At 73.0% G+C, this 55,667-nt stretch carries 54 protein-coding genes and 1 pseudogene (1 of these 55 cut by a window edge); 35 read left to right on the top strand and 20 right to left on the bottom strand.

Going from position 1 to position 55,667, the window contains the following annotated elements; genetic code table 11:
• Positions 1-122: 122 nt before the first annotated feature.
• From ACGFZP_RS24815 to ACGFZP_RS24830, 4 genes are all read right to left on the bottom strand, one after another.
• Complete coding sequence (locus ACGFZP_RS24815; protein ID WP_392936830.1) at positions 123-869, bottom strand: hypothetical protein; 747 nt, start codon at positions 867-869, stop codon at positions 123-125.
• An 85-nt stretch (positions 870-954) separates the two neighbouring features.
• The gene (locus tag ACGFZP_RS24820) at positions 955-3,150 is read right to left on the bottom strand and encodes a glycoside hydrolase domain-containing protein (protein WP_392936833.1); all 2,196 of its coding nucleotides are present in this window, start codon (positions 3,148-3,150) and stop codon (positions 955-957) included.
• 261 nt (positions 3,151-3,411) lie between these two features.
• Positions 3,412-5,772, bottom strand: a complete 2,361-nt coding sequence (locus ACGFZP_RS24825; RefSeq protein WP_392936835.1) for a transglycosylase domain-containing protein — start codon at positions 5,770-5,772, stop codon at positions 3,412-3,414.
• 264 nt (positions 5,773-6,036) lie between these two features.
• On the bottom strand, positions 6,037-7,119 hold the full coding sequence (locus ACGFZP_RS24830) for a hypothetical protein (protein WP_392936837.1): 1,083 nt from the start codon (positions 7,117-7,119) through the stop codon (positions 6,037-6,039).
• 166 nt (positions 7,120-7,285) lie between these two features.
• On the opposite strand from ACGFZP_RS24830, the gene ACGFZP_RS24835 reads away from it, so the two are divergent.
• Together ACGFZP_RS24835 and ACGFZP_RS24840 are read left to right on the top strand one after the other, a co-directional pair.
• On the top strand, positions 7,286-8,293 hold the full coding sequence (locus ACGFZP_RS24835; protein ID WP_392936840.1) for an SPFH domain-containing protein: 1,008 nt from the start codon (positions 7,286-7,288) through the stop codon (positions 8,291-8,293).
• Positions 8,290-9,189 (top strand): hypothetical protein, encoded by a 900-nt coding sequence (locus ACGFZP_RS24840; RefSeq protein WP_392936842.1) that lies wholly within the window; start codon positions 8,290-8,292, stop codon positions 9,187-9,189. Before ACGFZP_RS24835 ends, ACGFZP_RS24840 begins: the two co-directional genes overlap by 4 nt.
• Before the next feature lie 110 nt (positions 9,190-9,299).
• On the opposite strand, the gene map is transcribed toward ACGFZP_RS24840, so the two are convergent.
• On the bottom strand, positions 9,300-10,067 hold the full coding sequence (gene map / locus ACGFZP_RS24845) for a type I methionyl aminopeptidase (protein ID WP_392936844.1): 768 nt from the start codon (positions 10,065-10,067) through the stop codon (positions 9,300-9,302).
• Between the two features lie 79 nt (positions 10,068-10,146).
• Between map and ACGFZP_RS24850 the strand changes: the two genes are divergently transcribed.
• The 3 genes and pseudogenes from ACGFZP_RS24850 to ACGFZP_RS24860 form a co-directional block, all read left to right on the top strand.
• The gene (locus ACGFZP_RS24850) at positions 10,147-10,425 is read left to right on the top strand and encodes a helix-turn-helix domain-containing protein (RefSeq protein ID WP_392936847.1); all 279 of its coding nucleotides are present in this window, start codon (positions 10,147-10,149) and stop codon (positions 10,423-10,425) included.
• A gap of 75 nt (positions 10,426-10,500) precedes the next feature.
• Positions 10,501-10,974, top strand: coding sequence for a GNAT family N-acetyltransferase (locus tag ACGFZP_RS24855; RefSeq protein ID WP_392936848.1), 474 nt, complete (start codon positions 10,501-10,503; stop codon positions 10,972-10,974).
• A gap of 54 nt (positions 10,975-11,028) precedes the next feature.
• Positions 11,029-11,595: pseudogene (locus ACGFZP_RS24860) on the top strand (transposase); the annotation flags it as partial.
• Here ACGFZP_RS24860 and ACGFZP_RS24865 read toward each other — a convergent pair.
• Positions 11,585-12,082 (bottom strand): nitroreductase family deazaflavin-dependent oxidoreductase, encoded by a 498-nt coding sequence (locus ACGFZP_RS24865; RefSeq protein ID WP_392936850.1) that lies wholly within the window; start codon positions 12,080-12,082, stop codon positions 11,585-11,587. The pseudogene ACGFZP_RS24860 and the gene ACGFZP_RS24865 sit on opposite strands and share 11 nt — an antisense overlap.
• A 237-nt stretch (positions 12,083-12,319) precedes the next feature.
• On the opposite strand from ACGFZP_RS24865, the gene ACGFZP_RS24870 reads away from it, so the two are divergent.
• Positions 12,320-12,583: a hypothetical protein gene (locus ACGFZP_RS24870; RefSeq protein WP_392936852.1), complete on the top strand. Its 264-nt coding sequence runs from the start codon at positions 12,320-12,322 to the stop codon at positions 12,581-12,583.
• Positions 12,584-12,731: 148 nt separating this feature from the next.
• On the opposite strand, the gene ACGFZP_RS24875 is transcribed toward ACGFZP_RS24870, so the two are convergent.
• From ACGFZP_RS24875 to ACGFZP_RS24885, 3 genes are all read right to left on the bottom strand, one after another.
• Positions 12,732-13,493: an SDR family NAD(P)-dependent oxidoreductase gene (locus ACGFZP_RS24875; protein ID WP_392936855.1), complete on the bottom strand. Its 762-nt coding sequence runs from the start codon at positions 13,491-13,493 to the stop codon at positions 12,732-12,734.
• Entirely contained in the window at positions 13,490-14,911 is a 1,422-nt protein-coding gene (locus ACGFZP_RS24880; RefSeq protein ID WP_392936858.1) for an MFS transporter, read from the bottom strand. The genes ACGFZP_RS24875 and ACGFZP_RS24880 overlap by 4 nt, the downstream gene beginning before the upstream one ends.
• Positions 14,912-14,989: 78 nt before the next feature.
• Positions 14,990-15,571: a TetR/AcrR family transcriptional regulator gene (locus tag ACGFZP_RS24885; RefSeq protein ID WP_392936859.1), complete on the bottom strand. Its 582-nt coding sequence runs from the start codon at positions 15,569-15,571 to the stop codon at positions 14,990-14,992.
• A gap of 225 nt (positions 15,572-15,796) precedes the next feature.
• Here ACGFZP_RS24885 and ACGFZP_RS24890 point away from each other — a divergent pair, with 225 nt between their 5' ends.
• Positions 15,797-16,276 carry a DoxX family protein gene (locus tag ACGFZP_RS24890; protein WP_392936862.1) on the top strand — a complete coding sequence of 160 codons (480 nt, stop codon included), beginning with the start codon at positions 15,797-15,799 and terminating at the stop codon, positions 16,274-16,276.
• A gap of 167 nt (positions 16,277-16,443) precedes the next feature.
• Here ACGFZP_RS24890 and ACGFZP_RS24895 read toward each other — a convergent pair whose 3' ends face one another.
• Together ACGFZP_RS24895 and ACGFZP_RS24900 are read right to left on the bottom strand one after the other, a co-directional pair.
• A complete protein-coding gene (locus ACGFZP_RS24895; protein WP_392936864.1) occupies positions 16,444-16,740 on the bottom strand; it encodes an MTH1187 family thiamine-binding protein in 297 nt (98 codons plus the stop codon).
• A gap of 107 nt (positions 16,741-16,847) precedes the next feature.
• Positions 16,848-18,380 (bottom strand): SulP family inorganic anion transporter, encoded by a 1,533-nt coding sequence (locus tag ACGFZP_RS24900; protein ID WP_392937010.1) that lies wholly within the window; start codon positions 18,378-18,380, stop codon positions 16,848-16,850.
• A 1,140-nt stretch (positions 18,381-19,520) separates the two neighbouring features.
• On the opposite strand from ACGFZP_RS24900, the gene gcl reads away from it, so the two are divergent.
• The 3 genes from gcl (at position 19,521) to ACGFZP_RS24915 (ending at position 22,546) form a co-directional block, all read left to right on the top strand.
• Positions 19,521-21,299, top strand: coding sequence for a glyoxylate carboligase (gene gcl, locus ACGFZP_RS24905; RefSeq protein ID WP_392937013.1), 1,779 nt, complete (start codon positions 19,521-19,523; stop codon positions 21,297-21,299).
• 160 nt (positions 21,300-21,459) lie between these two features.
• Entirely contained in the window at positions 21,460-21,948 is a 489-nt protein-coding gene (locus ACGFZP_RS24910; RefSeq protein WP_392936867.1) for a pyridoxamine 5'-phosphate oxidase family protein, read from the top strand.
• A gap of 109 nt (positions 21,949-22,057) precedes the next feature.
• Positions 22,058-22,546: a glutathione peroxidase gene (locus tag ACGFZP_RS24915; RefSeq protein WP_392936870.1), complete on the top strand. Its 489-nt coding sequence runs from the start codon at positions 22,058-22,060 to the stop codon at positions 22,544-22,546.
• A 395-nt stretch (positions 22,547-22,941) separates the two neighbouring features.
• Here ACGFZP_RS24915 and ACGFZP_RS24920 read toward each other — a convergent pair whose 3' ends face one another.
• The 3 genes from ACGFZP_RS24920 to ACGFZP_RS24930 all read right to left on the bottom strand — a co-directional run bounded on the left by ACGFZP_RS24920 (position 22,942) and on the right by ACGFZP_RS24930 (position 25,303).
• Positions 22,942-23,625, bottom strand: coding sequence for a hypothetical protein (locus tag ACGFZP_RS24920; RefSeq protein ID WP_392936873.1), 684 nt, complete (start codon positions 23,623-23,625; stop codon positions 22,942-22,944).
• A gap of 11 nt (positions 23,626-23,636) precedes the next feature.
• Positions 23,637-24,020, bottom strand: a complete 384-nt coding sequence (locus ACGFZP_RS24925; RefSeq protein ID WP_392936874.1) for a hypothetical protein — start codon at positions 24,018-24,020, stop codon at positions 23,637-23,639.
• A gap of 122 nt (positions 24,021-24,142) precedes the next feature.
• Positions 24,143-25,303 carry an FAD-dependent oxidoreductase gene (locus ACGFZP_RS24930; protein WP_392936876.1) on the bottom strand — a complete coding sequence of 387 codons (1,161 nt, stop codon included), beginning with the start codon at positions 25,301-25,303 and terminating at the stop codon, positions 24,143-24,145.
• 133 nt (positions 25,304-25,436) lie between these two features.
• Here ACGFZP_RS24930 and ACGFZP_RS24935 point away from each other — a divergent pair, with 133 nt between their 5' ends.
• The 3 genes from ACGFZP_RS24935 (at position 25,437) to ACGFZP_RS24945 (ending at position 28,833) form a co-directional block, all read left to right on the top strand.
• Positions 25,437-26,111, top strand: coding sequence for a TetR/AcrR family transcriptional regulator (locus ACGFZP_RS24935; protein WP_392936878.1), 675 nt, complete (start codon positions 25,437-25,439; stop codon positions 26,109-26,111).
• Positions 26,112-26,482: 371 nt separating this feature from the next.
• Entirely contained in the window at positions 26,483-27,610 is a 1,128-nt protein-coding gene (locus tag ACGFZP_RS24940; RefSeq protein WP_392936881.1) for a serine hydrolase domain-containing protein, read from the top strand.
• A gap of 65 nt (positions 27,611-27,675) precedes the next feature.
• Positions 27,676-28,833: a serine hydrolase domain-containing protein gene (locus ACGFZP_RS24945; RefSeq protein ID WP_392936884.1), complete on the top strand. Its 1,158-nt coding sequence runs from the start codon at positions 27,676-27,678 to the stop codon at positions 28,831-28,833.
• 58 nt (positions 28,834-28,891) lie between these two features.
• On the opposite strand, the gene ACGFZP_RS24950 is transcribed toward ACGFZP_RS24945, so the two are convergent.
• Together ACGFZP_RS24950 and ACGFZP_RS24955 are read right to left on the bottom strand one after the other, a co-directional pair.
• Positions 28,892-29,827, bottom strand: a complete 936-nt coding sequence (locus ACGFZP_RS24950) for a hypothetical protein (protein WP_392936887.1) — start codon at positions 29,825-29,827, stop codon at positions 28,892-28,894.
• Between the two features lie 43 nt (positions 29,828-29,870).
• Positions 29,871-31,799 (bottom strand): protein kinase, encoded by a 1,929-nt coding sequence (locus ACGFZP_RS24955; protein WP_392936889.1) that lies wholly within the window; start codon positions 31,797-31,799, stop codon positions 29,871-29,873.
• 291 nt (positions 31,800-32,090) lie between these two features.
• Here ACGFZP_RS24955 and ACGFZP_RS24960 point away from each other — a divergent pair, with 291 nt between their 5' ends.
• Positions 32,091-32,630 (top strand): NUDIX hydrolase, encoded by a 540-nt coding sequence (locus ACGFZP_RS24960; protein WP_392936890.1) that lies wholly within the window; start codon positions 32,091-32,093, stop codon positions 32,628-32,630.
• A 131-nt stretch (positions 32,631-32,761) separates the two neighbouring features.
• Here the strand turns inward: ACGFZP_RS24960 and ACGFZP_RS24965 are convergent, their stop codons facing one another.
• The gene (locus ACGFZP_RS24965; RefSeq protein ID WP_392936892.1) at positions 32,762-33,691 is read right to left on the bottom strand and encodes a LysR family transcriptional regulator; all 930 of its coding nucleotides are present in this window, start codon (positions 33,689-33,691) and stop codon (positions 32,762-32,764) included.
• A gap of 95 nt (positions 33,692-33,786) precedes the next feature.
• On the opposite strand from ACGFZP_RS24965, the gene ACGFZP_RS24970 reads away from it, so the two are divergent.
• The 5 genes from ACGFZP_RS24970 to ACGFZP_RS24990 all read left to right on the top strand — a co-directional run bounded on the left by ACGFZP_RS24970 (position 33,787) and on the right by ACGFZP_RS24990 (position 38,597).
• A complete protein-coding gene (locus tag ACGFZP_RS24970) occupies positions 33,787-34,491 on the top strand; it encodes a succinate dehydrogenase cytochrome b subunit (RefSeq protein ID WP_392936894.1) in 705 nt (234 codons plus the stop codon).
• Positions 34,488-36,434, top strand: a complete 1,947-nt coding sequence (locus ACGFZP_RS24975; protein WP_392936896.1) for a fumarate reductase/succinate dehydrogenase flavoprotein subunit — start codon at positions 34,488-34,490, stop codon at positions 36,432-36,434. Before ACGFZP_RS24970 ends, ACGFZP_RS24975 begins: the two co-directional genes overlap by 4 nt.
• Positions 36,431-37,168: a succinate dehydrogenase/fumarate reductase iron-sulfur subunit gene (locus ACGFZP_RS24980; RefSeq protein WP_392936898.1), complete on the top strand. Its 738-nt coding sequence runs from the start codon at positions 36,431-36,433 to the stop codon at positions 37,166-37,168. The genes ACGFZP_RS24975 and ACGFZP_RS24980 overlap by 4 nt, the downstream gene beginning before the upstream one ends.
• Before the next feature lie 263 nt (positions 37,169-37,431).
• Entirely contained in the window at positions 37,432-37,983 is a 552-nt protein-coding gene (locus tag ACGFZP_RS24985) for a hypothetical protein (protein WP_392936900.1), read from the top strand.
• Positions 37,984-38,294: 311 nt separating this feature from the next.
• Positions 38,295-38,597 (top strand): hypothetical protein, encoded by a 303-nt coding sequence (locus ACGFZP_RS24990; protein WP_392936903.1) that lies wholly within the window; start codon positions 38,295-38,297, stop codon positions 38,595-38,597.
• A gap of 290 nt (positions 38,598-38,887) precedes the next feature.
• On the opposite strand, the gene ACGFZP_RS24995 is transcribed toward ACGFZP_RS24990, so the two are convergent.
• Positions 38,888-39,832, bottom strand: coding sequence for a DUF2797 domain-containing protein (locus tag ACGFZP_RS24995; RefSeq protein ID WP_392936905.1), 945 nt, complete (start codon positions 39,830-39,832; stop codon positions 38,888-38,890).
• A 181-nt stretch (positions 39,833-40,013) separates the two neighbouring features.
• On the opposite strand from ACGFZP_RS24995, the gene ACGFZP_RS25000 reads away from it, so the two are divergent.
• Positions 40,014-40,694 (top strand): maleylpyruvate isomerase N-terminal domain-containing protein, encoded by a 681-nt coding sequence (locus ACGFZP_RS25000; RefSeq protein WP_392936907.1) that lies wholly within the window; start codon positions 40,014-40,016, stop codon positions 40,692-40,694.
• Between the two features lie 39 nt (positions 40,695-40,733).
• On the opposite strand, the gene ACGFZP_RS25005 is transcribed toward ACGFZP_RS25000, so the two are convergent.
• Complete coding sequence (locus ACGFZP_RS25005; RefSeq protein ID WP_392936908.1) at positions 40,734-41,177, bottom strand: MerR family transcriptional regulator; 444 nt, start codon at positions 41,175-41,177, stop codon at positions 40,734-40,736.
• Between the two features lie 123 nt (positions 41,178-41,300).
• On the opposite strand from ACGFZP_RS25005, the gene ACGFZP_RS25010 reads away from it, so the two are divergent.
• The gene (locus ACGFZP_RS25010) at positions 41,301-42,272 is read left to right on the top strand and encodes an aldo/keto reductase (RefSeq protein ID WP_392936911.1); all 972 of its coding nucleotides are present in this window, start codon (positions 41,301-41,303) and stop codon (positions 42,270-42,272) included.
• Positions 42,273-42,356: 84 nt separating this feature from the next.
• On the opposite strand, the gene ACGFZP_RS25015 is transcribed toward ACGFZP_RS25010, so the two are convergent.
• Positions 42,357-42,899: an EF-hand domain-containing protein gene (locus tag ACGFZP_RS25015; RefSeq protein ID WP_392936913.1), complete on the bottom strand. Its 543-nt coding sequence runs from the start codon at positions 42,897-42,899 to the stop codon at positions 42,357-42,359.
• Positions 42,900-43,374: 475 nt separating this feature from the next.
• Here ACGFZP_RS25015 and ACGFZP_RS25020 point away from each other — a divergent pair, with 475 nt between their 5' ends.
• The 14 genes from ACGFZP_RS25020 to ACGFZP_RS25085 form a co-directional block, all read left to right on the top strand.
• Entirely contained in the window at positions 43,375-44,346 is a 972-nt protein-coding gene (locus tag ACGFZP_RS25020) for an aldo/keto reductase (protein ID WP_392936916.1), read from the top strand.
• A gap of 16 nt (positions 44,347-44,362) precedes the next feature.
• The gene (locus ACGFZP_RS25025; RefSeq protein ID WP_392936918.1) at positions 44,363-44,953 is read left to right on the top strand and encodes a hypothetical protein; all 591 of its coding nucleotides are present in this window, start codon (positions 44,363-44,365) and stop codon (positions 44,951-44,953) included.
• 214 nt (positions 44,954-45,167) lie between these two features.
• Complete coding sequence (locus ACGFZP_RS25030) at positions 45,168-46,046, top strand: hypothetical protein (RefSeq protein WP_392936919.1); 879 nt, start codon at positions 45,168-45,170, stop codon at positions 46,044-46,046.
• 20 nt (positions 46,047-46,066) lie between these two features.
• Positions 46,067-46,246 carry a hypothetical protein gene (locus tag ACGFZP_RS25035; protein WP_392936921.1) on the top strand — a complete coding sequence of 60 codons (180 nt, stop codon included), beginning with the start codon at positions 46,067-46,069 and terminating at the stop codon, positions 46,244-46,246.
• A 28-nt stretch (positions 46,247-46,274) separates the two neighbouring features.
• On the top strand, positions 46,275-47,423 hold the full coding sequence (locus ACGFZP_RS25040; protein WP_392936923.1) for a hypothetical protein: 1,149 nt from the start codon (positions 46,275-46,277) through the stop codon (positions 47,421-47,423).
• 109 nt (positions 47,424-47,532) lie between these two features.
• Positions 47,533-47,925, top strand: coding sequence for a hypothetical protein (locus tag ACGFZP_RS25045; RefSeq protein ID WP_387943195.1), 393 nt, complete (start codon positions 47,533-47,535; stop codon positions 47,923-47,925).
• A gap of 3 nt (positions 47,926-47,928) precedes the next feature.
• Positions 47,929-48,204 carry a hypothetical protein gene (locus ACGFZP_RS25050; protein ID WP_392936925.1) on the top strand — a complete coding sequence of 92 codons (276 nt, stop codon included), beginning with the start codon at positions 47,929-47,931 and terminating at the stop codon, positions 48,202-48,204.
• Complete coding sequence (locus tag ACGFZP_RS25055) at positions 48,201-48,707, top strand: hypothetical protein (protein WP_392936927.1); 507 nt, start codon at positions 48,201-48,203, stop codon at positions 48,705-48,707. The genes ACGFZP_RS25050 and ACGFZP_RS25055 overlap by 4 nt, the downstream gene beginning before the upstream one ends.
• Positions 48,708-48,742: 35 nt before the next feature.
• Positions 48,743-49,090, top strand: coding sequence for a hypothetical protein (locus tag ACGFZP_RS25060; protein WP_121017061.1), 348 nt, complete (start codon positions 48,743-48,745; stop codon positions 49,088-49,090).
• Positions 49,087-50,820, top strand: a complete 1,734-nt coding sequence (locus ACGFZP_RS25065; RefSeq protein WP_392936930.1) for a hypothetical protein — start codon at positions 49,087-49,089, stop codon at positions 50,818-50,820. Before ACGFZP_RS25060 ends, ACGFZP_RS25065 begins: the two co-directional genes overlap by 4 nt.
• Positions 50,820-51,164, top strand: a complete 345-nt coding sequence (locus tag ACGFZP_RS25070; protein WP_392936933.1) for a hypothetical protein — start codon at positions 50,820-50,822, stop codon at positions 51,162-51,164. The genes ACGFZP_RS25065 and ACGFZP_RS25070 overlap by 1 nt, the downstream gene beginning before the upstream one ends.
• A 23-nt stretch (positions 51,165-51,187) precedes the next feature.
• Positions 51,188-51,583 (top strand): hypothetical protein, encoded by a 396-nt coding sequence (locus ACGFZP_RS25075; RefSeq protein WP_392936935.1) that lies wholly within the window; start codon positions 51,188-51,190, stop codon positions 51,581-51,583.
• Positions 51,584-51,590: 7 nt separating this feature from the next.
• Entirely contained in the window at positions 51,591-52,895 is a 1,305-nt protein-coding gene (locus ACGFZP_RS25080; RefSeq protein WP_392936938.1) for a baseplate J/gp47 family protein, read from the top strand.
• On the top strand, positions 52,892-55,667 hold the 5' portion of the coding sequence (locus ACGFZP_RS25085; RefSeq protein ID WP_392936939.1) for a LamG-like jellyroll fold domain-containing protein. 305 nt of this gene lie beyond the right edge of the window; the window shows 2,776 of its 3,081 coding nt (coding positions 1-2,776); its start codon is at positions 52,892-52,894; its stop codon lies off the right edge, out of view. Before ACGFZP_RS25080 ends, ACGFZP_RS25085 begins: the two co-directional genes overlap by 4 nt.

Here is a 55,667-nt window from a genome sequence, read left to right on the forward strand (position 1 = left end):
GCCCCGGCTGGACTTGGGGGCGGCGCGGGCGCCCACAGCCCGCCCCGGGCGCGGGGGGGCCCCCGGACGGGCCGCGGGGCGGGGCCACCGCCGTATCCGGGGCACCCGCCGGAGGCGAGGCCCTAGCGGGTGGCGGACCGCTGCTGCTGCTCGACCCGCTGAGCCGCCTTGCGGCGGTCCGGCGCCTGGACGTCGACGGTGGTGCCGGCGCCCGAGCCCGGTGCCTCGGACCAGCCGCGGATCCGGTCGGCGACCGCCTTCAGCCGCGCGTCGCCCGGCGGGACGGCCAGGTAGAAGAGGCCCTCGTCCACGTGCTTGTCGTCGCCGCCCCAGGCGACCACGCCGTCGAGCTCGGCGAGGATGTCACGGATGACCTGCAGCTCGTACGGCAGGTACCCGCCCTGGACCCCCGGCGGGAAGCTGCCCGGCCGCAGGGCCACGGCCGTGCCGGAGGCCAGGTTGCTCTCGGCGAGCGCGGAGGAGCGGATGCCCTCCGGGCTGCGCCAGCCGGCCACCTCCTCGGCCCGGAGCTCGGCGACCTCGTAGTGGTAGCGCCGCGCCAGGTGGACCAGCACCGTCTCCACCTGGCCGATCCGGACGGCGAGCCGTGCGGTCGTCCCGGGCAGCGGACGCGTCCAGACCGCCCCGCCCGCGTCCACCGCGTTCTCCATCCGCCAACCGTTGGCCGAGGTCCGGGCGTTGCGCACGCCCGGCTGCGGCGCCGCGCCGGCCTGGGCCCGGTCGGCCGCCGCCCCCGTCCGCGGCGCGGCCGCGGCGGGTTGGGCCGACACGGCACCCGCACCGGCGACGAGCAGCCCGGTGGCCGCCGTCCCCTTGAGAACGCCGCGCCGCGAGATCTCCGATGACACTTCTTTCACCCTCCCGGAATCACTGTTCAGAACCGGACCGGCGCTTCCCGCGCGCCGGGCCGTGGCCGCTCGCGGGCCGCCTGGATCAGAGGCCGCGCTGCGGCGCAAAGTACTTCTCCAGCGTGCGGTAGAGGCCGGTCACCCGGCGGCCGTACTCGTCGGCCTTCGGGCCGGTGCCGTTGTAGCGGGCCAGCAGCCGCTCGACGTCCGCCTCGCCGGTCTCCGTGGTCGGCCGGCCCAGGCCGAGCCGGGCGGCGTTGTAGAGCGTCAGGTAGGCGACGGTGGCGATGTTGTACTGCTGGTCGTCGTGCAGCTTGTTCCAGACGGCCGCGCGGTCCTTGTCCTGGGCGAGCCGGCCGCCGTTGATGACACCCTGGTCGATGCAGTGGTTGCGAGCGTCGATCGCCTCCGCGGCGAGGATCCGGCCGAGGCCGGTGGCGGAGTCGGCCTTCGTGCCGCGCCGGACGGCGTCGTCCGCGGCCGCGTCCAGGCCGTCGAACCTGCGGATCTCCCACAGCATTGGTGCCTGGAGGAGCGCCTTGCGGACGTTCAGGGTGCGGGCGAGCCGGGTGAACAGCCAGTCGTAGGCGAGGACCGCGTCCAGCGCCTGGCTCGTGGAGTTGGCGAAGGTCGTCGTGGTGTCCTCGTCGAGGATGCCGGAGCCGCCGCTCTCGGGGACGCCGAGGCCCTCCAGGTACTGCTGGACGTCCTTGAGCAGGGCGCCCTTCTGCGCGACGGCGAACTCGACGTCCGGGCGGGCGGGGCCGGTGCCCGGGTCCACGCCGTCCTGGCCGAGGTCGCGGCCGGAGGCGATGTTGTTGTCGATCTCGATCGCGCCGTCCCCGGTGCCGACGGTGATCGTGGCGATCTGGTCGAACGCCCAGTTCGTCGGCATCGGGTAGCCGAGGTTCCCCGAGAAGCCCACCGACATGTCGGAGACGAAGCTGGTGCCGGCGTAGCCCACGGCGCTCACCCGGGAGCAGGCGTTGCGCGGGCCGTAGATGCCCACCTCGTAGCGGGAGTTCTCCCGGATGGTCTCGAAGACGCCGCGGAAGTGCGGGATCACGCTGTCGGTGATCTGCTGGTCCAGCGCGTCGAAGTCCACCGCGAAGTAGATCCGGGTGCCGTCGCGGAACCCGTGGAAGCGGGCCCACTCGATGGCGGCGAAGGCGTCGGACCGGCCCTGGTCGTAGGTGAAGTAGCTCGCCGAGCCGCCCCAGGTCTGGTAGATCGGGAAGACCCGCAGCCCCTTGGAGAAGATCACCGCCAGCTCGCCGGGCTGGATCATCTTGTTGAGCGAGGTGTTCGGCACGTTGCACAGGTAGCGGCCGACGGTCTGGTACCCGGCGGCGACCAGCGAGTCCGCCCGGGCCGGCGTGACCTGGCTGACGCAGTCGAACGCCGTCCCCTTGCGGGTCGTGTCACCGCTGGAGGCCAGCAGCGAGGCCCAGGTCTGGAAGTCGCCGCGTCCGGTCACCGGCAGCTTGACGAAGGACTGGAACTCGGCGGTCTGGGAGGCCAGGATCGCGTTGAAGGTGCTGTTGAAGTTCACCCCGGTGCGCCGGTTGAACACCATCGCGGCGGTGAACAGCTGGACCCAGGTGCCGGTGGAGCCGACCTTGACCGTGTTGTTCCGCACGCCGGCCTGGGTGCCGGGGCCGAAGACCCCGTTGGCGACGTCGTCGCTCATGCCGATCTCGTACTGGACCGCGAACATCAGCGCCCGCTGGACGTCCCGCGAGTAGATGCCGTCACAGGGGACGACGAAGAAGTTGCGCCGGCCGACGTACTTGCCGTTCATCCACTGCTGGATGGAGCGCACGGCCTCGCTGCCGGAGCCGGTGACCGCGTAGGCGTCCATGTTCAGCAGCGCCTTGAACAGCTTGGGCACCATGGCATCGCCCGGGAAGGCCCCGGCCACGCCCGCGTCCGCCTTCAGCCTGCGCACCGCGGCCGCCACCCGGTCGCTGTACACGCCGTCGAGGCCGCCGCCGTCGTAGCCCTTGCAGTACAGGCCGGCCTGGACGATCCGCACGACGTTGGCCGGCTGGGTGCCGGTCCGGTCGATGGACGGCCACTTGCCCTGCAGGGTGGAGAGCGTGGTCGGCCCGAAACTGTCGGAGAGCGCGGTGATGCCCAGCTCGTACTGGAGTGCGCGGGTCAGCGCGTACATCAGCGGCCAGCCGGTCTTGCCGTCCTCGGGGACGGTGCCGATCCCGGCGACGCTCCCGTAGGTGGTGTTGATGAACCGCTGTGCCTGCCGCACCATTTCGTCTGCCAACGAGGCCCCCTCGATCGTGAACGTCTTCGGTGGAGGCGCGGGCCGCAGCGCATGCGGACCATACGTCAGGAGAACCGTTCGTACCGGCCCTGATCTTCCCCCGCCGCGCAGCCTAACAGTGTCCCCGTCGGCGCCCGGAAGTCCCTTGGGTGAATCGTTTCGCCTGCTCCGCGGCCCCCGCACGCCCCGCAGGCCCGGGCCGGAGCGATCGCTCCGGTCCGGGCCTGCGGGGATGTGTGGTTCAGCCTTCGGTGGTGTGGTTCAGCCCTCGGTCGTGGGCTGGTCCTGCTGGTCCTGCCGCTGGGGCTGCTCCTGCTGGTTCTGGGCCTGCTGGGTCTGCTGCGGCTGCTGGGACTGCTGGTTGCGCGGACGGCCGGGCTGCTGCGAGTTGCCGCCGCCGGGGCGGGTCGGGCCCGCGCCGGGTGAGCTCGGACCGCCGCTGGGCGAGCCGGTGCCGCCGCTCGGGCTCGCGGTCGGGTCCTTCTTGGGCGGCGGGTCCGGGATGTAGACGGTGTTGAACCTGGCCTCGGGCATGTCCCGCACCGCCCGGCTCATCGCCATCTGCCAGATCGGGCCGGGCCCGGTGGCGCCGAAGATCTCCGCGGAGTAGACGCCGCCGATCCGGATGTTCTTCATCGGCACACCGCCGGCCGGACCGCCGAGCCAGACCGAGGCGGCCAGGTTCGCGGTGTAGCCGCTGAACCAGGCGGACTTCTTCTCGTCGGTGGTACCGGTCTTGCCGGCGATCTGCCGGTCGTCGTCGAGGCCGAGGTCCCGTGCGGTACCGCCCTTCTCGGTCACCCCGAGCAGCACGGTGTTGATCACGTCGGCGGTGTTCTCGGACATCGCCTGGCTGCACCTGGGGGGCGACACCGGCACGTCCTGGCCGGCCACCGTGACGATCCGGTTGATCGCGACCGGCGCGCAGTAGGTGCCCCGGGCGGCGAAGGTCGCGTACACGTTCGCCATCACCAGCGGGCTGACCTCCTGGGTGCCCAGGCCCAGCGCCGGGAGCTCCTGGAGCGGGGCCCCGCTGGCCTTGCCCGCGACACCCAGCTTGTTGGCCATCTGCTTGACCGCGCAGAGCCCGATCTCCTGCTCCATCTGCACGAAGTAGGTGTTGACCGAGAGCGCCATCGCCTGCTTGAGGTCGTAGGGGCCGTTCTCGCTCGCCGACTCGTTGGGGATCGAGCCGCCCTTCTTCCCCTTCTCGAGGTTCTTCCAGGTGCCGTCGCAGGTCTTCGTCGTCGGCCAGTCCATCCGGTTGGGCGCCGGGTACAGCTGGGTGGCCGGCAGCCCGGCCTCCAGTGCGGCGGCGGCCACGATCGGCTTGAAGTTGGAGCCCGGCTGGAAGCCGTTGCCGCCGCCCATCGCCGCGTCCACGTTGTAGTTGACGACGGTCTGGTTCTTGTCCTTGTCCAGGCCGTACGGGCGGGTCTGGGCCATCGCCAGGATCTTGCCGCTGCCCGGCTCGACCATCGTCATCGCCGCCGAGACCGGGTCGGTGACGAACACCTTCCTGGTCACCGCCTCCTGGGCGGCGGCCTGCTTGCCCGGGTCCAGGGTGGTGTAGACGTTCAGACCGCCCTGGTCCCACAGCTTCTTGCGCTCGGCCGCCGTCTTGCCGAACACCGGGTCCTGCTTGACCACATGGCGCACGTAGTCGCAGAAGAAGCCCATCCCGGCGTTGGCGGTGATGCAGCCGTTCTGCGGCTCCTTGTACTTCAGACCCAGCGGGGTGGCCTTCGCCTCCCTCGCCTGCTCCGCGGTGATGTGCTTGTTCTCCACCATCTTGTCGATGACGGTGTCCCGGCGCTTCTGGGCGGCGACCGGGTGCAGCTTCGGGTCGTACTGCGACGGGTTCTGCACCAGGCCGGCGAGCATCGCGGCCTCGGGCAGGTTGAGGTCCTTGGCGTCCTTGCTGAAGTACCGCTGGGAGGCCGCCTGGATGCCGTACGCCTGGTGGCCGTAGAAGGTGATGTTCAGGTAGTTGGTGAGGATCTGATCCTTCGTCAGGTCCTCCTCCAGCTTGATGGCGTACTTGAGCTCCTGGATCTTGCGGCCCAGGGTCTTGCGCTGGGCGTCCAGCACGGCCTGCGGATCGTCGCCGGCCTTCTCGACGTTGACGTTCTTCACGTACTGCTGGGTGAGGGTGGACGCGCCCTGGACGGTCGCGCCGCTCTCGGCGTTCTTGGTGATGGCCCGCAGGACGCCCTTGAGGTCGATCGCGCCGTGCTCGTAGAAGCGGGCGTCCTCGATGTCCACCTGCGCCTGGCGGATCAGCGGCGCCATCTGGTCGGCGGGCAGGACGGTGCGGTCACGCTCGTAGACCTTGGCGATCAGGCCGCCGCTGGCATCGAAGATCTGGGTCGCCTGGGTGAGCGGCGGGGCCTTGAAGTCGTCCGGGACGCTCTCGAAGCTCTCGGCGCCGCTCTTCGCGCCGAGCCCCAGCGCGCCGGCCGCCGGCAGGGCCACACCTGCCAGCAGGACGCCCGCCAGCGTGCTGTAGCCGAGGAACTTCAATCCGTGGCCCACCATGCCCAACGGGGTCTCGCGGCGCCGGGGGCGCGGGACCCAGGTGTCGCCCGGGTCCGAGGCAGGTATGCGGCTCTTCGGTGACATAACCGGAACACTACGTCCACGAAAACCGTGCTTGGGACGGGTGTTCGCCAAGCTTTGTCACAAATCGGCGACAGATTCACCTCGTCAGGACACCTCGGACACCTGGCCGATGGGCGACCCTCCAGCCGAAAGGGTCGTTCGCCTACGGCCGTTCACGAGCGGCCAACCCGTCGCGGGCGGCGCCCCGGCCCGACCAGCGCGCCAGTCCGGGCGCCAGTCCGGGTGGCGACTCAGCACGGGCGGCGGTCCGGTCCGGACGGCGGCTCAGCCCGAGCGGCGCTTGCGGCGCAGGCTGAACACCGCGGCTCCGACGCCGAGTACGACCAGCAGCCCCACGCCGCCGCTCGACGGGCCGATGCCCGACGCGCCGCCGGACGCAGACGGCGGCGCGTCGTCGGCCACCGACGGGGACGCCCCGGCGGGAGCGGAGGACCCGGTCCCCGGGGCGGGGGCCGGCGCCGGCGCGGTGGACGGCGGGACGGTGTCGGGGAGTTGGTCGTTGTCCAGCGGCGCCCGCCAGACCGGGCTGTCCTTGCCCTCGCTGCCGTACAGCAGCGCCCGCCCGTCGGCGGTGAAGGTGACGGACTCCCCCTGCCGCTGCAACGGGGCGGAGAGCTGGGCGGGTTGGGCGGGCGCGTCGCCCTGCCAGCGGCACAGGGTGGCCCCGAAGTACCCGCGCAGCACCAGGCGCGTGCCGTCCGGGGAGAAGGCCCCGTCGGTGGTCCAGGGCACGTCGGCGACCCGGTGGAAGGTGTTGACGCCACCGGTGGAGAGCTTCTCCGGACCCTGGTAGAGGCTGCCACCGCCCTGCTTCTTGCTGGCGATGTAGGCCCGGCCGGTGACCGGGTGGATCATCAGCGCCTCGGCGTCCCGTGGCCCGTCCTCGTAGCGCACCCGGTAGCGGGCCACGTCCACGGTCTGGTCGCGCAGTTCGGCGGGCTCGGCGAAGGCGTAGATCCAGACCTCCGGCCACTTCCCGCCCAGGTTGTCGCCGATGTCCCCGAGGTAGAGCCGCCCGTCGGGGCCCAGCGAGATCGCCTCGACGTCGCGCGGCTGCACGCCGCGCAGCGTGACGGTGGCGACGGTACGGCCCTGCGAGTCGACGGCGTAGACGTACGGACCGTCGTCGCTGTCGTTGTGCGTCCAGTAGACGCCGGGGTGGGAGCGGCTCGCCGCGAGGCCGCTGGACTCGGTGATGCGCGGGTCGCCGATGGTGAACAGCTGGCCCGCGGGGTCGGCCGCGCGGGCGGGCGGCGCGACCGTGAGGGTGGTGGCGGTGGTGGCGAGGCAGGCCAGCAGCAGCGCCGCCGCCCGTCCGACCGACCTCTGACCTGCTTCCGTTCGCATCCTCAGCACCCGTCGATCCTCCCACGGCGGCCGGACGGGGCGGCCGGACGCCGGGCAGGGGGCGACGGGCGGGGTGCCGGAGAACGGGGGGTTCGGCGATTTTCGTCATCTTGACGAGATCAGTCGCCACCTAATATCGTCCGAGTGACGAAAAGGGGTGGTCATCATGGCCGACATCACCAGGCGCTTCGGACTGCGCCACCTGCGCGCCGTTCCCACCGCGCACATCCGCCACCTGCGCCGCGGCAAGGTCGCCCACGACGGCACCGGACTGGCCTTCTGGTTCCGCCCGCTCACCGCCGCGCTCTCCGAGGTGCCGGTGGACGACCGCGAGCTCGCCATGCTCTTCCACGCCCGCACCTCCGACTTCCAGGACGTCACCGTCCAGGCGACCCTCACCTACCGGATCACCGAACCGGCCGTCGCCGCCGCCCGGGTGGACTTCGGCATCGACCCCGACACCGGTGCCTGGCGGTCCGCCCCGCTGGACCAGCTGGCCACCCTGCTCACCGAGACCGCCCAGCAGCACGCGCTCGGTCTGCTCGCCCGCACCACGCTCGCCGCCGCCCTGGTCGACGGCGTCAGCGCGGTACGCGAGCGGATGGCCGACGGGCTCGCCGCGGAACCCCGGATCACCGAGACCGGGCTCGCCGTGATCGCCGTCCGGGTGGTCGCCCTGCGGCCCGAGCCCGAGGTCGAGCGCGCCCTGCGCACCCCCGCCCGCGAACTGGTCCAGCAGGAGGCGGACCGGGCCACCTTCGAGCGCCGCGCGGTGGCCGTCGAGCACGAGCGCGGGATCGCCGAGAACGAACTCGCCAACAAGATCGAGCTGGCTCGGCGGGAGAAGCAGCTGATCACCCAGCAGGGTGCCAACAGCCGCCTTCAGGCCGAGGACGAGGCGGTGGCCGACCGGGTCCGCGCCGAGGCCGAGGCGGAGCGCCGCACCCGGCTCGCCACCGCGGAGGCGGAGGCCTCCCGCGCCCTCGGCGACGCCCGCGCTGCCGCCGAGGCCGCCTGGCTGACCGCCCACCAGCAGGCCGACCCGGCCGTCCTTCGGGCACTCGCCCTGATGCGGCTGGCCGAGCACCTGCCCCGGATCGACAGCGTCACCCTCACCCCCGACCTGGTGACCGGGCTGCTGGCGAAGCTCTCCGGCGCGGCGGGTGGGCAGTGACCCTCACCCCCCGGGCGGTCCTGGTCCGGCGCCGCACCGAGTACGAGGAGCTGCTCGCCCACCACGGCACGCCCGGCCAGGCCGCCTTCTTCCTCTCCTCCCGGGGCCGGTCCGCCGACGAGGTGGAGCAGCGCCACCACCGGCAGGCGGACGCCCTGGCCCGGGCGGCGGCGGCCGTCCCGCTGGACTGGCGGCGGACCAGGGTCGAGCGGTCCGACCTGCCGCGGTTCCTGTTCGAGCCCGAGGACGTGGTGGTCGTGGTCGGCCAGGACGGGCTGGTCGCCAACGTCGCCAAGTACCTGGACGGCCAGCCGGTGATCGGCGTGGACGCCGACCCGGGCCGCAACCCGGGCGTGCTGGTCCGGCACCGCGCCGAGGCCCTGCCCGCCCTGCTCCCGGCCGCGGTCGCGCGCAGCGGCGCCCGGCACCTGGAGGAGCGCACGATGGTCGAGGCCGTGGCCGACGACACGCAGCGGCTGCTGGCGCTGAACGAGGTGTACATCGGGCAGCCCGGGCACCAGACGGCGCGCTACCGGCTGGCCGTGGACGGTTCGGCGGCCGAGCCACAGGCCTCGTCCGGAGTACTGGTCGGCACCGGGACGGGTGCCACCGGCTGGTGCCGCTCCACCTGGCTGGAGCGCGGCGGTCCGATCGACCTTCCCTCGCCGTCGGCGCCGGCGCTCGGCTGGTTCGTCCGCGAGGCCTGGCCCTCCCCCGCGACCGGCACCTCCCGGGTGCACGGCCGGCTCGACGGCGGGCAGCGGCTGGTCCTGACCGTCGAGTCCGAGCGGCTGGTCGCCTTCGGGGACGGCATCGAGGCGGACGCGCTGGAGCTGACCTGGGGGCAGAGCGTCCGGGTGGGCGTGGCCGAGACCCGGCTGCGGCTGCTGGGCTGACTCCGGGTCCGTCGGAGCCGGGCCCGGTCCACCCGTCCGGGCAGGACCGTTCAGAGCAGGACCCGTCGGGGCAGGGCCCGTCGGAGCAGGGCCCGTCGGGGCCGGACCCGTCAGAGCAGGGTCAGGATGCGCGGGCCGTCCTCGGTGATGGCCACGGTGTGCTCGACGTGCGCGGCCCGGCTGCCGTCGACGGTGCGCAGCGTCCAGCCGTCCGGGTCGGTGTGGTAGTCGTCCCGGCCGCCGGCCATGAGCATCGGCTCGATCGCGAGCACCAGTCCGGGCCGCAGCGGGTAGCCCCGGCCCGGGCGGCCCTCGTTGGGCACGTGCGGGTCCTCGTGCATCCGCCGTCCGATGCCGTGCCCGCCGAAGCCTTCGGGCAGCCCGTGGCGGGCACCGCGCGCGACGGCGCCGATCGCGTGCCCGATGTCCCCGATCCGGTTGCCGACCACGGCCGCGGCGATCCCGGCGTCGAGCGCCCGGCGGGTGGCGTCGATCAGCTCGGCGTCCCCCGGCTTCGGGGCTCCGACGGTGAAGCTGACCGCCGCGTCGCCCGCCCAGCCGTCGAGCACGGCGCCGCAGTCGATGCTGACCAGGTCCCCGTCACCCAGCCGGTAGCCGTCGGGGATGCCGTGCACCACGGCGTCGTTCACGGAGGCGCAGATGACCGCCGGGAACGGCACCGGCGCGAAGGCCGGGCGGTACCCGAGGAACGGGGACGACGCCCCGGCCGCCCGCAGCACCCCGCGCGCCACCTCGTCCAGCTCCAGCAGGCTCACCCCCACGGCGGCCGCCTCCTCCACCGCGGCCAGGGCCTGCGCCACCACCCGCCCGGCCTCGCGCATCGCCGCCAGCGCCGCGTCCGACTTGAGTTCCACCACGACTGCACTCCCTCACCCCGCACAACCAATTCTTATACCGGTATATCTATCACGGTCTCGGCGGTATTAGTATCGGGGCATGGTGAGGACCCCACTGACCCCCTGGGAGCGCGAACGCGGCGAGCGCTTCGGCGCGCTGCTACGCGAGGCGCGCGGCGAGCGCAGCATGGTCGAGGTGGCGGCCGCGGCCGGCGTCTCGGCGGAGACCCTGCGCAAGATCGAGACCGGCCGGGCTCCGACACCGGCCTTCTTCACCATCGCCGCGCTGGCCTTCGCCCTCGGCCTCTCCCTCGACAGCCTCGCCACCGCGGTCGCCGCCGCCGACCCCACCGAGGACGGCCGGGCGCTCTCCGCCTAGATGATCAATTCCAAGGGGTCGTTGGACGGTCGTAGGCAGTTTCGCTTCGTCGGATCGGTCTGCGAGAGTTTGGCCATGAGTGACGTTGTTATCCGTCGGGCCGAGTCCGATGACGCGACCGCGCTGGCAGCCATGCGCTGGCGGTTCAAGGTGGAGGACGGCGGAGATGAAGTCCCGCAGAACGAAGAGGAGTTCACCGCCGAGTGCGAGCAGTGGCTGCGTTCCCGGATGGTCGGGCCGTGGCGTGCCTGGGTTGCGGAAGTGGGCGGTCGGCCCTGTGGTCACGTGTTCGTGTGTCTTGTGGAGAAGGTCCCCAGTCCCTACCCGGGTTCCGACGCCCTGGGCTACGTGACGAACTTCTACGTCGCCCCTGAACAGCGCAATCGCGGTCTGGGCAGGGCCCTGCTCGACGAGGCCACCGGCTATGCGCGCGTTCGCGGCCTGGATACGTTGATCGTGTGGCCGTCTGAGCGCAGTGCGCCGCTGTACCGGCGCTGCGGATTCGACGGACCGGACGAACTCCTCGAACAGCCCGTCGCGCCCAGCTGAGCGAAGTTCTCGCAGTGACTGCGCGGACGATGCGAGGGCGCCCAAGGTCAGTCTGTGACGAACGACCTGGACACCCTCGCGACCGCACTCTACGTGCAAACCGATGACCTGCTGAAAGACTCGCTACAGTTCGCCCCGCAGCGTCCGGCCGTGGGTATTGCTCCGCAGCTCAGCGCCGCCGAGCTGGTAGCGCCGGCGATGATGCAGGCGATGCTCGGTTTCACCTCCGAGGCCCGCTGGCTGCGCCACGCCGGCGCCCACCTGCGCCACCTCTTTCCGTACCTGCCCCAGCAGCCCGGCTACAACAAGCGGCTGCGCAAGGCCGCCGACCTGATCCGCCGGGTCACCCGGGCACTGGCCCGCGACACCACACTGTGGAGCGACGACGTGTGGGTAGCGGACTCCACGCCCGTCGAGTGCGGGCGCTCCCGAGAGACCGTCAAACGCTCCGACCTGGCCGGATGGGCCCAGTACGGCTACTGCGCCAGCCACTCGAGCTACTTCTGGGGACTGCGGCTGCATCTGGTCTGCACCCTTCACGGCCTGCCGATCGCGTTCGCACTCACCGGGGCCAAGGCAGACGAGCGCGAGACCCTGCTCGACCTGGAAGTCAGTTCTCCGTTGGCGCCGGGGCCTTCGTCGGGGCCTTCGCCGGGTCGGCCAGGTGCTCGGGTTCGAGGACGAAGACCGGGATCACACGGTCGACCGCCTTCTGCTGGTACTCGGCGTACGGCGGATACGCCGCGACCGCGCGCTGCCACCACTGGGCCTTCTCGTCCCCGGTGAGCTCACGGGCCGTCATGCCCTGCCGTTCGGGGCCGTCCTGGAGGTCCACCTGCGGCTCGGCCTTGAGGTTGAAGTACCAGTCCGGGTGGCGCGGGTGGCCGCCCTTCGAGGCCACCGCCGCGTACCGTCCCTCGTGCTCCACCCGCATCAGCGGAATCTTGTGGATCCTGCCGCTCTTCGCTCCGCGCATCGTGACGATGACGACCGGCAGGCCCGTGTCCCAGAGCGTTGTGCCCTGCGTGCCGCCCGAACTCTCGTACAGCTCGACCTGGTCGCGCACCCACTGCGCCGGACTCGGCTCGTACTCGCCCTCAAGAGGCATCGCGTTCACCCTGCTGCCGTGTAGGGATTGTGTCGGAACAGTCCAACACAGGCCCCGCCCGAAAGGGGAGACCGCCGTTCCCGCCCTGCCGACGACTTCACGTGTGAGGGCGGGGTTCCGGGGTCGCACCCGGCCCGCGTCTCCACAGGTCAGGGCATTGATCCAGCTGTGGCTGGCCTGACAGGATGAGCGGATGACCGAGCGGAGCGGGCCTGCTGGCGTTGCTGCACGAGCTCGATGGCCGTCGTCTGCGTGAGCAGGTTCGGCTCACTGGCGCTGGTCCGTGCGGACAACCCGGGCGCCCTCCTCGGAACGGATGATGCCCAGGCCGAGGGCGAGCTGGACGGCGCCGACCTTGCAAAGGTCAACCGGGCGTCGGCCGAGCTCGGCCATGTGGTGATTGCCGAGGAACTACTGGAGTGCGACTACCGAGCGCCGGGCCGACTGCCCTCACATGTTCGGCAGCCCGCCTGGTGGGCCCGCTTCTTCGGCACTTTCTGACGTCTGGGACCCCCTGGGCCCGCAGGCCATTCGAGCAGGGAGGCGGCGGCTGGGCGGATGGTCCTGGTCCGGTGAGAGAAACGAGGCCGGGTGCGGCTGAACGGCTGGCCGGTGGGGGCGGTCAGCCGTTCAGGGGGCGCCGGCGGGGTCAGGCGGTGATGCCGCCGTCGAGGACGAGGTCGGCGCCGACGGTGAAGGCGGCCTCTGGGGACGCCAGGTGGAGGACGGCCGCGGCGATCTCCTCGGGGGCTCCGGCGCGGCCGGCGGGGACGCCGGACTTCATCCGGTCGGCCTTGTCGGCGGCGTTCTCGCCGGGGCGGGTGGACATCGTGGTCTCCACCGGGCCCGGGCTGACGGAGTTGATGCGGACGCCCTCGCCGATGTGGTCGCGGGCGGCGCTGCGGGTCAGGGTGGCGACGGCCGCCTTGCTGACGGCGTAGGCGCCGAGGCCGGACATGCGCATGTGGGTGCCGAGGTTGGAGGAGAGGTTGACGATGGCGCCACCGCCGTTGGCCCGCATGTGGGCGATCTGGTGCTTCATCGCGAGGAAGGTCCCGGTGACGTTGATGTCGATCACCCGCTGCCAGTCGTCCTCGTCGAGGTCCGCGATCGGTGCGGGGGTGCCGAGGATGCCCGCGTTGTTGACCGCGACGTCCAGGCCGCCGAAGGCCTCGACGGTCTCCCGGACCAGCCTGGCGGCGTCCTCGCCCTTGGACACGTCGGCGATCAGGGCGGCGGCCTTGCCGCCCGCCGCCTCGATGAGTGCGACCGTCTCGGCGAGCGGGCCTCCGGTGCGGCCGGCGACCGCGACCCGGGCTCCCTCCCGGGCGAAGGCGAGGGCGATCGCCCGGCCGATGCCGGTGCCGCCGCCGGTGACCAGGACGGACTTGTCGGCGAAGCGCGTGCTCATGCGGAGTACTCCTTGGTGTGGACGATCTGCGGGTGACGGGTGGTTCGGGACGCCGCGGCCACGGCCGCGGCGGTGAGGGCCAGCCCTGCGGCGGCCGCCGCGAAGGCGGTGGCGTAGCCGCCGACCACGGTCGGGCGGGTGGCCGCGAGCGCCATCAGGGCGGCCAGGCCGGTGGTGGGGCCGAGCTCCATGGCGGTGTTCAGTACGCCCGCCGCCAGGCCCGTGCGCTCGGCCGGCACACCGGCGGTGGCGAGGACCGCCGAGCCTGCGAAGGCCGGTCCGGCCCCGGCGGGCAGCAGGAGCAGGCCGGGGAGCAGCCCGGTGGTGTAGGGGGTGTCGGCCCTGAGGCCGGCGAGCAGTGCCAGGCCGGTCGCCGCGAGCAGCAGGCCCCCGGTGGTGACGGCGGCGGCACCGTAGCGGGTGGCCAGCGGTCCGGCGGCCCGGCCGGCCAGGAGCAGTGCCGCCGCGTACGGCAGGAAGGCCGCCGAGGTGGCCAACACGCTCCAGCCGCGGACCTGTTGGAGGTAGAGGGCGAGCAGGAGGAAGGCCAGTGCGGTGCCGGCGGCGGTCGCCATGACGGCGGCCAGGGCGGCGGCCCTGCGCCGGTCGGCGAGGAAGCCGGGCGGCAGCAGCGGGTCGGCGGTACGGCGCTCGGCGGCCGCGAAGGCGAGCAGTAGGGCGAGGCCGGCGGCGAGCGGTCCGAGGACGACGGGGTCGCTCCAGCGGTGCTCGCCGAAGCAGACCAGGCCGTAACTGGCCGCACAGATACCGGTGGTGGCGAGAACGGCGCCGCGCAGGTCGAGACCGGGACGGGTGCGGCCGGGCGGCGCCTCGGACGGACCACCGGGCGCAAGCGCGGCCGGGAGCGCGGCCGGGAGTCGGCGTCCGGCCAGGGCGAGCCCGGTGACGGCGACCAGCAGCGGTACGGCGAACAGCCAGCGCCAGGAGACCCAGGTGGTGACCACGCCGGAGAGCAGGTTTCCGGCGGTGGCACCGAGTACCGAGAGCCCTCCCCAGGTGGCCATCGCCCTTCGGTAGTCGGCGACTTGGGGGTGCAGTGCGCGGACCACCGCGACGGCGGCCGGGGCGGCGAGCGCGGCGCCGGTCCCCTGCGCGAAGCGGGTCGCGAGCAGGACGGGGAAGTCGGGGGCGGCGGCCGCGGCCACCGAGGCCGCCGCGAGCAGGGCGAGGCCGACCCGCAGGACGCGGCGCCCGCCGTGGCGGTCGGCGAGCCTGCCGCCGAGCAGCAGCAGGGAGCTGAAGGAGAGTCCGTAGGCCGCGCTGAGCAGCAGCACGCCGGACGGGCCGAGCCCGAACTCCCGGGCGACCAGGGGCAGCGGGACGGAGAGAATCATGATCGTGAAGATCAGCGTCGCCTGGACGCCGCCGAGCAGTGCGAAGCCTGGACGTAAAGCCATGGAACCCCCCTCACTATATTGACCGTTCGGTTCAGTATCGAGACAGCAGAAAGCGCCGGCCACCGCCCCCGCGGATCCTCAGGCCAGCAGCGTGAGCGCCTGCTCCGCGGCGTCGCGCACCCTGGCCGCGCCCTCGCCGGCCTTGCCGATCACCCGCAGCCCCTGCATCAGCACCAGCAGCATCCGGGCCAGCGCCCGCGGGTCGCGCCCGGCCGGCAGCTCGCCCTGCGCCTGCGCCCGGACCAGGGCCGCGGTGAGCACCGTCTCCAGGTGCCCCAGACTGGCCTCCACCCGCCGGGCCGAGTCCCGGTCGTGCGGGGCCAGCTCGACGGCCGTGTTGGTGACGAAGCAGCCGCGCTTCAACCCGTCCTCGGCGGCCTCCCGCGCGAAGCGGCGGACCAGCGCGCGGACGGCCGGCAGGACCGGCCCCGGCTGCGAGAGCTCGGCCAGCAGCACCGGGTTGGACTGCTCCGCATAGCGCTCCAGCGCCCGCAGGTACAGCTCGTGCTTACTGCCGAAGGTCGCGTAGATGCTGGCGCGGGCGATCCCGAGCCCCTCGACCAGGTCGGCCATCGAGGTCGCCTCGTAGCCGCGCCGCCAGAACAGCTCAAGAGCCGACTGGAGCACCGCGTCGGGGTCGAATTCCTTGGTCCGTGCCATGTCCTGAACCCTAGACCTATCTGGATCGATCGGTCAAGAAAGAATTGGACACCCCGGACCGGCACCGGACCGGCACCGGACCGCCCCCGCGCGGCCGCCGTCCGCACCAACCACTTCGGGGGCGATGAATCTGACGGAGTATTGTCAACCGACCCGAGTAAGGCTACCCTTACCCCACCCTCGCCCCCTCTCGCCCGTTTTTCCCCCACAGGAGGCGCTTCCCCCATGCCAGCACGCCCCATTCCGGCGGTCGACAACGCCCGCCCGGTGATCCTGACGGCCTTTCGGCTCGTCGTCGGACTGCTCTTCGCCTGCCACGGAGTCGCCTCGCTGTTCGGCGTACTCGGCGGCGCCAAGGGCGGCGGCTCCGTCCCGGTCGGCGAGTGGCCCGGCTGGTGGGCCGCCCTGATCCAACTCGTCGGCGGCATCCTGGTGCTGGTCGGCCTGGGCACCCGGACCGCCGCACTGCTCTGCTCGGGCTCGATGGCGTACGCGTACTTCTCCGTGCACCAGGAGCACGCGCTGATGCCGATTCAGAACGGCGGCGAGGCCTCGGCCATGTTCAGCTTCGCGTTCCTGGCGATCGCGGCGCTCGGCCCGGGGCCGTTCGCGCTGGAGCGGCTGCTGCCACGACGGGCCGGCGCCGACCTGGCCGGGCGGCCGGGGAGCTCCGAGCGCACCTCGCAGCCGACCCCGACGCGCTGACCGAAGCAACGCACCGACCTGCGCGCCGCCCCAACCGGCGCGCATCCGAAGGGGCGGGCCGGTCCACCGGCCCGCCCCCGACGCGTTTCAGCCCTCGACGCGTTCAGCCATCGACGCGTTCGACCGCCACGCGTTCAGCCCCGACGCTCCTCAGCCACCAACTCGCCTCAGTCCCCGGCGAGGTGGCGCTCCACCGAGGCCACCTTGGCGGTGAGACCGTCCGTCACCCCGGCCCGGTCGTCGATCTTGATCACCGTGCTGACCCGGTTGCCGTAGGCCTTCACCGCCTCGATCGCCTCCCGGATCACCGGCATCACCTCGTCCCACTCCCCCTCGATGCTGGTGAACATCGCATCCGTGCGGTTGGGCAGTCCGCTCGCCCGGACCACCCGGACGGCGGCGGCGACCGCCTCCCCGACTTCCTCACCGGCCCCCAGCGGGGTGACCGAAAACGCTGCGATCACGACTCCGTCGCTCCTCACTCCGTCGACACTGCCCGGCCCCGGCACCGGGACCGGCACCAAGACCTCGGCCGAACCCACGCTAGCCCGCACCCCCGCGCCGAGCGCCCTCACACCACCGTAGGCAGCGGCGGCTCGACCGCCAGCGGCGCGGTGCTCCGGGCCCGGTGCTGCGCGGCCCAGGAGGCGAGTGCGACCGTGCAGGCGTGGTCCAGGTGGCGCAGCCCCGACCGGTCCAACTCGACCGGGCGGTCCGCCGGGAGCCGCTCCAGCGCGTCCAGCAGCCGGGGCAGCCGCAGGAAGGTCGCGTTTCCGCTCAGCCGCACCCGCAGCACCCCGCCGGCCCCGTCGCCCTCGCCGGCCGGGGCCTCCTCCACGGCGATCTGCAGGTGCGAGGTCTGCCAGGCCGACTTGACGACGGCCAGGCCGATCCCGATCAGCACGCCCTCGAAGAGGTCGGTGGTGATGATGGCGACCGCCGTCACCCCGAGCACCACCGCCTCCCCCCGGTGCTCGCGGCAGAGCCCGACGATCCGCCGGACCGGGACGAGCTTGGCGCCCGCGTGCACCAGCACGGCGGCCAGCGCCGTCAGCGGGATCAGCCCGAGCGCTCCGGGCAGCAGGGCCGTGAACAGCAGCAGCCATGCCCCGTGCAGGGTGCGCGAGGCCTTGGTGCGCGCGCCCGCCTGGACGTTGGTGGCGCTGCGGACGATCACCGCCGTCATCGGCAGCGCGCCGAGCAGCCCGCAGAGGGTGTTCCCGATGCCCTGGGCGGTCAGCTCGCGGTCGTAGTCGGTGCGCGGGCCGTGGTGCATCCGGTCGACGGCGGCCGCGCTGAACAGGGTCTCGGCGGAGGCGATCAGGGTGAAGGCGAGGATGGTGCCCACGCCCGCCGTGCCGGCCAGCGCGCCGAGCGCGTCCCGGTCGGGCAGGGCGACCACGTCCAGCAGGCCGGAGACCCGGACCCGGGCCACCGGGAGGTCGGCGACGGCCGTGACGGCGGCCGCGATGCCGACGGCGGCCAGCGGTGCGGGCGCCGCCCGGGCGATTCGGGGCGGCAGGTACGTCCAGAGCACGAGCAGCAGCAGGGTGGCGATGCCGACGCCCACGGCGGCCGGGGCGGCCGCGCCGGTGGCGGCGTCGCGCAGCAGCGCGGGCAGCCCGGCGATCTTCTCGGGCCCGGTGGTCGGCGCCTTGCGGTCGGCGAGCGCGTACAACTGGCCGAACAGCAGGGTCAGGCCGATCCCGGCCAGCATGCCGTGCACCACGGAGGCCGACATGGCCCGGAACCAGCGGCCCAACCGTAAGGCACCCATCGCGAGTTGGAGCAGGCCGGTGGCGAGGACGAGGATGCCGAGGGCGCCGGCGCCGTACTCCTGCACGGCCTCGTAGACCAGCACGGTCAGTCCGGCTGCGGGGCCGCTGACCTGGAGGCTGCTGCCGGGCAGGGCGCCGACCAGCAGGCCGCCGACGATGCCGGTGACCAGTCCCAGTTCGGCCGGGACGCCGGAGGCGACGGCGACCCCGACGCAGAGCGGCAGGGCGACCAGGAAGACCACCAGCGAGGCCGGCAGGTCGTACCGCCAGGGGACGGCGCGCAGCGCGCGGACGGGGGCGCGGTGCCGGAGCAGGCGCGGGTGCAGGCCACGGCGGAGGCGGGCGCGGCCCGGCGGGGCGTTCTCGCGGGGGCCTCCGGGCGGGCTGTTGCTGGGGCGGCTCACCGGGCCACCGCCGGGGTGCGCAGGGACGGGCGGGAGAGACAGCGGGCGGGGTGGTCCATGGGTGCGTTCCTTCCGCGCACCCGCCGTGGCGGGCGCGCTGCTGCTGGGCACGGCGCGGTGGGCCGCACGGCGCGGGCGGCGACGGTGCGGCAACCGCCCGGGGATTCCGGGCGGGTCGGGCGACGGTGGGCCGGAGTCCGCGAGGGCCCGGGCAAGGGTGGGCCGGAGTCCGCGAGGGTCCGGGCGACGGTGGGCCGGAGTCCGCGAGGGTCCGGGCTCCCGCGGTGCGTGCGATGGCGGGGCGGCGGTACGGGTGGCCGCAGGGCGAGGAGGCCGCCGGCGGGTCACGGTGGGTGTCGGCGGCGGGGCGGGTGCGGTCGGGAGGCTCGTCCTTCGGGCGGGTGCGGGCGGACCGGGCGCGCCGGTCCTGGCCTGGACGGGACGCGACGGCCGGAGCTCCCCCGCTCCCCGGTCGATCCCAGACCCCCTGCCGCGGCCCTCGTTGAACATGGAAACCATGACGGGTCCGGCGTGGCACCGACGGTACCCAGCCGACGGGAGCGGGCCGACCTCGCTCACCATCCCCTCACCCGGGCCGCACACCAGCGCCACTTCGCGCCTCGGATCGGACCCTTCGGCGGGTACGACAGTTCGCCGTTCGCGAGGACGTCCGAATACGCACGACAGCGCGCGAAGCGGCGCAGGGCCGCCCTGCCGTGCGGTCGGAGCAGCAGCACCCGGCACGGGGTCGTCCCGCTTGCAGCAAACGACGACGACCGGGCCCGGAACACCCCGCAGAGCTGGAGGAAGCGGCGGTGGTCCACCCCCGCCGGGGCGTGGCAGCCTGACGGGACACCCCGCGCGCCACCCGCCACCTGCGGTTTCCCCGGCCGCCGCCCGGCGTGCCAAGCTTCCACATTCTGTTGAAGTCCCCTTGACGCCCCGACAGGCCTCGCCTTACTTTGTTTCCACATACAGAAACCGTTCTTCCGTATGGTGGAATTCTGGAGATGAGCCCTCCGACCCACTGCGGGCCGACGCAGGAGAAACCCGATGCCTCGTATGACAGCCGCCCGCGCGGCGGTGGAGATCCTCAAGCTCGAAGGCGTTGAGGTCGCGTTCGGCGTGCCGGGCGCAGCGATCAACCCCTTCTACGCCGCCCTCAAGGCCTCCGGTGAGATCAGGCACACGCTGGCCCGGCACGTCGAGGGCGCCTCCCACATGGCGGAGGGCTACACCCGCGCCAAGGCCGGCAACATCGGTGTCTGCATCGGCACCTCCGGCCCGGCCGGCACCGACATGATCACCGGCCTCTACTCGGCGATCGCCGACTCGATCCCGATCCTGTGCATCACCGGCCAGGCGCCGGTCTCCAAGCTGCACAAGGAGGACTTCCAGGCCGTCGACATCGCCTCGATCGCCAAGCCGGTCACCAAGGCGGCGACCACCGTGCTGGAGGCCGCACAGGTCCCCGGCGTCTTCCAGCAGGCCTTCCACCTGATGCGCTCCGGCCGCCCCGGCCCGGTCCTGATCGACCTGCCGATCGACGTCCAGCTGACCGAGATCGAGTTCGACCCGGAGACGTACCAGCCGCTGCCGGTCTACAAGCCCCGCGCCAGCCGGGCCCAGGCCGAGAAGGCGCTCCAGTTCCTGCTGGAGTCCGAGCGCCCGCTGATCGTCTCCGGCGGAGGCATCATCAACGCCGACGCCTCCGACCTCCTGGTCGAGTTCGCCGAGCTGACGGGCGTCCCGGTCATCTCCACCCTGATGGGCTGGGGCACCATCCCCGACGACCACGAGCTGAGCGCCGGCATGGTCGGCGTCCAGACCTCGCACCGCTACGGCAACGCGACCTTCCTGGAGTCGGACTTCGTCCTCGGCATCGGCAACCGCTGGGCCAACCGCCACACCGGGTACAACCTGGAGGCGTACACCAAGGGCCGCAAGTTCGTCCACGTCGACATCGAGCCCACCCAGATCGGCAAGATCTTCGCCCCGGACTACGGCATCGCCTCGGACGCGAAGGCCGCGCTGGAGCTGTTCATCGAGGTCGCCAAGGACCTCAAGGCCGCGGGCCGGCTGCCGGACTTCGGCTCCTGGGCCGCATCCGCCCAGGAGCGCAAGGCCACCCTGCTGCGCCGCACGCACTTCGACAACATCCCGATGAAGCCGCAGCGCGTCTACGAGGAGATGAACAGGGCCTTCGGCCCGGAGACCCGCTACGTCACCACGATCGGCCTCTCCCAGATCGCCGGCGCGCAGATGCTGCACGTCTACAAGCCGCGCAACTGGATCAACTGCGGCCAGGCCGGCCCGCTCGGCTGGACCATCCCGGCCGCGATCGGCGCCGCCACCGCCGACCCCGGGACCCCGATCGTCGCGCTCTCGGGCGACTACGACTTCCAGTTCATGATCGAGGAGCTGGCGGTCGCCGCCCAGCACAAGGTCCCCTACATCCACGTCCTCGTGAACAACGCCTACCTCGGCCTGATCCGCCAGGCGCAGATCGGGCTGGACATCAACTTCCAGGTCAACCTGGAGTTCGAGAACATCAACGCCCCGGAGCTCGGCGTCTACGGCGTCGACCACGTCAAGGTCGCCGAGGGCCTCGGCGTCAAGGCCATCCGGGTCACCGACCCGAACGAGCTGGCGGCCGCCTTCGAGGAGGCCAAGAAGCTCGCCGCGGAGCACAGCGTCCCGGTCGTGGTCGAGGCCATCCTGGAGCGCATCACCAACATCTCGATGAGCCGGACGGTGGACATGAGCAACGTGACCGAGTTCGAGGAGGTCGCCACCCTGCCGGAGCACGCCCCGACGGCGATCAGGCCGCTGGCGATCTGAGCCGGGCGACGGCCCACCGGGCCCGGTGGCGCGGGGAGCCCTCCCCACCCGCCACCGGGCCTTTGGCCAGGTGTTCGGCGCAGCCGTCGTGCGGGTACGTACACGGAACGCCCGCGCGCGACCACCGCGCGGGCTTCCGCACCCCCGGGAGGCCCGAGCCGTGTCCTTCACCATGAGCGTCGCCGACCGCGAGCGCTTCCTGGCCGCCCCGCACGTCGGCGTGCTCGCCGTCGGCGGCACGGGCGCCGAACCGGGGCCCGGCCTGCTGGCCGTCCCGATCTGGTACTCCTACCGCCCCGGCGGGGTGCTCACCGTCCTGACCGGCCGCGACTCCGCCAAGACCCGCCGGATCACCGCCGCGGGCCGCTTCGCCCTCTGCGCCCAGCAGGAGGAGGCCCCCTGCCGCTATGTGAGCGTGGAGGGCCCGGTGGTCGCGATCGAGGACCGGCTCGACCCCGCGGAGCGCGCCGCCATGGCCCACCGCTACCTGCCGGCCGCCACCGCCCGCGCCTACCTCGCCGCCACCGCCGAACAGCTGACCGCCGACATCGCCATCCGGATGCGCCCCGAGCGCTGGCACAGCGCCGACTTCTCCGCCGTCGCCGCGCGGCTCGGTTCGAACACCGCCCCGGTGGCGGAACACCCGTAGCCCGGTTGTGGTTGAGGCAGGCGGGAGCGGCTACCGTTCCGAGCGAGTCCCGTGACGGGGCCCGCACCGAGTCCCGTCCCGACACCCGACCATCCCGAAGGGCACCCCCGTGAGCCTGTACGACATCCCGCTGCGCACCCTGTCCGGCGAGGCCGCCTCGCTGGCCGACTACAAGGGCAAGGCGCTGCTGATCGTGAACGTCGCCTCCAAGTGCGGCCTGACCCCGCAGTACGCGGGTCTGGAGCGGCTCCAGGAGCGCTTCGCCGGGCGCGGCTTCACCGTGCTGGGCTTCCCCTCGAACCAGTTCGCCGGGCAGGAGCCGGGCAGCTCCGAGGAGATCCAGACCTTCTGCTCCACCACCTACGGTGTCAGCTTCCCGCTGTTCGAGAAGACGGACGTGAACGGCGACGACCGCCACCCGCTGTACGCGGCGCTGACCCAGACCGCCGACGCCGAGGGCCAGGCCGGGGACGTCGCCTGGAACTTCGAGAAGTTCCTCGTCTCGCCGGACGGCACCGTCGCCGCCCGCATCCGCCCGCGCACCGAGCCGGAGGCCGACGAGGTCGTCGCCGCGATCGAGGCCCTTCTGCCGGCCTGACGCACACGGCTCACCGAACGGGCCCGGGGCCGTCGCCCCGGGCCCGTTGGCGTGCCCGGCCGGCCCGTCGCAGGCGGGCGGCGGCGCCCCGGACCAGCCGGTCGAGTTGCTCGTCCTGCCAGGCAGTGCGGGGCCTCGTTCGCGGCCAGCTGGGTCTTGCCGGCCCCGGCGGTGCCGACCAGTATCCGGCAGGGCACAGGGGCGTCGGGAGTATCGAGAACGGCCCGGCCCTGGAAGCAGTGCGCAGTGCTTGGGATCGCCCCAACCTGGTGCCGCCAGGCGGCCGGGGCATGTCGGCAGGCATAGTAGGACACCTGGTCGGCGTGGCCGACGGCGAAGCCGTGGTTGCTCGCCTGCACCCCTGCGGGCGGCCGGGGCGCGCCTGCACCGGGTGGTCAGAGCAGGCGGTTGCAGAGCTCCTGGAGGCGGATCGTGGCACTGGCGAACTCGTCGAGCGTGGCCGTGGGGAACTCCATGGTGGCGAAGTCCTGGATCCCGCTCCGCACACTCGCCGACACGTCCAGGCGCTCCGCCAGGGCGAAGAGGCCCGCCCGCAGGGGTTCGGCCTCCGGAGTCGGGTCCTCGGGCCACATCGCCCGCACGATCAGGAAGATCCTCCCGATCAGATCGGCCAGGATGAACCAGTCGAACTCGTCACCGACCGAGCGCTCACGGAGCTCGTCGGTGACATCGTCGACCGCCGCAGCGAACGCGAACACCCCTGCCACGAACTGCTCCCCGGGGGACGCAGCGGCCACATCCGCCGCACGGGCGCGGATCGCGTCGACCTGGTCCTGACGGATGCCGACCCGCTCCAGCCTTGCCAGGAATTCGGACAGTGCTCCTGACGGGTGGGAGTCGGCGATCGGCGGGATCATGTCGAACTTCGTCCCGGAACTGCTGCCGATCCTGAAGTAGAGGTGCCGCCTGGCCCGGTCGGCCGGTGCGGTCGGCTGCAAGCCGCCGGTCGGCGGCAGGCCGCCGCCCACCACGTTGATCTGCAGGTTCCCGTCCCCGATCTGCAGCCCGAACGCCTCTCGGGCGTCGATCTGCGGGGAGCGGCGGTCGTGACTGTCCATCGGATGCAACCTCAGTTGAACGTGATGGTCTGGGTGGAGTGGTCGCCGACCTGCACGCCCTTGGCGCCGCGCGCGTCGACCTGGTACCTGCCCCGCGGACCGGACCGGTACCTGCCTCGCGGGCCGACCAGCGCCAGGAGGGCCTCGGCCGCCGCCAGCAGTTCCTGGTCCAGGTCGGCCCCGGACGCGGTCAGCTCCTCGCGCAGCCGGGCCTCCCAGGCCTCCGGCTCCGCTGGTCCGGCGTCCAGCGCCTCCTCGCCCGGTGCGGACACCCGGCGGCGGACCGCCTCCCGGAGCGTGCCGTACGCGTCCCGAACGGCGCTGCTCGCCGTGTCGGTCAGCCCCGCCGACGCCCCGGCGGCCAGTGCCGCCGTCACCAGTTCCACCCCGGTCATGAGACCCCCCTGTCGCGATCGGGGCCCAGTGTGCCACGAAATCACCTTCCCCAGAGGCAGTCTGACGGTTACTCACACGTGAAGGTGAGTGACCGCGGAGCGGGCCGGGGCCGGCCGGGGATTCAGCGCCGGGCGCCGTCGGCGCCGAGGCCGGGGCGGTCGGAGTGGTCGGGAAGGCCGGCGGACAGGAGGTGCTCGGCGGCGCCGTCGAGGAGCGCGGCCGTCTCGGTGGAGCGCGGGAGCATGGTCCGCTCGTAGCTGCGGACGGCGTCCTCGACGGTGGCGGATCCGGCCAGGGCGAGGGCGAGTTCGGCCGCGTCGAGCATGGCGAGGTTGACGCCGACGCCGAGCGGCGGCATCAGGTGGGCGGCGTCGCCGAGCAGGGTGACGGTCGGGTTGGGCTCCCAGGTGTGCGGGACGGGGAGGGCGAAGATCGGGCGGTCGACGTAGGGCCCCTCGTTGTCCGTGATCATCCGGAGCATGCGCGGCGACCAGTGCCCGTACTCGTCGAGCAGCAGGGCACGGATGGCCTCGGTGTCGGCGGCGGTCAGACCGTTGCGGCCGATCCAGCCGACGGGGACCCGCCGGATGACGTGGACGCGGATGCGGTCTCCGCTGCTGCGCTGGGCGAACAGCGCGCGGTCGCCGTCGGCCGCGTGGGCGCCTCCCGGTCCGACCAGTGCGGCGAGGTCGGGGTGGCGGTTCTCGACGTCGGAGAACCCGGCCTCCAGGAAGCTCACCCCGGTGTACCGGGGGACGGCGGGGGACACCGCCGGGCGCACCCGGGAGAAGGCACCGTCGGCGCCGATGACCAGATCGGTCTCGATGGTCGTGCCGTCGGTGAAGTGCAGCTGCCGCGGCCCGTCGGCGGGCCCGCCGACCCTGTCGAGGGCCTGCCCCCAGCGCACGGTGCCCGGCTGCAGGGAGTCGAGCAGCAAGTCCCGCAGCTGGCCGCGGTCGATCTCCGGCTTGACGTACTCGTCGGCGGCCGGGACCTGGCGGGACGTCACCGCACCGGTCTGGTCCACCCGGCGCATCTCCTGCCCCTCGGGGCGGGCCAGCCTGACGAACTCCTCGACCAGGCCGGCCTCGCGCAGGGCGACCTGGCCGCCGTCGGCGTGCAGGTCCAGGGTGCCGCCCTGGTTGCGGGCGCGGGGGCCCTCGTCCGCGTCGTGGACGGTGACCGCGATGCCGTGGCGCTGGAGGATGCGGGCGCAGGTCAGTCCGCCTGGTCCGGCGCCGATGATGCTGATCCTGGCACGGGCGGGTGCTACGGGGTTCACGGGATTCCCTTCGGTGGCGCCGGATCACGGCCGCGGCCCGGTGCCGCGGGCCCGTCGGGCACCGCTGTATTTTCGGAACAGATTCAAACATACAACGGTTCCAAGTTTCTGGACTGCCCGGTAGGGTTGGCCCATGGCAAAGACGATCGACGGCGCGGAGACGCCTGACGCCGCGGGTACGGGCGCCGGGGCGGCAGCGGGTGCCGACGCGGGGACGGGCGGGCGGCGCGAACGCAAGAAGGCCGCCACCCGCCAGGCGATCGCCGACACGGCGCTACGGCTGTTCCTGGAGCGCGGCTACGAGCAGGTCGGCGTCCGCGAGATCGCCGAGGGTGCCGACGTGTCGGTGTCGACCCTGTTCAACTACTTCCCCCAGGGCAAGGAGGCCCTGGTCTTCGACGAGGACGCCCGCAACGAGGCCGCCCTGGTCCGCGCGGTCACCGACCGGCCGTCAGGCCAGACGCTTCCCGGCGCCCTTCGCGCCCACCTCACCGGCTTCGTCGACTCGGGCCACACCCGGGACCCTCGCTTCGCCGACTTCCGACGGCTCGTCCAGGAGACCCCCGCCCTGCGCGAGTACTCCCGGACGATGTGGCTGCGCCACGAACACGCTCTGGCCCGCGCACTCGCCGACCAGAGCGGCCGGCCGGCCGATGACCTGCTCTGCGCGGCCTACGCCCGGTTCACCCTCGAAACCCTCGCGTTCGCCGGCTCCCACCCCGACCCCGTCGCCGCCGTCGACCAGGCCTGCCTCCTGCTCGACCAGGGCTGGACGGCCGCCACCGCCGTCGACGATCCGTCATCATGACGGCATACTGCGGGATTTGAGGCGTGGGACGCCGAGCAGTGGTTCGGCGTGTGGTCGTCGGCCGCCATGCCCGGTTGAGCCTGTGCTCGCCAGCGCGCCGTAACCGGCGAACAGCACTGCCGATTACGGGGAGTTGAGCGGCATTGGCCGAACTCCCCTGATCATGGTCGCCAGTGTCGCCGGGCGGCCCACCGGGGGCCTCCCCCGATCGAGGGAGGTGTTTCTCCCGCCTTCGCGCGATGTGGTCGAAGGCCCTGGAAGCCAGGATCGTTCCCAACCAAACGATTCCCAGGAGTTGACCCATGCGTACCCATGCTCGGCAGGGCCTTCGTTCCTCGACCCGGCAGCAGGGCGGGAGGCGGCGACGAGCCGTGTCGGCCGCGGCCGTCGTGGCCCTCGGCGTCATGACGCTGGGCGCCCTCGCCCCGCCCTCCGCCTCTGCCTCCGATTCAGCAGCGTCCATTGCCGCCGCCAGGCCGGACGCCGTCCAGCAGGCTCTGAACGCGCTGGTGCGCGACGACGGGATGCCCGCCGCGCTGGCGAGCGTCCAGGACCGGGGCGGCCGCACCCGCACCTACACCGCAGGAGTCGGCGACCTTGCCACCGGTTCGAAGGTGCCCAGGGACGGGCAGGTGCGGATCGGCAGCAACACCAAGGCGTTCACGGCGGTCGTGGTCCTGCAGCTGGTCGGCGAGGGAAGGATCGGCCTCGACACCTCCGTCGAGACCTACCTGCCCGGCCTCGTGCGCGGGGAGGGGATCGACGGGAACCTCATCAAGGTCCGCGAGCTCCTCCAGCACACCAGTGGACTCCCCGACTACGGCATCCACGTCGACGACGACGAGATCAGGAACCGGTACTTCGAGCCCCGCGACCTGCTCGACATCGCCCTCCGCTACAAGGCCGACGCGGCCCCGGGGACGACGTGGGGGTACAGCAACACCAACTACATCCTGGCCGGCCTGATCGTCCAGAAGATCACCGGCCGCCCGCTCGCCGAGGAGATCGACCGGCGCATCATCAAGCCCATCGGGCTGCGCCACACCTACTTCCCCGCCCCCGGCGAGAGGACCATCCGAGAGCCGCACCCCCAGGGCTACCACCGCAACCCGGCGGACGGACCGCTGCGCGACTTCACGGAGCTCGACCCCTCCGCAGGCTGGGCCGCAGGCCAGTTGATCTCCACCAACTCCGACCTCAACCGCTTCTTCGGCGCGCTCCTGGGCGGCCGCCTCCTCCCGGCGGCCCAGCTCGCCGAGATGCGCACCACCGTCCCCGCCGGGACCTCGGGCCTCCGCTACGGGCTAGGGCTCACGAGCAGGCCGCTGTCGTGCGGCGGCGTCTACTGGGGCCACGGCGGCGACATCGCGGGCTTCGAGACCCGGGGCGGCGTCACCGACGACGGCCGCGCCGCCAACGTCGCGGTCACCAGCATCCCGACGGACGAAGCGGCCGTGCAGCACGTGAAGGACGCCGTGGACCGGGCCCTGTGCGGCTGAGGAACGCCCCCCGCCAGTGCCCGGCGACCTGAACGAAGACCCGACGAATCCCCAGGAGTTGACTCATGCACGGACAGACACAGCAAGGACGTTGGCGGCGACGGGCCCTGTCGGCCACAGCCGCGCTGGCCATAGGCGTCATAACGCCGGGCGTCCTGACGGCGGGCGTACTGGCGGCGCCCCAGGCCTTCGCCGCCAGGCAGGACTCCGTCCAGCGCAGCCTGAACGCGCTGGTGCGCGACGACGGCTCGCCCGCCGCACTGGCGAGCGTCCAGGACCGGGGTGGCCGCACCCGCACCTACACCGCAGGAGTCGGCGACCTTGCCACCGGCGCACCGGTACCCGTCGACGGGCAGGTGCGGATCGGCAGCAACACCAAGACCTTCGTCGCGGTCGTCGTCCTCCAACTGGTCGCGGAACGGAAGGTGGACCTGGACGCCTTCGTCGACACCTACCTGCCCGGCCTCGTCCGCGGCGACGGGATCGACGGACGGCGCATCACCGTCCGCGAGCTCCTCCAGCACACGAGCGGCCTCCCGAACTACAGCGACCACCTCGGCGACGACATCCGGTACTACGACCCCCGCGAACTGCTCGCCACAGCCCTCCAGCACCCCGCCGACTTCCCCCCCGGGGAGGGCTGGAAGTACAGCAACACCAACTACGTGCTCGCCGGCCTGATCGTCCAGAAGGTCACCCGCCACTCCCTGGCCGAGGAGATCGACCGGCGCGTCGTCAAGCCCGTCGGGCTGCGCCACACCTACTTCCCCGCCCCCGGTGACGCGGGCATCCGGGAGCCCCACCCCCACGGCTACGACCGGGAATCGGCAGACGCGCCGCTGCGCGACATCACCGAGATCGACCCCTCCTGGGGCTGGGCGGCAGGCCAGATGGTCTCCACCGGCTCCGACCTCAACCGCTTCTTCAGCGCACTCCTGACCGGCCGCCTCCTGCCGCCGGCGCAGCTTGCCCAGATGCGCACCACCGTCCCCGCCGAAGCGACCTTCGGCCCCGGCGCCCGCTACGGGCTCGGACTCGTCAGCAGGCCGCTGCCGTGCGGCGGCCTCTCCTGGGGCCACGGCGGCAGCTTCCCCGGGTACGAGACGCGGGGCGGCGCCACCGACGACGGCCGTGCCGCCAACGTCGCGGTCACCAGGCAGCTCACCGGCGAGGCGGACCGCAGGGAACTCGAACGCGTCGCGGACACCGCCCTGTGCCGCTGAGCCCATTAACACCCGCCGGCTCCGGGCCGGGACGGGCTCGGGACGCGGGGGCACAGGGCTAGGGGCAGTGGTAGGCGAAGGAGGCGGCGGCGGTCCTGGGGCCCGGGGTGAGGAGGTCCAGGGTGGCGGTGGCCTGGAGTGCGCCCTGGCCCTCGAAGCTCCAGCGGAGCACCAGGTCGGTGCGGTGGGTGCCGGAGGGGACCTCCTGGGCGATCTCGCCGGACGTCGTACCGTCACTGCGCAGCCAGCGGTAGCGGATGGTGCCGGCGCCGCCGTTGGTCGCCACCGCCGCCGTGATGACGGCCGTGCCGCCGCAGCCGGGGCCTGCCGGGTCGGTGGTCACGCCGACGCCGGTGACCGCCAGGGCGGGGGTGGTGAAGCGCCAGTACAGGAAGGCCAGGACGGCCGCCAGCACCACGATCGGCACCAGCCACCGCCACACCCGGCGGGGGCGGCGCGCGTCCGGTACGGCGGCTCCGTGCCAGACCGCGGCGGCCTGCGGCGGGACACCGGGGCCGAAGCGCCGCAGCTCGCCCGGGGCGAACGGCTCGGCGAACCGGTCGGCGGACGGGTCGGTACCCGAGCCTGAGGCCGACGACGCACCGGGTGCACGCGTGGCGCCCGGGCTGGTCGCGACGACCCCGGAGGCCGTCGCGAAGGGGTCCACGGCCGTGGCGGTCTCGGCCGGGTCGGACGCGCCGCTCCAGGCCCTGGGGTCCAGGAACGTGGCGCTCACGGCCTCCGTCCCGGCGGCGGCCGACGCGCCGGCCTGGCCCGGCTCCGCCGGGGCGTCGTCCAGCCGGACGGTGGCCTCGGTGTCGGGGGCGCCCGCGGCCGGGACGGGCTGGTCCAGCGTGACGGTCAGATCCTCGGCCGCGGGGACGGGACCGAGCCGGACGGTCCGTGCGGCACCCGCCGCGGCGGCACCGAGGCGGACCGTCCGGTCGGACTCCGCACCCGTCGACGGGGCGGAGTCGGGGCGGGGCGTGGACATGGCTTCTCCAGAGAGCGGGAGGGGGAGCGGGAAGGGGCAGGGCTCAGCGGGGCGGGTCGCAGAGGTAGGCGGCCATCGTGCCCGAGGTCCTGCCCGGCCTGGCCGCCGCCGGCGTGGTGCCGACGGTCACGCCCCAGGTCGGGAAGGTGTCGGCCGAGCCGAAGTCGTGCGGCCGGGTGACGGTGGCACGACCGTCGCGGACCACCACCGTGTCGGTCGCGACGACGACCACTCCCCTGCCCGCCGTGTGGTACCAGTTCAGCGTCAGCGTGCCGGTGCCCGCGCCCTGGGCGACCACCGTGACCGTCGCGGTCAGGCTCCACCGGCCGCTGCAGGTCAGCGAGTCCAGGTTCACGGTGCTGACGGCGAGGGTCGCCGGGGCGACGGTCGCCGTCGGGGTCACGGTCGCGGTCGGGGCCGGGGTGGCGGTCCCCGTCGGCGCGGTGGTGGTGGCCGGCCCGGTGGGCGGTGCCGACGGTGGCGCGGCCGTGGGCGGCATGCCACCGGGCGGAACGGACGGCAGTCCTGAGGTGGGGACGCCCGGCGCGGAGGGCGTGCCCTTGGCGGTGGGCGACTTTCCGGTCGGCGAGGGTGTGGGAGAGGCGCTGGGACCGGCGGAGGTCGTCGACGGTGCGGCCGTCGGGGAGGACGGCCCGGCGCTCGGGGTGTCCGTGGCGCTGCTCGGCGCGGGCGACGGGCCACCCGTCGGATCGGGCGCGCCGAGCGTGGTGGTGGCCTCCGGGGAGGCGTCGGCGACCACCGTGCGGGCGCCGCCCTCGGTGGCCCCGGCTATCGCCATCCCGGCCAGCGTGGCCAGCGTGAGGGTGCCGGCCACCACCCCGACGAGCGCCTTGCCTCGGCCGCCGAGGCGCGCTCCGCGGCGGACCAGGGTCTCCCGGACGAAGGCGGCCGGAACGGCGTCGACACCGGCCGCGGCACCGGCGCCGGTCGGCGCCCCGGCGCCGCCCAGCGCGGTGTGGGCCAGCGAGGTACCGCCGACCGCGCCCCCGGCGCCGACGCCGGGCAGCAGCAGCGCGAGCAGCGCCACCAGGGCGGTCAGGTCGAGGCGGCCCTTCTCCTCCCACTGCGGCCCGTAGCCGGCCGCCGCGACGGCCTCGAGCTCCTCGACCAGGGCGGCCGCGCTCCCGGGCCGGGCCCCCGGGTCCTTGGCGAGGCCCGCCAGGATCAGCGGCCGGACGGGGTCGGGCGCCAGCTCGGCCGGGATCGGGGCCTCGGTGTGCTGGACGGCGAGTTCGGCGATCGTGGTGCCGCCGTACGGGCGGGCGCCGGTGAGGCACTCGAAGAAGGTGACGGTGGCGGCGTAGACGTCGCCGGCCGGGGAGGCGGGCCGCCCCGCCCACTGCTCGGGCGGCATGTAGGCGGGCGTGCCGGAGACGTCGCGGTCGTCGCCGCTCGGCACCGCGATGCCGAAGTCCACCAGCTTGGAGGTGCCGGCCGTGTCGACCAGCACGTTGGCCGGCTTGTAGTCGCGGTGCACCACCCCGGCGTCGTGGGCGGCGGCCAGGCCCAGCAGCGAGCCCTTCAGGACGACCAGTGCGGCCTCCGGGGTGGTGGCGCCCTCCGCGCGGAGCAGGTCACGCAGGGCGATCCCGTCCACCAGCTCCATCACGATGGCCGAGCCCCGCTCCCCCTCCACGTACTCGTAGAGCCGGGTGACGTGCGGGGAGTCGACCGTCGCGAGGACCTCGGCCTCCCTGCGCAGGGCGGGCGAGCCGACCGAGCCGTGGAGGTACTTGATCGCCACGGGGGTGCCGGTCGTCCGGTGGCGGGCGAGCACGACCCGGCCGCTCGCGCCGGAGCCGAGCTCCCGCTCGTGGAGGTAGTCCGGGAGCTCCCAGGGGCGCTCGTCCTCGATCACGGGGTCGCCACCGGCGGGCACGGTGTCGCCCCCGGCCGGTCTGCCGTCGTGCTGCCCGTCCTGCTGCCCGTTCTGCTGCTTCCCGGCGTCCATCGCGTCGTACTCTCCCCGTGACTGCCTGCTCGGCCCTGCGGCGTCGCACCCTACGACACCGCGGCTACTGCCTGGGACGCGGCCTGTGAACAGCGGGTTCCGGACGGGTTGGACGGCCAGGTCACGATTCGGGTGATTCGCACACCCTGCCAACCATTCGCCCGGGCGGGCGGGTTCGGCGGCCGCCCGGCGGCCGGGTCACCCCCCGGGCGGACGGCGGGGCGCTGAAGGCGGGCCCAACCGGTGGCGGAACGGCCGACCGCCCCGGGCCGGGGCCGTACAGTCCAGGTCATGACCGACATCTCCACACCGTGGCGCGAGCTCGAACGCACCACCGCCTTCAGCAGGTTCGGCCGGTCCGTGGACCGCGTCGAGTTCGAGCTGCCCGATGGTCGGAAGGAGGAGTTCTTCCTCAGGAGGGAGCGCCCGGCGGGCGCGGTGCTCGCCCTCACCCCGGACCAGCACGTCATCCTCGCCCGCCAGTACCGGCCCGGGCCGGACCGGGTGCTCTACGAGCTGCCCGGCGGCTTCGTGGAGCCCGGTGAGCAGGCGCCGGCCGCCGTCGCCCGGGAGCTGCTGGAGGAGACCGGCTACCAGGGCGAGGTCCACGCCGCCGGCGTGTACTGGCTGGACGCCTACTCCGACGCCCGCCGCTTCGCCTTCTTCGCCACCGGCTGCATCAAGGTCTGCGAGCCGCAGCCGGAACGCACCGAGTTCATCGACGTCGTCACCCTCGACCTCCAGGAGTTCCGCAGCCGTGTGCTCCGCAGCGGCGAGCTGAGCGACACCGCCGCCGCCTATCTCGCCCTGGACGCGCTGGGCCTCCTGTGACCTCCGGGTGGGCTCGGGGTGAGCTCCGGGGCGTGCGGGTCGGCGCCACGCTCACCCACCCGCCCCCCGGTGGGCCTCCGGTGGTCGCACCCCGGTGCCCGGCCACCCGCGGGGTACGAGGGCGGACCGGCTCACGGCAGCAGCAGCCGGGTGCCCGGCGGCAGCTCCCCGGACCGGGCGCCTTCGCGCAGGTGGGCGAGCAGGGTCTCCTGCAGCGCGGCCGCCGCCCGGGTGAGCGGCACCTCGTGCCCGTGGGCGACCGCGATGGTCCGCCCCAGGCCCTGCCCGGCGAAGGGCGTGACCACCAGGCCCGAGCGGGCGGCGACCATCCCCGGCAGCACGGCCGGGCCCAGACCCGCGCGGACGAACCCGAGCACCGCGTCCATCTCGCCGCCCTCCACCGCGAACTCCGGCTCGAACCCGGCCGCCCGGCAGGCCGCCAGGGTCGCCTCCCGGAGGTCGTAGCCCTCGCGGAACATCACCAGCGGCCGCCCGCGCAGCTCCTCCACCCGCACCCTCCGCCGGCGCCGCCCGGTGTCCGCCCCGGAGACCAGGACCAGCTCCTCGTGGAGCAGCTCGGTGACCGACAGCGCCGGCACCTCCTCGCCGCTGGGCGGGGTGATCACCAGTGCGAGGTCCAGCTCCCCCGCCGCCAGACTCCGGACCAGGTCCCGCGAACCGCCCTCCCGGACCACCAGCGCCACTCCCGGGTACCGGTCCCGGAAGACCCGCAGGACGTCCGGCACCAGGCTGGTGCACAGGCTCGGCGGCGCCCCCAGCCGCACCCGGCCGCGCCGCAGCTGCACCGTCTCCTGGACGGCGAGCCGGGCGCTCTCGGTGTCGGCGAGGATCCGCCGGGCCAGCGGGAGCAGCGCGCTCCCCGCGTCGGTGAGGGCGATGTTGCCCCGGGTGCGGTGGAACAGTTCGGCACCCAACTCCCGCTCCAGCGACCGGATCTGTTGCGAGAGTGACGGCTGTGCGACATGGGCCGCCTCGGCCGCGCGGGTGAAGTGGAGGGTCTCGGCGACCGCGAGGAAGTAGCGGAGTTGCTGGAGCTGCACACGGCCAGGATAGGCGCACACGATAGGTACCGACTATCGTCACGAGCCGCATCATGTCTTGGACGCACCATCGCCCGCTGCCTACCGTTGCAGGCATGACAACCGCGACGCGGACGGGCCGGCACCCGTCCATCCTGGTGACCCTCTGGCGGTCGACCGTCGGCAAGAAGGCGGTCATGGCCGTCAGCGGACTGGTCATGCTGCTGTACCTGGTCGCCCACATGCTCGGCAACCTCAAGGTCTTCTTCGGCCCGGACGACCTCAACGGCTACGCGCACTGGCTGCGCACCCTCGGCCAGCCGGTCCTGCACTACGAGTGGTTCCTCTGGATCGCCCGGGTCGGCCTGCTGGCGGCCGTCGGGCTGCACGGCGTGGCCGCGTACCAGCTCAGCCGGCGCGACCTCGCCGCCCGGCCCGCCAAGTACGTGCACCGGCGGCGGCGGGCAAGCTATGCGACCCGGACCATGCGGTGGGGCGGGGTGATCCTCGCCCTGTTCCTGGTCTGGCACATCCTGGACCTCACCACGCTCACCGTGAACCCGGCCGCCGAGCACGGCCACCCGTACCAGAACATCGTGGCCTCCTTCTCGAACTGGTACAGCTGCGTGATCTACATCGTCGCGATGCTCGCCGTCGGCCTGCACATCCGGCACGGCTTCTGGAGCGCCGCCCAGACCCTCGGCGCCAACAACGCCCGCCGGGACCGCGCGTTGAAGCTGACCGCCAACGGTCTGGCGCTGGTGCTGACCGTCGGCTTCCTGTCCGTCCCCGTCGCCGTGATGACCGGAGTGGTGAGTTGAGCACGTACGCCGACTACAGCGTCGGGGAGCCGATCGCCGACACCAGGGCCCCCGCCGGGCCGATCGAACAGCGCTGGGACCAGCGGCGGTTCGACGCCAAGCTGGTCAACCCGGCCAACCGGCGCAAACACACCGTCATCGTGGTCGGCACCGGCCTGGCGGGCGGCGCCGCCGGCGCCACGCTCGCCGAACAGGGCTACCACGTCGTCCAGTTCTGCTTCCAGGACTCCCCCCGCCGGGCCCACTCGATCGCCGCCCAGGGCGGGATCAACGCCGCGAAGAACTACCGCAACGACGGCGACTCCGTGCGCCGGCTGTTCTACGACACCGTCAAGGGCGGCGACTTCCGGGCCCGCGAGTCCAACGTGCACCGGCTCGCCCAGGTCTCGGTGGAGATCATCGACCAGTGCGTGGCCCAGGGCGTCCCGTTCGCCCGCGAGTACGGCGGCCTGCTGGACACCCGCTCGTTCGGCGGCGTCCAGGTGTCCCGCACCTTCTACGCCCGCGGCCAGACCGGCCAGCAGCTGCTGCTCGGCGCCTACCAGGCGCTGTCGCGCCAGATCGCCGCCGGGAACGTCGAGATGCACCCGCGCACCGAGATGCTCGACCTGCTCGTCGTGGACGGACGGGCCCGCGGCATCGTCGCCCGCGACCTGGTGACCGGTGCGGTCTCCACCTACACCGCCGACGCGGTGGTCCTCGCCAGCGGCGGCTACGGCAACGTCTTCTACCTGTCCACCAACGCCAAGAACTCCAACGCGACGGCCGTCTGGCGCGCCCACCGGCGCGGCGCGCACTTCGCCAACCCGTGCTTCACCCAGATCCACCCGACCTGCATCCCGCGCTCCGGCGACCACCAGTCCAAGCTCACCCTGATGAGCGAGTCGCTGCGCAACGACGGCCGGATCTGGGTGCCCAGGGCCCAGGGCGACACCCGGCCGCCGTCCGAGATCCCCGAGGCCGAGCGGGACTACTACCTGGAGCGGATCTACCCGTCCTTCGGCAACCTGGTGCCGCGCGACATCGCCTCCCGGGCCGCCAAGAACGTCTGCGACGAGGGGCGCGGGGTCGGCCCGGGCGGGCAGGGGGTGTACCTGGACTTCGCGGACGCCATCCGCCGGCTGGGGCGCGACGCCGTCGCCGCCAGGTACGGCAACCTGTTCGAGATGTACGAGCGGATCACCGCCGAGGACCCGTACCGGGTGCCGATGCGGATCTACCCGGCGATCCACTACACGATGGGCGGGCTCTGGGTCGACTACGACCTGCAGACCACCGTGCCGGGCCTGTTCGCGATCGGCGAGGCCAACTTCTCCGACCACGGCGCCAACCGGCTCGGCGCCAGCGCGCTGATGCAGGGGCTCGCCGACGGGTACTTCGTCCTCCCGCCGACCGTCAACGACTACCTGGCCCGCAACCCGCTGCCACCCGTCCCCGCAGACCATGCCGAAATCGCCGACGCCGAAGCCGAGGTGACGGACCGCCTGAACCTGATCCTGGCCGTGGACGGCGACCGGACGCCCGACTCCTTCCACCGCGAGCTGGGTGAACTCCTCTGGGACAAGTGCGGCATGGCCCGCGACGAGGCCGGCCTGCGCGAGGCGCTCGTCCGGATCCCGCAGCTGCGCGAGGAGTTCTGGCGGCGGATCAAGGTGCCCGGCACCGGCCTGGAGCTCAACCAGTCGCTGGAGAAGGCCAACCGACTGGTCGACTACTTCGAACTGGCCGAGCTGATGTGCCTCGACGCCCTGCACCGCGCCGAGTCCTGCGGCGGCCACTTCCGGCTGGAGAGCCAGACCCCGGACGGCGAGGCCGCCCGCCGCGACGAGGAGTTCTCCTACGCCGCCGCCTGGGAGTTCACCGGTACCGGCAGCGCACCCGTCCTGCACCGCGAGCACCTCGACTTCGAACACGTCCACCCCACCCAGCGGAGCTACACATGAACCTCACCCTGCGGATCTGGCGGCAGGCGGGCCCGGACGCGGCCGGCTCGATGACCACCTACCGGGTCGACGGGATCAGCCCGGACATGTCCTTCCTGGAGATGCTCGACACCCTCAACGAGGAGCTGATCACCCGCGGCGACACGCCCGTCGCCTTCGACCACGACTGCCGCGAGGGCATCTGCGGCGCCTGCGGCATGGTCATCAACGGGCAGGCGCACGGGCCCGAGCGGACCACCACCTGCCAGCTCCACATGCGGCACTTCTCCGACGGCGACACCATCGACATCGAGCCCTGGCGGGCCGCCGCCTTCCCGGTGGTCCGGGACCTCGTCGTGGACCGCTCCGCCTTCGACCGGATCATCGGGTCCGGCGGCTACATCAGCGCCCCGACCGGCAGCGCCCCGGACGCGCACGCCACGCCCGTCCCCAAGGAGGCCGCCGACACCGCGTTCGAGCACGCCGAGTGCATCGGCTGCGGCGCGTGTGTCGCCGCCTGTCCCAACGGCTCGGCGATGCTCTTCACCTCCGCCAAGGTCGTCCACCTCAACGTCCTCCCGCAGGGCGCGCCGGAGCGGAGGTCCCGGGTGAGGAACATGGTCGCCGCGATGGACGACGAGGGCTTCGGCGGCTGCACCAACACCGGTGAGTGCGCGACCGCCTGTCCCAAGGGGATCCCGCTGCCCAGCATCGCCGCCATGAACCTCGAGTTCCTCCGCAGCGCCGCGGGCTGAGCGCGGCCCCCGAGCCCTTCGCCGGGTCCCTTCGCCGGGTCCCTTCGCCGAGTGGCGGAGGGGGCCCGGTCCGGCACGCACCACCCGCCCGGACACAAGCCCTGCACGGCACTTGACCGATGCGGACACACCGTCGGCACCGCACCGGCACCTCGCGGTCGCGTCACCGGCCTGATCACAGCTCGGCAACGCACCCGAGCCCGGACCGCCCGCGCCTATAGCGTCTCCCCACCACGCTCACACCGATCTCATCAGGGGAGATCATGCGTACCTCAGCCCTCGCCCTTACCGTCCTCTCGGCAGGCCTGCTCGCGACGGCCACCGGCTGCTCCGGTGCCTCGCCCGCGTCAACCCCCGCCCCGCAGAAGTCCGTTGCGGCGGCGCCGGTGGCCGCCGCCACGACCGCGGCACCCGCACCCGACGCCGCCTCCGTCACCAGGCAGCTCGCCGCCGCCGGGCTACCGGTCAGACTCACCGTCACCTACGACGCCGGCAGCGATCCCAACGGCAAACTGGGCCGACCCCACCAGTACACCGGCAAGACCGCCTTCGACGACACCCGGGTCAGCAGCCTGGAGAAGGCGGCCGCCGACGCCTCCAAGGGCAGGCGTGACTCGATCTCCTACGGCGGCACCGTCGAGGTGTTCGCCACCTCCGAGGACGCCCAGGGCTGGGCGGACTACATCGACAAGGCGCAGCAGGCGATGGGCGGGCTGATGACGCCGGACTACATCCTGCGCAAGGGCCCGGTGGTGGTGCGGGTCTCCCATCTGCTGAGCGCCGAGCAGGCGAAGGCGTACGAGGCCGCGCTCTGACCCCGGATCGCCCCCGGCCGTGCCCCTGTTCCGTTCCGGAGCGGGGGCACAGCCGTGTCCGGGCTCCCCGGACGGGTGATGCTTCGTCGGACCGCTGCTCGTACCCGGGAATTCACGCTACCGTGGGGGTCGCTCCAGGGAGGGTTGCATATGCCCGAGGTTCAGTCCTGCTACGGCTGTGGCGGGTCCGGTGGAACCCAGAAAACCGAGGCCACGGTCGAGTTGGACGAGGAAGGGGGCATGGTGTCACGGACCAACACCTTCTGGTCGCCATGCAGTCAGTGCCAGGGATCCGGGACGGTGATCGTCGGATGAGGATGGTCTTCGAGTGCGTCGAGTGCGGCGTCCACTACCTGCCGCCGGAGGGCATGGTGTACCCGGACGGGCCCGCCTCGCCGCTGTGGTGCGCGCGCTGCCAGGAGGCGAAGCGCGCCGCCGGGGTCGGTGAGGACCCTCTGCTGGCGCGGGTGGCACTGGCCGCCGCGCGGGCGGCGCTCGCCACCCGGGTGCCGGGCGGCGAGGAGCCGGTCCGTTCCGACGTCCGACCGTCCCGGCCACCGCTGTCGCGCCGCGCGCGGTCGGGGCCGGGCGGGGTGCGCGGCAAGCTGGCCTGAACCCCGGACACCGGGGTTCTCAACGGGCGTTCCGAACCGATGTACCCGATTCGACGCGATCGGTCGGCTACGTGTTCACCAGTGCAGGCCTCGCCCCGCTCTCCTGCCCGCAATGACGGCATCCGCCTCAGGGGTGCGTTCCGGCATCGGGCCTCCGAGAGGCGGCCGGCCGGCGGGCTGCCCTCGCGGCGGCTCTTGACCGAGCGGCAGGGCGGGTTGGCGTAGGCGTCCAGCAGGGCAATGGCGACCGGGACCGGGCCTCGACGAGGCCCGCGCTCCGGCGACCGGGTTCAGAAGAGGGACTCCTGGGCGTCCCGCGCCGGCGGTCGGACCCGGGGGCGCAGCGCGAGGCCGCTCGGCGCCCGACCGGTCACCGGGGTGAGGGTCCAGCCGGTGAGCAGGCGGGTGTCCAGGAGCAGCGGGGTGGGCTCCGCCGGGTGGTCCAGCAGGAGATGCCGGCCGATCGGCGGGCGCAGCGCGCCGGCCAGCACGGCACCGGGGGCGAGCGGGCCGATCTGCCGGTAGTCGGCGGGTGCGCCGTCGGCCAGTCCGAAGAGCTCGACGTGGTCGCCGACGGGGTGGTCGGGCAGCAGGTCCAGGGAGTGGTCCTGGAGCAGGCGGTGGGCCTGTTCGCGGGCGTCGGCGAGGACCGCCCGGCGCTGGTCGGGGTCGCTCTCCTCCCACCAGCCGTCCACCTTGACCCGGCTGGTGAACCGCTCCCGGGCCAGCCCCGAGGCGGCGACGGTGAGTTCGGCCCGGCGAATGGCGGGGAGGGCGCCGCGTGCGGCGAAGGTGTAGGCGAGGGCGCCCTGTTCGAGCAGTCGGCTGCTGCCGCGTTGCTCGGCGGTGAGGCCGACCTTCAGCAGGCCGTCGCCGAACCAGGCGAGGTAGAGCAGGTAGGTGCGGCCGTCGTCGAGGATCTGGTCCCGGGCCAGGGCGAGGCCCCGGTCAACGCTCTGGCAGGCCTCGCACTGGACGGCGCCGCCGTCGGGCGCGATGTCCGCCCGGTGCGGGCAGGGGGTGCGCTCGGACCGGCCGGCGATCCAGGCGCCGGTACAGCGGCGGGGGCCCGCCAGCAGCCAGCCGACCTCGGTGCCGGCCGTGACGGCGCGCTCGTGCACGCGGCGGCCGTTGACGGCGCTGAGCACCGGTCGGCCGTCCTGCCAGTGCAGGCCGGTCGAGACCCAGCCGGTGGGTCCGCCCGGCTGCTGCGGTGGGGTCACGCCCGTCGTCACGTCTCCCGCCCTCACGTCTCCCGCCCTCCCGTCCGCTCCATCCGAACCATCCGAACCAACGAGGTTACCCGCCGACCCGGACAGCCGGTTCGGCGGGAGGTTTTCCGCGGGAGGTCAGGGAGGCGGGGCGATCCGGTCCGGACCGGGCAGGCGGGCGCAGGCCGGTTGGTACGGTCGCACCATGATCGATGAGACCTCCCCCGCGACCGCCCCCGAGCCCGGCCCGGTCACCGCCGACGACCTCGCGCACGCCCTGCGGCTCGCCTCCGCGACCCTGCGCGAGGTACCCGGGGACGCCGACTGGTCCCGGCCCGCCGGGACGCTGGAGTGGGACTGCTGGAGCACCGTCGAGCACCTGGCCGACGACCTGCTCGCCTATGCGGCCCAGCTCGGCCCGCAGGCCCCGCCGCTCGACCGCTACGTGCCCTTCGTGTCCTCCCGTCCGTTCCCGGGCGGCCCCAACTCCTTCGTCTTCGCCCGCCGCGAGACCGGTCCGGCCGGGCTGATCCAGGTCCTGGAGGCGAGCGGCGCCCTGATGGTGTCGATCGCCCGCACGGCCTCGCCGCAGACCCGTGCCTACCACCCCTGGGGCGTCTGCGACCCGGCCGGCTTCACGGCGATGAGCCTGGTGGAGACGCTGGTCCACCTGCACGACGTCGCCGAGGGCCTCGGCACGGTCTGGCTGCCGCCGGCCGACCTCTGCCTCCGCACCCTGGCCCGGCTGTTCCCCGACGTGCCCGTGGCGCCCGGCGAGGACCCCTGGCCGGTCCTGCTCTGGGCCACCGGACGCGCCGACCTGCCTGGCCGCCCCCGCCGAACCGACTGGCGCTGGTACGCGGAGGTCCGCCCGGCGACCCCCTGATCCGGACCGGGCGCCGGTCGGCGGCGCGGCGCGGATCCCTCAGCCGGAGGGCGCCGGGTCGGCCGTCGCCGAGCGGTAGAACGCGATCTTGGCGTGGATCAGCCGCTGTTGGCGCCGCAGGTGTGCGATCTGCTCCTCCACCTGGGCGTCGTGCTGCTCCAGCAGCGCCATCCGCGCGGCGAAGGTACCCTCGCCCTCGCGCACCAGTCCGGCGAAGCGCCGCATCTCGGCGATCGGCATGCCGGTGTCGCGCAGGCACCGGAGCACCGCGAGCCACTCCAGGTCGTGCGGGGTGAACCTGCGGTGCCCGGTGTGCGAGCGTCCGACCGTGCCCAGCAGGCCGATCCGCTCGTAGTAGCGCAGCGTGTCCAGACTGAAGCCCGACCGCGCGACGGCCTGAGCGGGCGTCAGGTCCGCGCGGACGGCGGCGCCCTCCCCCGGGGCGGCAGCGGGAGCCGGGTCGGGCACGGTGTCGGATGTCATGCCGGAGATCATGCCATCGCCGGTGGCCCGTGCTCCGCCGTCCGGCCGCCGCTTGACCTGGAGTGCGGTCCAGTTGGCAGGGTTCCGAGGGCACCCCCCACCACTCCCGTCCCTGGAGGAACCATGCGTTTTCGTACCCTCGGCAGCCGTGCGGACGGCACCCCCGGGCCGCTGGTCAGCACCCTCTGCCTGGGCGTCCTCCCGTTCGGCACCAAGGTCGACCGGGCGGGCTCGTTCGCCGTCCTGGACCGGTTCGTCGAGCGCGGCGGCACCTTCATCGACACCGCGAACTGCTACAGCTTCTGGATCGACGGCGCTACCGGCAGTGAGAGCGAGCTGATGCTCGGCAGCTGGCTCGCCGAGCGTGACGCGCGCGGCGAGGTGGTGCTCTCGACCAAGGTCGGAGCCCGGCCGGCCGGCCCGGGCGAGTGGCCGGCCAACGCCGAGGGGCTCTCCGCGCAGGCGATCCGGGCCGGCGTCGAAGGCAGTCTCAAGCGTCTGGGAACCGACCGGGTGGACCTGCTCTACGGGCACATCGAGGACCGCTCGGTGCCGCTGGAGGAGACCGTCGACGCCTTCGGCGCGCTCGCCCGGGACGGCGTCACCGACCTGCTCGGCATCAGCAACCAGCTGACCTGGCGGTTGGAGCGCTCCCGCGCCACCGCCCGGGCCCGCGGCGTCGCCGGCTACACCTGCGTCCAGCAGCGCTACACCTACCTGCGGCCCGCGGCCGGGGCGCGCTTCGACACCCAGGAGCACGTCACCCCCGAACTCCTCGACTACGCCCGTACCGAGCCCGGTCTCACCCTGCTCGCCTACACCCCGCTGCTCTCCGGCGCCTACACGGACCCGGCCAAGCCGATTCCCCCGCAGTACGACCACCCGGGTGCGACGGCTCAGCTCGCCGCCCTGCGCGAGGTCGCGGCCGAGACCGGTGCCACCGCCGGCCAGGTCGTGCTCGCCTGGCTGCTCGGCGGCGAGCACCCGGTCCTCCCGGTGATCGGCGCCACCACGGTCGCCCAGCTCGACGAGTCCCTGGACGCGGTCGACCTCGACCTGACCCCGGCCCAGCGCCGCCGCCTCGACGAGGCGTGACCAGCCGGTCGGCGAGCCGGGCCGGGGCCTCCCCCGGGAGGGCGGGTCACGCACCCGGGGCGCCGCCCGCCCGCCGGGGTGCGGTCAGTGCTCCGGGATGCGGCCGCACATCGCGTTGCCGGGCTCGGACGGGTCGGCGCTGATCCAGAACTGCTCCCACAGCAGGGCGAATTCGGGTCGGCTGAGATACCCGTCGCCGTCCAGGTCGAGCAGGTCGAAGACGTCCTCGGTCTCCACGCTCCGGCCGTGCCAGACGTCGACGAGGCGGCGGTGCTCGGCGTGCGAGATGCGGCCGTCCCCGTTCTCGTCCACGGCGTCGAAGACGGTGTCGGCGGTCGCCGTGACGACCTCACGCAGGGCGGGGAGCCGGTCGACCAGGGCCAGGAACTCGTCCATGTCGATCCTGCCGTCGTGGTTGGTGTCGGCCACCGTGAGCAGGTGGTCCCACCAGCCCGTCATGAGCGCCTCGACCCTGGCCCCCAGCCCCGCGTCCCGCTGGACGGCCGGCAGGCGGCTCCAGCGCTCCGCCAGGGCCCCGAAGTCGTCCTGCCGCAGGCAGCCGTCCCCGTCCGTGTCGAAGGCGGCGAAGACGTTGCGGAGCTTGCGCTGCTGGAACTCGCTGGCCATGAACGGGCCTCCCCTGTGCCGAACCACCGCGCCACCGCGTGTGGGCGGCAGGCTGGTGACTATAAGTGCGCAGCGCGACCGCCACCGGGGCTTCGGGCGAAGAACGGGGTTTCCCGGCACGGCCGCCCCGGGGTGTGCTACCGACGGCATTCGACGGCCGGACCAGAAGTCGGGGACCGGCCCCGGAGCGCGCCTTCCCCGGGCCTCCGACGGTGGGGCCGCCCGGGACGCGCGGCGGAGTCCGGCCGCCGCCTCGGCAGGGCGCCGAACCGGAAGGTAGTATCCGTTTTCGTACTGACTGAATATCAAGTACGCGCCTTTTATCGGCAATTGCCGTCGGGGACGTCGGACCACCCTCAACCGGTGGCGACCTGGGAAGTCGCGCCGCGCCGCGTCCCCTGCGACCACCTTCCGTACCGGAACCGGCCACCGGAGACCCCGACCGCCGGAACCGGCAAGAACCAGAAAGCGTCCATTGGTTGCCATCGCACATTCCGAGCTCGACGTCTTTCCACTCTGCCTCGGCGGCAGCGTCTTCGGCTGGACCGTCGACGAGCGGACGTCCTTCCGCGTTCTCGACGCCTACGCCGACGCGGGCGGGAACTTCATCGACACCGCCGACTCCTACTCCCAGTGGGCCCCCGGAAACACCGGCGGGGAGTCCGAGTCCATCCTCGGCAACTGGCTTGCCGCACGCGGCCGTCGGGACCGTTTCGTCATCGCCACCAAGGTGGGCCGGCTGAACGGGCTGTCCGGGCTCACGGCGAAGGTCGTCCAGCAGGCGGTGGAGGACTCCCTGCGCCGGCTGCGGACGGATCACATCGACCTCTACTACACGCATGCGGACGACCCCGGGACGCCCCTCGAAGAGACCCTCGGCGCACTCGACGCCCTGGTCGCGGCGGGGAAGGTGCGCCACCTCGGCGCCTCGAACATCAGCGGCCCCAGACTCGCCGAGTCCCTTGAGGTCTCGCGGCGTTCGGGGCTCGCCTCGTACGTGGCGGTCCAACCGCCCTACAACCTCGTGGAGCGCGAGCCCTTCGAGAGCGCGATCGCGCCGGTCTGCGAGCGCGAGGGCATCTCCTGCGTCCCGTACTTCGCCCTCGCCCAGGGCTTCCTGACGGGCAAGTACCGCGAGGGCGCTCCCGCCGTTGCCAGTGTCCGCACCGGCGCGGCCCAGCCGTACGGCGAAACACCCCGAGGCCGCGCGGTGCTCCGGGCGCTGGACACCATCGCCGCCGGGCACGGCACCGCGGTCGCCGCGGTGGCCCTCGCCTGGCTGAGAGTGCAGCCCCACGTCGTCGCTCCGCTCGCCAGCAGCAGGACGCCCGAGCAGCTCGCCGATCTGATCCCGGGAACGACGCTTGAACTCTCCCCGGCCGAGCTCCAGTTGTTGGATATCGCGTCACGGACCGCCGCGGCGGACGACCATGCGCCCGTCGGCTGAAGGAGGAGGAGCCGCCATGACGATCGCACCCCACACCGCCCTGATCGGATTCGACGCCCTCAAGTCGTTCATCTCCGTGGCCCGCGACGAGTACGAGGCCTGTACCCCGGAGGAGCCGCCCTCCTGTTTCGCCCTCCTGCTCGGCACCGTCGTCGACGGTGTCGCGGCCGTCACCGCGGTCCAGTTCGCGACCAACGTCCGCGCCACCGACCCGACCGCGGTCGAGGAGTTCGCGCGATCCATAGCGCCGTGCTTCGGGGGCGCCTACCGCAATCCCCGCCGGGGATTCTGGTGCAGCTCGCGGGACCTGCTCCGCATCCACCGGGAGGCGGACCGCGACGGGGTCGAGATCCTGGGCTCCATCCACCTGCATCCCGACTGGCACCGGATCGGCCCGCCCGAGGAGCGCGGGCTGCGAATAAGCGAGCAGCCGACACCGATGGACCGCTACATGTCCGCCAACACCCGGTACCCGGTGAACATGATCTGCTACCTGGAGTCCGGCCCGCAGGGGGTTTCCGCCGCACTCGCGGCATGGGGTCCGCCCCCTGAGGGCGAGACCGCGGCGCCGTGTCCGCGGCTCGACCTGAGGTTCGCCACGTCCTGACGAGCCGGCAGGGCCGCCCCTCGACGCCGGCGGGGCTCCGCCCCGGTCACGCCCTCGGGTGCGACCGGGGCGGAGGCGGGCCGCCTCGGAAAAGCTGTTTCATTCACATAAATGACAACCTTTCCATATTTAACAGATGGGAAGGAATCCACGCTCAGACCCGCCACGCCGGTTTGCATTTGGATAGCCAACAATCAGTCCCGGACCTGCTCTAATGGGCCCGCGCCTGAATATCCGTGCGGCACTCCAGGGAACGGCGGGACATAGCGCGATCATGGGTACGTTCTCCGACACCGTATTGCTCGCACTGAGCGATCCCGACCGCCTCAAGGGCGCCTTGGCCCCGGCGGACGACAGTAGCGGGATTCTCACCCTGATCAACGCGACCCATGAGCTCGCATTCGCCCGCATCGACCGGGTCACGGACGTCCGGGTCGGCGACATCGTGCTGCAGCAGCCGTTCTTCCCGGTCCGGCGCGTCAGCGGCGACCTCAGCCGGACCGTGCCGAACTACGTCCGGGACGATCTGCGGCTGACCGTGACGCACGAGCCGATCTGGGCCGATCTGCTCGCCCGCGTCCACGTCGACCTGGTCGCCGAGGTCGATCCGGGCGGCGTGGAGTCGGTGGTGACGCGCATGGTCGACGGCATCTCCACGCTGGACGACTTTCGCGCGCAGGTCCCTTTTCTCGATCTCGACGAATTCATGCACCGGCACCAGCTGGCGACGGTGGAGGACCTCCGGGAGGCCGGCGAGTACCTGGTCGCCGAAATCCGGCTGCGCGCACCGCCGCAGTTCGACCCGACGGATCCGGCCAATTCGTACCGAATCGAGATCGCCGTCGCCGTTCTGGCGGTGGACTCCCTCGACCTCACGGAGGGGCTGCGCGCCGCCAAACGGCTTCGGTCCTCGGCCTCCGACCTGCTGGCTCCCACCCGGCCCTCCCTCCTCGGCGAGGCGAAGGCGCCGTACGCCGTGGCCGTCGTGTTCCCGGCCGCATCGGCCGCACCCGATCCGCAGGCCGCGGCAGCGGCCGCGACGAGGCTCTTCGCCCACGAGGACGTCCTGAGCCTGTTCCTGAGCACCCCCTAGACAGGAGTGGAGAGGCCCCCGTGCCCGTCCCCATCGATGTGCCCGAACCCCAGGACGGCGCCCAGTCTCCACCGGCGCCCCCGGCCGGGGAGACCGACCGGGGGACCGCCACCGGCGAGCAGGCCGTCACGGCCCTGCCGGCCCTCTCCCCGAGCGAACTGACCTCCCTGCAGAGGAAGTTGCAGGCGAAGTACCACTGAGGAAGGCCCGACAGAACGGAGACGGCGGATGACCGTCAGATACATCAGAGTCAACCCCACGGTCGACCTGTTCGCGCCCGTCACGCGGGCGTTCGGCAACATCGCCGTGATCGGCAAGGTCACCGATACGGGCTCTCCCCCCGCCGACGTCGCGCAGGTGGGGGTGCCGCTCATGTTCACCGACCCCGCCGAGGCGCGCCGCCAGGCTCCCGGCGATCTGGGCGCCTCGATCGGACTGGCGTTCCGGCAGTCCCCGGGGCCCTCCGTGGTGTGGGGGGTCCGCGTCGACGACGCGCCCGACTACGGCACCGCCCTCGACGCCGTGGCCGCCCTCGACGTCCAACTGGTGGTGCTCGCCAACGTCCCCCTCGACTCGGCCTCAGGCACCGCAAACGGCAGCCCGGGGGCGATCGCGCTCCTGGCCCGGCACGTGGACGAGGTCTCCCAGACCGGCGGCGACGGCAAGGAGCGGATGGGCGTCGCCATGCTGACCAAGGGGTCGGCCGATCCGTCGATCGTCAACGGGGCGCTGGCCAGCGACCGGATGGTCTACGTCGCGCACCAGAGCGACGAGGACGCCGCCGCCGCGGTGGCCGGCACGATCGCCGGGCACGCCCCGCACGTCTCGATGCTGCTGAAGCAGGTCCAGATCACCAGCCCGCCGTTCACCCCGTCCCAGATCCAGACCCTCAACGGCACCGAGGTCGAGACCGGTCCGGTGCCCTCGGGCCCGGCCGGACTCGGCGTCAACTGGCTCACCACGCCGTCGCTGATCCCGGGCCAGGGGGTGTACCTCGGCGAGGGGTACACCGGCAGCAGCGCCCCCGGCAAGAAGAAGTTCATCGACATCGTGCGGACCGTCGACGACGTCTCCTTCCGGCTGAAGGCGCAGCTCATCAAGACGATCGGCAACCTGCGGATCAGCCGGTCCGGACTGCGGGCCCTGGTGGGGCAGATGGAGTCGGTCCTGGATCCGCTGCAGCGGGCCGAGGTGCTCGACTCCTACCGGATCGACATTCCGCTGCTGCGCCTGCTGGACAAGAATCCGGCGAGCCTGACGCCCTCGGAGGGCGCCCAGATCAACAACGCCCACGCGCAGCGGGTGGTCGAGGCCCTGGTCACGGTCGAGTACGCCGCGGCCGTGCACCGGCTCAACATCGCGCTGAAGTTCCAGTAGTCCCCAGCGCTGCCAGAGTTCGACGAGTCCCCGGAACCCCCGAACCCCCGCAGCCCCAGAACCCCCGCAGCCCCCAGAGTTCGAAGAGCCGCAGAGGAGGAGAACGCGCATGGCCGACTGGAACACCAGGCTGGAGGTCAAGCTCGGCGACGCCACCATCACGCCGATCTCGACGTTCACACCGACGTTCAACGTGCCCCACACGGTGATCCACAGCATTGAGGCGGACAACGTCGGCTACGTCCGGCAGCCGTTCACCTTCACCTTCACCATGGCGGTGCCCGCGGTGGCGTCGGCGGTCGCCGACCTCACCGAACTGGCCACCAACGGGGCGGAGTTCTCGATCGCGGTCGCGGAGAAGAAGGGCACCGACTGGGCCTTCAAGTCACTGAAGTTCGCCCGCTGCGTCGTCACCTCGGCCAGTCCCAGCAACGTCGTCATCGACGGTGTCCCCCAGGCGAGCTTCAACTGCCTGGCGCTCACCGTCGGACTGGAGGCCTGAGCCGTGGCCGACGACGACTCGACCGTGGCGCTGCCGTCGTACGACGGAGGCGGGCGGGTGGAGCGAACCGGGATCGCGCTGGTGCACGAGGGCGAGTACGTCGTCCCGGCGGTGGGCGGCGAGGCGATCGTGTCGCCCCACGGCGACGGCGGGACGGTGATCAACTTTCACTTCCCGGTGGAGGTGCAGGTGGTCGGCGCGCTGAGCGACAGCCACGTCCAGCAGGTCGCGGCACACGTGTTCAGCGAGTTCGAACGTGAGCTGACGAGCCGCCTGTGAGCGGGGCGAACATCCCGGTGCTGGTCGGCGCGGTGCCGCTGCTGTACGTGCAGTCGATGACGATCAACGAGGGTTACCGGATCGAGCGGATCGCCGGCGGCCGGTTCTCCCAGGCCACCCAGCCGACGACGAAGACCATCGCCATCGAGGCGATGCTGATCGGGCCGGAGCGCCTGCTGCTGAAGAAGGCGCTGGAGGTCATGGCGCTGACGTCGCGGCTGCTCGTCTCGACCGCGGCGCCGCTGCTGGCCGTCGCCGGCATCCCGGTGGTGTCGGGGTTCACGATCAGCCTCGACATGCAGATCACCGACCTGCGGTTCACCCAGAACGTGCAGAAGCGCGAGGCCCTCGACGTCAGCCTCACCCTGCAGCAGGTGCCGAGGTCCGCCGTCACGGCGGCGATCGGCGAGGCCGCCGACCTCGCCCTGGCCGTCGCGACGGCGGCGCTCCCGAGCGGCCCGCCGCCGAATCCGATTCCCCGTACGCCGCGAGGCCCGATGTAGCCGGAGGGATTGTGGCAACACCGAGCTATCTCCGTTTGCCGATCGAGCCCACCGAGGGCTTCCCCCAGGCGTTCCGGCTCCAACTGGGCGCCAGGATCTACCAGTTCCACCTGTACGTGAACGCGGCCGAGGACGTCCTGCGCGCCGCGCCCGCCGATCCGGTCCTGGACCTGCCCGCGGCCGGGGCCTTCCTCGTGCTACGGGTCGCCCGGGAGGAGCCCTCGGGGCTGGTCGCGCTGCTGCGCCGCAAGCTCGTCCCCGGGGTCGAGTACCGGGCCGGCGAGCTGTCCCTGACCTTCCCCACCATGCGGGTGGCACGGCAGAACCTCAACGGGGTCGGCGAGTTCGGCTCCGTGGTGGTGGGCGGGGTGGCGCTGCGATGAGCCTGGTCATCTGGTACAAGGTGGAGATCGCCGAACTCAAACCGACCGGCGGCCCGCTCGCCGCGGTCGCGTCGCTGGTCGGCGCCGCCCTTCCGGTCACCGTCTCGAACGACCTGCTGAGCGGTTCGCTCGTCCTGGACGCCGACATCACCGTCACCATGACCGAGGGCGCCGCCGCGGACACCTTCGAGCTCACCCTGGTGAACCTGCCCGATCCGACGGTGGAGCTCATCCGGGCCAAGGTGGCGACCACACCGCTCAAGGTCCTCATCCACCTCGGGTACTTCGACGAACCCGCCACCACCACCGGCCTCGATCCGGTGCTGCAGGGGCGGCTTACCTCGATCGCCAGCAGCGTGGACCAGGACGGGTCGTCCCGCACCGTGCTCACCGGCCAGGAGGAGGGCGGGTACCTGCTGCGGAACACGCCCACCGCCAAGAGCGCACTCGCGCCGACCGACGTCACCGAGTTCGCCCGGACCGTCGCCGCCCAGGCCGGCGTCCAGCTGGCCACCGGCTCCGCCCTGACCGGGACGCTGGAGAACTTCACCGCGGGCAACGGCTCGGCCCTGGACACCCTGCGCGACCTGGCCCGCCGGGCGGACGTGCCGTTCGTCGTCCGGGACAAGATGGTCTACCTCGGGCCGGCCGTCGGAAACCCGGCCGACCGCGCGCCCGTCGGCTTCGACCCGGAGCGCAACCTGGTCTCCCTCGACCAGAGCCGCGCCGAGGACACCGTGGCCCGGTTCGCGCAGAGCGGCCAGGCCCCGGGGCCCGCCCCCGGAGCGGCGCCGGCCACCACCCAGGTGGTCCCGATGCGGGCGGCGCTCGGTCTGACCGCCCTGGGGCACCCCGGGCTACGGGTGGGCCAGGTCGCCTCGATCACCGGGGTCAACGGCATCCCCGACCAGACCATGCGGATCAGCGCCGTCCTCCACCGGTTCGGCTCCCGCTCCGGCTACACCGTGGACGTCAAGCTGGTGGTCGCCGAGGCGGGCACGCGGGCCCAGGTCGGCGGCGGGGTGCAGGGCGTGGTCGACCGCTGGCGCGACGTCGTGGACCGCCAGCAGCAGGAGCGGCCCGCCATCGACGTGGGCGAGGTCACCGCCTACGCGCCCGGCGCCGAGGGCAGGCACCTGGCCTCGCTGCACTACGGGCAGAGCCCGTCCGGCGCGGTGGTCGCGCCCAGCGTCGCGTCCCCGGTCGACACCGCGGTTGACCTCCACAACAAGCCGATCGCCTCCCCGTTCGCGTTCCACAACTGCGGCCTGATCACGCCGGTGTACCCGAAGATGCGCGCCGTCCTGGCACACAACCGCGGCCTGGTGAACGACGCCGTGGTGACCGGGTTCCTCTGGCCGGAGAACCCGGCCCAGGCACACCCCGGCAACCGGGCCGGCGACTACTGGCTCGCCCTGCCCACCCAGCTCGGGCCGGACGGGCTCCCGGTCGGCAAGGGCGCCAACGACCTCACCGACGCCACCGGCCACCGGGTGGTGCAGGTCGCCGGGATCCAGCTGCTCGTCGGCGCCGACAAGCTGCCGGACGTCGGCACCCGGCCGACTCCCCCCACCGACAGCACGATCACGATCGAGCACCAGAGCGGCACCAGGATCGCCGTGGACAAGGACGGCAACGTGACCATCACCACCGCCGCGACCAAGACGCTGACCCTCGGCAACGGCCAGGTCAGCCTCACCCTCGACGGCCCCTCGGTGAAGGTGACCTGATGCCCAGTGCGCTCACCACCGCGTCGGTGCTCCAGTGCATCCACGGCGGCCGGCTCACCGTGCCGGCCGCCGGCACCGCGCTCACCGTCGACGGGCAGCCCGTCCTGGTCCAGAGCGACCTCGCCGCCGCCACCATCGCCGGCTGCGCCAACACCAACGCGTCCGCCGGCCAGACCCCGTGCCTCAAGGTGACCTCCGTCATCGCCGGGCTCAGCACCGACCTCGTCGTCCGGGGCCAGCCGGTGCTGCTGGACACCGCCCGGGGACTCACCAACGCGACGCCGCCCGCGCCCGTCATGTGGCAGGTCGCCTCGGCCGGCCAGACCAAGCTGACGGCCCGGTAGCCGGCCAACCCAGGAGGATTGACGTGAACGACGGACCGTTCGGCCGCAGCCTGCTGATGCAGGACGGCGACCTGGTCGTGCGAGAGGGGCGGTTGACCGAGGTCAGCGGCACGGCCAACCTGCTCCAGGCCCTCACCCTGCGGGTCCTCACCCCGTTCGGGTCGGACGAGTTCAACGTCGGCTACGGGCTCGATGTGACGCGGGCCTTCACCGAGGCGCACCCTCCCCAGCTGATCCGCCAGCTGCTGGAGCTGAACCTGGTCCGCACGCTGGTGACGGATCCGCGGGTGAACGACATCCGGCAGATCACCTTCGACGAGGATCCGCAGTTCCGCACCTCGCGGTCCTGGATGGTCCGGGTCGAGGTCGAGACGGTGGCGGAGCAGCCGGCCACGCTGCTGGTCGAAGTGGGGGTGTGAGCGTCCGATGACCGAGTACGGAGTCACCGAAGAGGGATTCGTCCTCAAGCCCTTCGACATCCTGCTGCAGGAGGGCGTCGACCGGGTCAGAGCCGTCCTCGGCATCGACCTGACCAGCACCAGCCCGGTGCGCAAGCTCCTGGAGGTCGCGGCGCACGAGGACGCCGAGGTCTGGAAGCTCATGGAGGACCTCTACTACGCCAACTTCGTCTCCACCGCGTACGGCGACGCCCTCGACCTGCTCGGCGAGGACGTCGGCCTGACCCGCCGGGACCTGTTCAGCGAGGGCACCGTCCGGTTCACCCTGGCCGGAGCGGCCCCCGGGCGCAGCTACGTCGTGCCGGAGGGGACGATCGTCACGACGGCGACCGCGCCGGTGCTGGCCTTCGCCACCACGGCCGCGGCCCGGCTGGGCACGGACGCCCGCACGGCGGACGTCGCCGTCGCCGCGGTCGACCGGGGCGACGCGTACGACCGGGGCGAGGACACCGTCACCGTCGTCGACCCGGTCTGGCAGCAGGTGTACCTGGGGGACTTCGCCCCGGCCACCCTGACGGTGACCAACCCCTCCCCCACCACCGGCGGCGCGCGGCGCGAGTCCGACGAGGTCTACCGCGCCCGGCTCACCGGGCTCGCCCGCGACCTGTGGACCCTGGACAGCGTGCGCCAGGAGGTGCTGGACGTGAACGGGGTCGTGGACGTCGTGCTGTCCGACCCGCTCGGCGGGGTGGACGTGTCGCAGAGCTACTTCAACATGTTCGCCTTCGACCAGCGGTCCTTCAGCACCGAACGCCACGTCGGCGAGCCGTACTTCTTCGACGTGCTGGTCGCCCACGACTACCGGTGGCCGTGGCGGACGACCGGGCCGGTGCCCGGGGTGTACGAGCGCGTGTCGGCCGCGGTCGACCGGGTGCGTCCGGTGGGCGTGCACGCCAACATCGTCGAGGCCAACCACATCGAGACCGGTGTCCGCGCGACGGTGATCGTCGAGGCCGGGTCCGACAGCAGCGCGCTGCAGTCCGCGATCCTGCGGCGGCTGGCCGCCGACGTCGGCGGGCTGCGGCTCGGCGGCGATGTCCGCTACTCGCACGTGATGGCCGCCTTCGTCGAGCAGCCCGGGGTCGTCGACGTGCAGCAGCTGCACCTTCGGCGGTGCCCGCCGGCCTTCGGGCGGATCACCTTCGGCGCGGTGCCGCACCAGACCGCGGTGGTCGAGGCCGCGGTCGGCGAGAACCTGGTGATGGGGCCGACCGAACTGGCCGTCCTCCAGCCGGAGAGCGTCCTGATCGACCTCACGGTGGTGGTCCGATGAGCACCCTGACGGCGGTCCGGATGGCGCGCCACCTCACGGCGCCGTTCGGCCGGGGGGCGGACTCGCTCGCGCTGACGCTCCTTCCGGGCTCCGACCCGGCCGCCGCGCGGATCGCCCCTTACCACTTCCGGGACCACCGGGCGACCTTCGGGCACCCGGCCGAACCGGTCTACGTGCTGGCGCTGCTGCGGGACTGCGAGCGGGAGACCGTCGTCGCTCTGGAGCTCGCCGGGCCCGGCGGCGCAGCGGGCCCGGTCTCCCTCACCGTTCCGGCCGGGACGCAGGCCGGAACGTCCTACCCCCTGCGGCTCCCGGACGGCGCCACCGAGGAGAGCACGCTGACCGGCCTGGTGACGGCGCCGGCGCCGACCGACGGGAGCGCCGCGGAGCGCTGGTCGCTGACCGCGCTGCTCGGCACGACGGGCAAGCTGCTCTGGGCCCTCGGCGCGGAGCGAGACCAGCTGCGCCACCAGCTCGCCCGCACGCTCGGGCAGCGCCACCTGTCCAGGGCCACCGGCGCCAGCCTGGACCTGATCGGGGCCGACCTCGGGGTGCCGCGCTTCCCTCCGCTGCCGTACGGCTACGACGAGCACGTCGTCGCGCTGTACCACCTGGACGACGAGGCGGGCGCCACCCCGCAGGTGGAGGACCTCACCGGGCGCTACCCGGGGCGCACCGGCCATCACGGCACGATCAGCGGTCCCGTCCGGCCGGGCAGCCCCAGCCGGTACGGACGGGCCTTCCGCTTCGCAGGCTCCACGGCCGTGGTCACGGTCGGGAGCAGCCCCGACTTCGACATCGGGCCGACGGCGGACGCGACCGTCGAGTGCTTCGTCCGCCCGGATCCTGGCCCGTCGGACGGTCTGCTGCTGACCCGGCACCCCGACCCGGCGGCCGGCCCGGCGACCGGCCCGGCCGGCTGGGTGCTCGGCACCGGCGACTTCGGCCGCGGGCTGCCCCGGAACCTGCGGTTCGCCGTGGGTGACGGCGCCTCCACCGTGGAGCTGTTCGCCGATCTGTCGCTGCCCACGGACCGGTTCAGCCATGTCGCGGCGGTGCTCGACCGCGGCGCGGGCCTGGTCACGCTGTACGTCGACGGGAAGCCCCGCGGCCGCAAGCCGCTCGGCCCGCCCTTCGGCCCGCCCTTCGGCGCGGTCGGCGGCACCGCACCGCTCCTGATCGGCCCCGCCGGCAGCGGGTTCCTCGGCACGATCGACGAGGTCCGGCTGTCCTCGGTGGCCCGGGCGGACTTCTTCCCCGTCCTCGGCGAGAGCGACGGGCACTACGGCCGCCGGCTGCGGATCTTCCGCCGGTGGATCCTGCCGACGCCCGCCAACCTGACCGAGGTGCTGAACACCGCCGTCGGCCGGATCGGGTCGACGGACGACCCGCTGGTGGTCGACGACGCCAACCGGAGGGTGGTGCGGGGCACCCGTGTCGTCACCGTCGTGCCGGTGGGCCTGCTGCCCGGCGAGGTCATCGACCGGGACGGCCGGCGCCGGGTGGCGGAGGCCGACGCGGTCGGCACCGCGGCCGACGAGGAGCTCTTCGATCCCGTGTACCTGCTGCGGCACGAGCGCGCCGACGTCGACTACACGCCTGCGCCGCCGCGGGACGTCCGGCCGTACGAGCTGCCGCCGGACCCGCACCGGCTGCAGCTCGTCGCCGCCGGCCCGCTCGACCGGCTGGCCGGCCTGGTGGCGGCCGAGGCCCCGGCCGGGCGGTTGCGGGTGGAGTCGGCCTTCGACCCCCGGGCCGACGACCTCCGGGCCACCGGACGCGCCCTGCTGCTCCGCCACAGCACCCTGCCGCCCGGCCGGCTGGCGGCGCTGGCCCACCGGGCGGGCTTCGACTTCGTCCGGTGCCCCGGTGACGCCGATCCGGTGTACGCCGCGTGCGCGGTGGGCGACCACCTCGGGATCGACCTGACCCCGCCCGGCGCCGGGCCCACCGACCTGACGGTGGGCTCGGCCGTGCAGCTGGCCGTCCGGCCGGCGCTTCCGGCGGACGCGTTCGTCCGGTGGCTGACCGTCCCGTGCGGTCCCGGCCGGGCCACTGTCGCCGAGGGGCCGGCCGGGACGGCCACCCTGCGGGCCACCGACCCGGGTGGCGTGGTGGTGAAGGTCGACGTCAACCGGGGCGGCCACACGCTCAGCGCCACCCGGACCCTGCGGATCGGCCCGGCCGACCTCGCCGACGGCGGGCAGATCGCCGCCGACGGCACCCCCGGTGCGGCGGCGGACGTCGTCGGCGGGCCCGATCCGGCCTTCGACCCGGTGTTCCTCACCCGGCACGACGATCCCCGCGCGGTCTACGGCACCGACCCGAACCACCGCCTGGTGCAGCACGGCGTGGCCGAGCGGCTCGACGCGCTGCTGGGCGAGCTGGACCGGCAGCAGGTCGTCGGGAAGCTGACCGTGGTCGGCGCCTTCGATCCGGCCGGCGACGAACTGGCCGCCCAGGGGCGCGGGCTCACCGTCCGGCACGGCGGCCTTCCTCCGGGCCGGCTGGCGGCGGCGGCCCACGCGGTCGGCTTCGGCCACGTCCGGCGGGCCGGGTCCGACGTGGTCCTGCGGCACACGGCGCAGCCGCTGGTCGCCGTGGTCGGCCCGGACACCGTCGACGAGGGGGAGTCCGTGGACCTGCAGGTCGTGCCGCCGCCTGCCGCGGTCGGTGCGGACGCCCGCCTGGACTGGGCGTCCGGGGCGCCGGCGGACGGCCTGACGAGCTGGAGCACCACCACCCAGCCGGCACCACGGCTGACCGGGGTGC

This window comes from Kitasatospora sp. NPDC048239, from assembly GCF_043202015.1.
In the GTDB taxonomy this organism is placed as follows: domain Bacteria; phylum Actinomycetota; class Actinomycetes; order Streptomycetales; family Streptomycetaceae; genus Kitasatospora.

Excerpts from the sequence above, each read along its gene's own strand:
- ACGFZP_RS24825 (WP_392936835.1), bottom strand. The coding sequence starts at position 5,772 with ATGTCACCGAAGAGCCGCATACCTGCCTCGGACCCGGGCGACACCTGG.
- ACGFZP_RS24830 (WP_392936837.1), bottom strand. The coding sequence starts at position 7,119 with ATGCGAACGGAAGCAGGTCAGAGGTCGGTCGGACGGGCGGCGGCGCTG.
- ACGFZP_RS24835 (WP_392936840.1), top strand. The coding sequence starts at position 7,286 with ATGGCCGACATCACCAGGCGCTTCGGACTGCGCCACCTGCGCGCCGTT.
- ACGFZP_RS24850 (WP_392936847.1), top strand. The coding sequence starts at position 10,147 with ATGGTGAGGACCCCACTGACCCCCTGGGAGCGCGAACGCGGCGAGCGC.
- ACGFZP_RS24855 (WP_392936848.1), top strand. The coding sequence starts at position 10,501 with ATGAGTGACGTTGTTATCCGTCGGGCCGAGTCCGATGACGCGACCGCG.
- ACGFZP_RS24865 (WP_392936850.1), bottom strand. The coding sequence starts at position 12,082 with ATGCCTCTTGAGGGCGAGTACGAGCCGAGTCCGGCGCAGTGGGTGCGC.
- ACGFZP_RS24870 (WP_392936852.1), top strand. The coding sequence starts at position 12,320 with ATGGCCGTCGTCTGCGTGAGCAGGTTCGGCTCACTGGCGCTGGTCCGT.
- ACGFZP_RS24875 (WP_392936855.1), bottom strand. The coding sequence starts at position 13,493 with ATGAGCACGCGCTTCGCCGACAAGTCCGTCCTGGTCACCGGCGGCGGC.
- ACGFZP_RS24880 (WP_392936858.1), bottom strand. The coding sequence starts at position 14,911 with ATGGCTTTACGTCCAGGCTTCGCACTGCTCGGCGGCGTCCAGGCGACG.
- ACGFZP_RS24885 (WP_392936859.1), bottom strand. The coding sequence starts at position 15,571 with ATGGCACGGACCAAGGAATTCGACCCCGACGCGGTGCTCCAGTCGGCT.
- ACGFZP_RS24890 (WP_392936862.1), top strand. The coding sequence starts at position 15,797 with ATGCCAGCACGCCCCATTCCGGCGGTCGACAACGCCCGCCCGGTGATC.
- gcl (WP_392937013.1), top strand. The coding sequence starts at position 19,521 with ATGACAGCCGCCCGCGCGGCGGTGGAGATCCTCAAGCTCGAAGGCGTT.
- ACGFZP_RS24920 (WP_392936873.1), bottom strand. The coding sequence starts at position 23,625 with ATGGACAGTCACGACCGCCGCTCCCCGCAGATCGACGCCCGAGAGGCG.
- ACGFZP_RS24925 (WP_392936874.1), bottom strand. The coding sequence starts at position 24,020 with ATGACCGGGGTGGAACTGGTGACGGCGGCACTGGCCGCCGGGGCGTCG.
- ACGFZP_RS24935 (WP_392936878.1), top strand. The coding sequence starts at position 25,437 with ATGGCAAAGACGATCGACGGCGCGGAGACGCCTGACGCCGCGGGTACG.
- ACGFZP_RS24945 (WP_392936884.1), top strand. The coding sequence starts at position 27,676 with ATGCACGGACAGACACAGCAAGGACGTTGGCGGCGACGGGCCCTGTCG.
- ACGFZP_RS24950 (WP_392936887.1), bottom strand. The coding sequence starts at position 29,827 with ATGTCCACGCCCCGCCCCGACTCCGCCCCGTCGACGGGTGCGGAGTCC.
- ACGFZP_RS24955 (WP_392936889.1), bottom strand. The coding sequence starts at position 31,799 with ATGGACGCCGGGAAGCAGCAGAACGGGCAGCAGGACGGGCAGCACGAC.
- ACGFZP_RS24960 (WP_392936890.1), top strand. The coding sequence starts at position 32,091 with ATGACCGACATCTCCACACCGTGGCGCGAGCTCGAACGCACCACCGCC.
- ACGFZP_RS24970 (WP_392936894.1), top strand. The coding sequence starts at position 33,787 with ATGACAACCGCGACGCGGACGGGCCGGCACCCGTCCATCCTGGTGACC.
- ACGFZP_RS24980 (WP_392936898.1), top strand. The coding sequence starts at position 36,431 with ATGAACCTCACCCTGCGGATCTGGCGGCAGGCGGGCCCGGACGCGGCC.
- ACGFZP_RS24985 (WP_392936900.1), top strand. The coding sequence starts at position 37,432 with ATGCGTACCTCAGCCCTCGCCCTTACCGTCCTCTCGGCAGGCCTGCTC.
- ACGFZP_RS24990 (WP_392936903.1), top strand. The coding sequence starts at position 38,295 with ATGAGGATGGTCTTCGAGTGCGTCGAGTGCGGCGTCCACTACCTGCCG.
- ACGFZP_RS25000 (WP_392936907.1), top strand. The coding sequence starts at position 40,014 with ATGATCGATGAGACCTCCCCCGCGACCGCCCCCGAGCCCGGCCCGGTC.
- ACGFZP_RS25005 (WP_392936908.1), bottom strand. The coding sequence starts at position 41,177 with ATGACATCCGACACCGTGCCCGACCCGGCTCCCGCTGCCGCCCCGGGG.
- ACGFZP_RS25010 (WP_392936911.1), top strand. The coding sequence starts at position 41,301 with ATGCGTTTTCGTACCCTCGGCAGCCGTGCGGACGGCACCCCCGGGCCG.
- ACGFZP_RS25015 (WP_392936913.1), bottom strand. The coding sequence starts at position 42,899 with ATGGCCAGCGAGTTCCAGCAGCGCAAGCTCCGCAACGTCTTCGCCGCC.
- ACGFZP_RS25025 (WP_392936918.1), top strand. The coding sequence starts at position 44,363 with ATGACGATCGCACCCCACACCGCCCTGATCGGATTCGACGCCCTCAAG.
- ACGFZP_RS25030 (WP_392936919.1), top strand. The coding sequence starts at position 45,168 with ATGGGCCCGCGCCTGAATATCCGTGCGGCACTCCAGGGAACGGCGGGA.
- ACGFZP_RS25040 (WP_392936923.1), top strand. The coding sequence starts at position 46,275 with ATGACCGTCAGATACATCAGAGTCAACCCCACGGTCGACCTGTTCGCG.
- ACGFZP_RS25045 (WP_387943195.1), top strand. The coding sequence starts at position 47,533 with ATGGCCGACTGGAACACCAGGCTGGAGGTCAAGCTCGGCGACGCCACC.
- ACGFZP_RS25065 (WP_392936930.1), top strand. The coding sequence starts at position 49,087 with ATGAGCCTGGTCATCTGGTACAAGGTGGAGATCGCCGAACTCAAACCG.
- ACGFZP_RS25070 (WP_392936933.1), top strand. The coding sequence starts at position 50,820 with ATGCCCAGTGCGCTCACCACCGCGTCGGTGCTCCAGTGCATCCACGGC.
- ACGFZP_RS25080 (WP_392936938.1), top strand. The coding sequence starts at position 51,591 with ATGACCGAGTACGGAGTCACCGAAGAGGGATTCGTCCTCAAGCCCTTC.